Origin of the sequence: Streptomyces sp. NPDC088746 (assembly GCF_044751065.1) — a bacterium.
Classification (GTDB): Bacteria; Actinomycetota; Actinomycetes; order Streptomycetales; family Streptomycetaceae; genus Streptomyces.
Window position 1 is genome coordinate 729,136 of sequence record NZ_JBIVLA010000001.1, and the last position, 55,914, is coordinate 785,049.

54 protein-coding genes, 1 tRNA gene and 2 pseudogenes (2 of these 57 cut by a window edge) are annotated in these 55,914 nt (G+C 70.5%); 35 read left to right on the forward strand and 22 right to left on the reverse strand.

The genetic code is table 11. The features are described 5' to 3' along the window. The 6 genes in view from ACIP63_RS03555 to ACIP63_RS03580 are tightly spaced (at most 30 nt apart) and all read left to right on the forward strand, a layout consistent with a single transcriptional unit that may run on beyond the window. A protein-coding gene (locus ACIP63_RS03555) for a hypothetical protein (RefSeq protein ID WP_401511029.1) crosses the window boundary here: on the forward strand, positions 1–2,119 show its 3' portion. Its footprint begins 308 nt before the window's first position; 2,119 of the gene's 2,427 nt are visible here — the last part of the coding sequence; the start codon falls outside the window, past its left edge; its stop codon occupies positions 2,117–2,119. Continuing rightward, on the forward strand, positions 2,116–5,472 hold the full coding sequence (locus tag ACIP63_RS03560; RefSeq protein WP_401511032.1) for a hypothetical protein: 3,357 nt from the start codon (positions 2,116–2,118) through the stop codon (positions 5,470–5,472). The genes ACIP63_RS03555 and ACIP63_RS03560 overlap by 4 nt, the downstream gene beginning before the upstream one ends. A gap of 10 nt (positions 5,473–5,482) precedes the next feature. After that, complete coding sequence (locus ACIP63_RS03565) at positions 5,483–5,983, forward strand: hypothetical protein (protein WP_401511034.1); 501 nt, start codon at positions 5,483–5,485, stop codon at positions 5,981–5,983. A gap of 30 nt (positions 5,984–6,013) precedes the next feature. After that, the gene (locus tag ACIP63_RS03570; protein ID WP_401511036.1) at positions 6,014–6,997 is read left to right on the forward strand and encodes an N-acetylmuramoyl-L-alanine amidase; all 984 of its coding nucleotides are present in this window, start codon (positions 6,014–6,016) and stop codon (positions 6,995–6,997) included. A gap of 3 nt (positions 6,998–7,000) precedes the next feature. Then, positions 7,001–7,354, forward strand: a complete 354-nt coding sequence (locus ACIP63_RS03575) for a hypothetical protein (protein WP_401511038.1) — start codon at positions 7,001–7,003, stop codon at positions 7,352–7,354. A gap of 30 nt (positions 7,355–7,384) precedes the next feature. Beyond that, positions 7,385–7,651 carry a hypothetical protein gene (locus ACIP63_RS03580; protein WP_401511040.1) on the forward strand — a complete coding sequence of 89 codons (267 nt, stop codon included), beginning with the start codon at positions 7,385–7,387 and terminating at the stop codon, positions 7,649–7,651. 720 nt (positions 7,652–8,371) lie between these two features. On the opposite strand, the gene ACIP63_RS03585 is transcribed toward ACIP63_RS03580, so the two are convergent. Then, positions 8,372–8,791, reverse strand: a complete 420-nt coding sequence (locus ACIP63_RS03585) for a DUF6221 family protein (RefSeq protein ID WP_401511042.1) — start codon at positions 8,789–8,791, stop codon at positions 8,372–8,374. After that, a complete protein-coding gene (locus ACIP63_RS03590; protein WP_401511044.1) occupies positions 8,788–9,045 on the reverse strand; it encodes a hypothetical protein in 258 nt (85 codons plus the stop codon). Before ACIP63_RS03590 ends, ACIP63_RS03585 begins: the two co-directional genes overlap by 4 nt. Before the next feature lie 103 nt (positions 9,046–9,148). Here ACIP63_RS03590 and ACIP63_RS03595 point away from each other — a divergent pair, with 103 nt between their 5' ends. Then, on the forward strand, positions 9,149–9,577 hold the full coding sequence (locus ACIP63_RS03595; protein ID WP_401511046.1) for a WYL domain-containing protein: 429 nt from the start codon (positions 9,149–9,151) through the stop codon (positions 9,575–9,577). Between the two features lie 58 nt (positions 9,578–9,635). Here ACIP63_RS03595 and ACIP63_RS03600 read toward each other — a convergent pair whose 3' ends face one another. Further along, entirely contained in the window at positions 9,636–9,836 is a 201-nt protein-coding gene (locus tag ACIP63_RS03600; protein WP_401511048.1) for a hypothetical protein, read from the reverse strand. Between the two features lie 195 nt (positions 9,837–10,031). Here ACIP63_RS03600 and ACIP63_RS03605 point away from each other — a divergent pair, with 195 nt between their 5' ends. The 3 genes from ACIP63_RS03605 (at position 10,032) to ACIP63_RS03615 (ending at position 12,151) form a co-directional block, all read left to right on the forward strand. Continuing rightward, the gene (locus tag ACIP63_RS03605) at positions 10,032–10,772 is read left to right on the forward strand and encodes a DUF6879 family protein (RefSeq protein ID WP_401511049.1); all 741 of its coding nucleotides are present in this window, start codon (positions 10,032–10,034) and stop codon (positions 10,770–10,772) included. Continuing rightward, the gene (locus tag ACIP63_RS03610) at positions 10,769–11,611 is read left to right on the forward strand and encodes a helix-turn-helix domain-containing protein (protein WP_401511050.1); all 843 of its coding nucleotides are present in this window, start codon (positions 10,769–10,771) and stop codon (positions 11,609–11,611) included. Before ACIP63_RS03605 ends, ACIP63_RS03610 begins: the two co-directional genes overlap by 4 nt. Positions 11,612–11,698: 87 nt before the next feature. Then, complete coding sequence (locus ACIP63_RS03615) at positions 11,699–12,151, forward strand: hypothetical protein (RefSeq protein WP_401511052.1); 453 nt, start codon at positions 11,699–11,701, stop codon at positions 12,149–12,151. 869 nt (positions 12,152–13,020) lie between these two features. On the opposite strand, the gene ACIP63_RS03620 is transcribed toward ACIP63_RS03615, so the two are convergent. Together ACIP63_RS03620 and ACIP63_RS03625 are read right to left on the reverse strand one after the other, a co-directional pair. Then, complete coding sequence (locus ACIP63_RS03620) at positions 13,021–13,197, reverse strand: helix-turn-helix domain-containing protein (protein ID WP_401511055.1); 177 nt, start codon at positions 13,195–13,197, stop codon at positions 13,021–13,023. 586 nt (positions 13,198–13,783) lie between these two features. Beyond that, positions 13,784–13,855: transfer RNA gene (locus ACIP63_RS03625), tRNA-Val, on the reverse strand. Between the two features lie 197 nt (positions 13,856–14,052). Between ACIP63_RS03625 and ACIP63_RS03630 the strand changes: the two genes are divergently transcribed. From ACIP63_RS03630 to ACIP63_RS03645, 4 genes are all read left to right on the forward strand, one after another. Continuing rightward, a complete protein-coding gene (locus ACIP63_RS03630) occupies positions 14,053–14,826 on the forward strand; it encodes a DUF4097 family beta strand repeat-containing protein (protein ID WP_401511058.1) in 774 nt (257 codons plus the stop codon). A 70-nt stretch (positions 14,827–14,896) separates the two neighbouring features. Then, positions 14,897–16,264 carry a hypothetical protein gene (locus tag ACIP63_RS03635; protein ID WP_401511061.1) on the forward strand — a complete coding sequence of 456 codons (1,368 nt, stop codon included), beginning with the start codon at positions 14,897–14,899 and terminating at the stop codon, positions 16,262–16,264. Positions 16,265–16,384: 120 nt separating this feature from the next. Further along, entirely contained in the window at positions 16,385–16,969 is a 585-nt protein-coding gene (locus tag ACIP63_RS03640) for a DUF4383 domain-containing protein (RefSeq protein WP_401511064.1), read from the forward strand. A 9-nt stretch (positions 16,970–16,978) separates the two neighbouring features. After that, positions 16,979–17,203: a zinc ribbon domain-containing protein gene (locus ACIP63_RS03645; RefSeq protein ID WP_401511065.1), complete on the forward strand. Its 225-nt coding sequence runs from the start codon at positions 16,979–16,981 to the stop codon at positions 17,201–17,203. Between the two features lie 91 nt (positions 17,204–17,294). Here the strand turns inward: ACIP63_RS03645 and ACIP63_RS03650 are convergent, their stop codons facing one another. From ACIP63_RS03650 to ACIP63_RS03660, 3 genes are read right to left on the reverse strand one after another with little or no spacing between them, the layout of a single operon-like run. Beyond that, positions 17,295–18,170: an HAD family hydrolase gene (locus tag ACIP63_RS03650; RefSeq protein WP_401511068.1), complete on the reverse strand. Its 876-nt coding sequence runs from the start codon at positions 18,168–18,170 to the stop codon at positions 17,295–17,297. Continuing rightward, on the reverse strand, positions 18,167–20,638 hold the full coding sequence (locus ACIP63_RS03655) for a phosphoribosyltransferase (RefSeq protein WP_401511071.1): 2,472 nt from the start codon (positions 20,636–20,638) through the stop codon (positions 18,167–18,169). The genes ACIP63_RS03650 and ACIP63_RS03655 overlap by 4 nt, the downstream gene beginning before the upstream one ends. An 8-nt stretch (positions 20,639–20,646) precedes the next feature. Next, positions 20,647–21,807 (reverse strand): HpcH/HpaI aldolase/citrate lyase family protein, encoded by a 1,161-nt coding sequence (locus ACIP63_RS03660; protein ID WP_401511074.1) that lies wholly within the window; start codon positions 21,805–21,807, stop codon positions 20,647–20,649. A gap of 211 nt (positions 21,808–22,018) precedes the next feature. Between ACIP63_RS03660 and ACIP63_RS03665 the strand changes: the two genes are divergently transcribed. Beyond that, positions 22,019–22,909: a TerD family protein gene (locus ACIP63_RS03665; protein WP_401511076.1), complete on the forward strand. Its 891-nt coding sequence runs from the start codon at positions 22,019–22,021 to the stop codon at positions 22,907–22,909. Between the two features lie 33 nt (positions 22,910–22,942). Here the strand turns inward: ACIP63_RS03665 and ACIP63_RS03670 are convergent, their stop codons facing one another. From ACIP63_RS03670 to ACIP63_RS03695, 6 genes are all read right to left on the reverse strand, one after another. Next, on the reverse strand, positions 22,943–23,677 hold the full coding sequence (locus tag ACIP63_RS03670; RefSeq protein ID WP_401511078.1) for a Tellurium resistance: 735 nt from the start codon (positions 23,675–23,677) through the stop codon (positions 22,943–22,945). Positions 23,678–23,838: 161 nt separating this feature from the next. Next, positions 23,839–24,987: a DUF475 domain-containing protein gene (locus tag ACIP63_RS03675; protein WP_401511081.1), complete on the reverse strand. Its 1,149-nt coding sequence runs from the start codon at positions 24,985–24,987 to the stop codon at positions 23,839–23,841. Positions 24,988–25,058: 71 nt separating this feature from the next. Further along, the gene (locus tag ACIP63_RS03680; protein WP_104785332.1) at positions 25,059–25,634 is read right to left on the reverse strand and encodes a TerD family protein; all 576 of its coding nucleotides are present in this window, start codon (positions 25,632–25,634) and stop codon (positions 25,059–25,061) included. A 151-nt stretch (positions 25,635–25,785) separates the two neighbouring features. Next, a complete protein-coding gene (locus ACIP63_RS03685) occupies positions 25,786–26,361 on the reverse strand; it encodes a TerD family protein (RefSeq protein ID WP_124276684.1) in 576 nt (191 codons plus the stop codon). 194 nt (positions 26,362–26,555) lie between these two features. Continuing rightward, positions 26,556–27,023 (reverse strand): peroxiredoxin, encoded by a 468-nt coding sequence (locus ACIP63_RS03690; protein ID WP_401511085.1) that lies wholly within the window; start codon positions 27,021–27,023, stop codon positions 26,556–26,558. A gap of 164 nt (positions 27,024–27,187) precedes the next feature. Then, positions 27,188–27,625 carry a DUF3052 domain-containing protein gene (locus ACIP63_RS03695; protein ID WP_031092598.1) on the reverse strand — a complete coding sequence of 146 codons (438 nt, stop codon included), beginning with the start codon at positions 27,623–27,625 and terminating at the stop codon, positions 27,188–27,190. 480 nt (positions 27,626–28,105) lie between these two features. Here ACIP63_RS03695 and aceE point away from each other — a divergent pair, with 480 nt between their 5' ends. Beyond that, complete coding sequence (gene aceE, locus ACIP63_RS03700) at positions 28,106–30,847, forward strand: pyruvate dehydrogenase (acetyl-transferring), homodimeric type (protein WP_401511089.1); 2,742 nt, start codon at positions 28,106–28,108, stop codon at positions 30,845–30,847. A gap of 61 nt (positions 30,848–30,908) precedes the next feature. Here aceE and ACIP63_RS03705 read toward each other — a convergent pair whose 3' ends face one another. Together ACIP63_RS03705 and ACIP63_RS03710 are read right to left on the reverse strand one after the other, a co-directional pair. After that, entirely contained in the window at positions 30,909–31,337 is a 429-nt protein-coding gene (locus tag ACIP63_RS03705; protein ID WP_401511092.1) for a peptidase inhibitor family I36 protein, read from the reverse strand. Positions 31,338–31,578: 241 nt separating this feature from the next. Continuing rightward, positions 31,579–33,189, reverse strand: coding sequence for an MFS transporter (locus tag ACIP63_RS03710; RefSeq protein ID WP_401511095.1), 1,611 nt, complete (start codon positions 33,187–33,189; stop codon positions 31,579–31,581). Positions 33,190–33,304: 115 nt separating this feature from the next. On the opposite strand from ACIP63_RS03710, the gene ACIP63_RS03715 reads away from it, so the two are divergent. The 8 genes and pseudogenes from ACIP63_RS03715 to ACIP63_RS03750 all read left to right on the forward strand — a co-directional run bounded on the left by ACIP63_RS03715 (position 33,305) and on the right by ACIP63_RS03750 (position 41,497). Continuing rightward, positions 33,305–33,970: a TetR family transcriptional regulator gene (locus ACIP63_RS03715; RefSeq protein WP_401511098.1), complete on the forward strand. Its 666-nt coding sequence runs from the start codon at positions 33,305–33,307 to the stop codon at positions 33,968–33,970. A 234-nt stretch (positions 33,971–34,204) separates the two neighbouring features. Continuing rightward, positions 34,205–35,416, forward strand: a complete 1,212-nt coding sequence (locus ACIP63_RS03720; protein WP_401511101.1) for an alpha/beta hydrolase — start codon at positions 34,205–34,207, stop codon at positions 35,414–35,416. 117 nt (positions 35,417–35,533) lie between these two features. Next, complete coding sequence (locus tag ACIP63_RS03725) at positions 35,534–36,454, forward strand: DUF4429 domain-containing protein (RefSeq protein ID WP_401511104.1); 921 nt, start codon at positions 35,534–35,536, stop codon at positions 36,452–36,454. A gap of 125 nt (positions 36,455–36,579) precedes the next feature. After that, positions 36,580–37,929 (forward strand): sensor histidine kinase, encoded by a 1,350-nt coding sequence (locus ACIP63_RS03730; protein WP_401511107.1) that lies wholly within the window; start codon positions 36,580–36,582, stop codon positions 37,927–37,929. Beyond that, the gene (locus tag ACIP63_RS03735) at positions 37,926–38,606 is read left to right on the forward strand and encodes a response regulator (protein ID WP_401511110.1); all 681 of its coding nucleotides are present in this window, start codon (positions 37,926–37,928) and stop codon (positions 38,604–38,606) included. The genes ACIP63_RS03730 and ACIP63_RS03735 overlap by 4 nt, the downstream gene beginning before the upstream one ends. A 171-nt stretch (positions 38,607–38,777) precedes the next feature. Beyond that, positions 38,778–39,821, forward strand: coding sequence for an alpha/beta hydrolase (locus ACIP63_RS03740; protein WP_401511113.1), 1,044 nt, complete (start codon positions 38,778–38,780; stop codon positions 39,819–39,821). Continuing rightward, positions 39,818–41,021: pseudogene (locus ACIP63_RS03745) on the forward strand (acyltransferase). Before ACIP63_RS03740 ends, ACIP63_RS03745 begins: the two are co-directional and overlap by 4 nt. A gap of 35 nt (positions 41,022–41,056) precedes the next feature. Continuing rightward, positions 41,057–41,497 (forward strand): GNAT family N-acetyltransferase, encoded by a 441-nt coding sequence (locus tag ACIP63_RS03750; protein ID WP_401511116.1) that lies wholly within the window; start codon positions 41,057–41,059, stop codon positions 41,495–41,497. Positions 41,498–41,516: 19 nt separating this feature from the next. Here the strand turns inward: ACIP63_RS03750 and ACIP63_RS03755 are convergent, their stop codons facing one another. After that, complete coding sequence (locus ACIP63_RS03755; protein WP_401511119.1) at positions 41,517–42,536, reverse strand: aldo/keto reductase; 1,020 nt, start codon at positions 42,534–42,536, stop codon at positions 41,517–41,519. Between the two features lie 4 nt (positions 42,537–42,540). Further along, positions 42,541–43,002 (reverse strand): MerR family transcriptional regulator, encoded by a 462-nt coding sequence (locus tag ACIP63_RS03760; RefSeq protein ID WP_401511121.1) that lies wholly within the window; start codon positions 43,000–43,002, stop codon positions 42,541–42,543. An 87-nt stretch (positions 43,003–43,089) separates the two neighbouring features. On the opposite strand from ACIP63_RS03760, the gene ACIP63_RS03765 reads away from it, so the two are divergent. Then, a complete protein-coding gene (locus ACIP63_RS03765; protein ID WP_401511124.1) occupies positions 43,090–43,911 on the forward strand; it encodes a serine hydrolase domain-containing protein in 822 nt (273 codons plus the stop codon). A 2-nt stretch (positions 43,912–43,913) separates the two neighbouring features. Here ACIP63_RS03765 and ACIP63_RS03770 read toward each other — a convergent pair. Next, a pseudogene (locus ACIP63_RS03770) lies at positions 43,914–44,321 on the reverse strand (ATP-binding protein); the annotation flags it as partial. Positions 44,322–44,403: 82 nt separating this feature from the next. Between ACIP63_RS03770 and ACIP63_RS03775 the strand changes: the two are divergent. The 4 genes from ACIP63_RS03775 to ACIP63_RS03790 all read left to right on the forward strand — a co-directional run bounded on the left by ACIP63_RS03775 (position 44,404) and on the right by ACIP63_RS03790 (position 47,065). Continuing rightward, positions 44,404–45,252: a helix-turn-helix domain-containing protein gene (locus tag ACIP63_RS03775; RefSeq protein WP_401511126.1), complete on the forward strand. Its 849-nt coding sequence runs from the start codon at positions 44,404–44,406 to the stop codon at positions 45,250–45,252. Further along, positions 45,212–45,478: a DUF397 domain-containing protein gene (locus ACIP63_RS03780; protein ID WP_401511129.1), complete on the forward strand. Its 267-nt coding sequence runs from the start codon at positions 45,212–45,214 to the stop codon at positions 45,476–45,478. Before ACIP63_RS03775 ends, ACIP63_RS03780 begins: the two co-directional genes overlap by 41 nt. A 3-nt stretch (positions 45,479–45,481) precedes the next feature. Then, entirely contained in the window at positions 45,482–45,988 is a 507-nt protein-coding gene (locus ACIP63_RS03785; protein WP_401511132.1) for an HAD domain-containing protein, read from the forward strand. A gap of 138 nt (positions 45,989–46,126) precedes the next feature. Next, positions 46,127–47,065 carry a tetratricopeptide repeat protein gene (locus tag ACIP63_RS03790; protein WP_401512251.1) on the forward strand — a complete coding sequence of 313 codons (939 nt, stop codon included), beginning with the start codon at positions 46,127–46,129 and terminating at the stop codon, positions 47,063–47,065. Positions 47,066–47,138: 73 nt separating this feature from the next. On the opposite strand, the gene sigJ is transcribed toward ACIP63_RS03790, so the two are convergent. Beyond that, entirely contained in the window at positions 47,139–48,047 is a 909-nt protein-coding gene (sigJ, locus tag ACIP63_RS03795; RefSeq protein WP_401511135.1) for an RNA polymerase sigma factor SigJ, read from the reverse strand. A 102-nt stretch (positions 48,048–48,149) separates the two neighbouring features. Here sigJ and ACIP63_RS03800 point away from each other — a divergent pair, with 102 nt between their 5' ends. Next, positions 48,150–48,512 (forward strand): hypothetical protein, encoded by a 363-nt coding sequence (locus ACIP63_RS03800; RefSeq protein WP_401511138.1) that lies wholly within the window; start codon positions 48,150–48,152, stop codon positions 48,510–48,512. 22 nt (positions 48,513–48,534) lie between these two features. Here ACIP63_RS03800 and ACIP63_RS03805 read toward each other — a convergent pair whose 3' ends face one another. Next, positions 48,535–49,113, reverse strand: coding sequence for a 1,4-alpha-glucan branching protein (locus ACIP63_RS03805; protein WP_401511141.1), 579 nt, complete (start codon positions 49,111–49,113; stop codon positions 48,535–48,537). A 255-nt stretch (positions 49,114–49,368) separates the two neighbouring features. Between ACIP63_RS03805 and ACIP63_RS03810 the strand changes: the two genes are divergently transcribed. Genes ACIP63_RS03810 through ACIP63_RS03820 form a run of 3 tightly spaced genes read left to right on the forward strand, consistent with a single transcriptional unit; the run spans position 49,369 to position 53,429 of the window. Beyond that, a complete protein-coding gene (locus ACIP63_RS03810) occupies positions 49,369–51,588 on the forward strand; it encodes an MMPL family transporter (protein ID WP_401511142.1) in 2,220 nt (739 codons plus the stop codon). A gap of 4 nt (positions 51,589–51,592) precedes the next feature. Continuing rightward, positions 51,593–52,777: a sensor histidine kinase gene (locus tag ACIP63_RS03815; protein ID WP_401511144.1), complete on the forward strand. Its 1,185-nt coding sequence runs from the start codon at positions 51,593–51,595 to the stop codon at positions 52,775–52,777. A gap of 1 nt (position 52,778) precedes the next feature. After that, positions 52,779–53,429, forward strand: coding sequence for a response regulator (locus ACIP63_RS03820; RefSeq protein WP_401511146.1), 651 nt, complete (start codon positions 52,779–52,781; stop codon positions 53,427–53,429). A 2-nt stretch (positions 53,430–53,431) separates the two neighbouring features. Here the strand turns inward: ACIP63_RS03820 and ACIP63_RS03825 are convergent, their stop codons facing one another. After that, positions 53,432–54,100 (reverse strand): pirin family protein, encoded by a 669-nt coding sequence (locus ACIP63_RS03825; protein ID WP_401512252.1) that lies wholly within the window; start codon positions 54,098–54,100, stop codon positions 53,432–53,434. 81 nt (positions 54,101–54,181) lie between these two features. Here ACIP63_RS03825 and ACIP63_RS03830 point away from each other — a divergent pair, with 81 nt between their 5' ends. Further along, the gene (locus tag ACIP63_RS03830; protein WP_161198863.1) at positions 54,182–55,381 is read left to right on the forward strand and encodes a CdaR family transcriptional regulator; all 1,200 of its coding nucleotides are present in this window, start codon (positions 54,182–54,184) and stop codon (positions 55,379–55,381) included. 89 nt (positions 55,382–55,470) lie between these two features. Next, positions 55,471–55,914, forward strand: partial view of an ACP S-malonyltransferase gene (locus tag ACIP63_RS03835; protein ID WP_401511149.1) — the 5' portion only. The gene runs 471 nt beyond the window's last position; only the first 444 of its 915 coding nucleotides appear in the window; its start codon is at positions 55,471–55,473; its stop codon lies off the right edge, out of view.

The window sequence follows — 55,914 nt, forward strand, 5'->3', positions numbered from 1 at the left end:
CTCGGTGCTGAAGGGACAGTACGAGGACTGGTCGAACTCCCTCTCCGACGACACGATGCCGGTCGCAACCAAGAGCTTTGCCGTGTTCGGGGCCCTGTTCCCGAAACTGACCCCGCTGGTGCGCGGCAGCTCGACGGAGCTGGACCGCTTTCTGACCATCGTGGCCGGCGGTATTGAGAGCGCCTCGTTCGACGACTTCATGGACTCCTTCGGCGACTTCGCAGAGACCTCCCTTGCCAAGGCCAACAGCGGTCTGGTGCACTTCACCCGCACCCTCGACACTGGCGAGGTCGGCGGAGGCGTCGCCGAGTTCATGGCCTTCGCCCGCGAGAACGGGCCCCTCGTCGGCGACGTCCTGATGAACCTCGGCGAGGCGCTCACCAACTTGCTCGTCGCGTCGGCCGATACCGGTGTCGGCTTGCTGACGCTGATCAACGTGTTCGCCGGGCTGGTCGCCTCTGTCCCGCCCGAACTCCTGACCCGCCTGCTCCAGCTCGCCCTGGCGTACAAGGCAGTGAAGATGGCGGCGGCCGGGATGGCGGTAGCGGGGGCCGCCATGGCGGTGGTGCGTACGCAGATCACTGCGGCCGGCACTGCGGCCCTCGGCGCCGGTTCTCGGATCGGGATGCTCACCATGGCGTTCGGTGCTCTGTCGAAGGGCGCGAAGGTTGCGGTCGCTGGCACGGGGATCGGCCTGCTGGTCATTGCCCTGATGGAGCTGTCGAAGATCGGCAAGCAGGCGCCGCCCGACGTGGACAAGCTGACGTCGTCCCTCGGCAAACTGGGCGACACGGGCAAGGTCACCGGGGAGGCCGCCAAGGTTTTCGGCGCCGACCTGAGCGGACTCGCCGAGTCCCTGCGGGTGCTGACCAAGCCGTCCACCACCCAGAGCATCGAGAAGTGGTTCTCCGACCTCTTCGGGTACGGCGACGGAGGGCCCGCCGCGAAGGCCGCGAAGGCCGACATCGACGCGATCGACAAATCGTTGGCGAACCTGGTCAACGGCGGCAAGCCCGAACTCGCAGCGGCGGCGGCCGACGAGCTCGCGAAGTCCATGACCCGGCAGGGCATGTCCGCCAAGGAGCTGCGGGGCAAGCTCGACGACTACAAGAACGCTCTCGCGGACCAGGCGTTCGAGCAGAAGTTGGCGGCGCAGGCGATGGGCCTGTTCGGCGAGCAGGCGCAGGACGTTCAGGGGAAGCTCGCGGCGCAGCAGCAGTCCGCGGACGGGCTCGCCCAGTCCATCAACGCCCTGTCGAACGCCTACCTCCAGGCGCGCGGTGGGATCCGCGGTATGGAGGCCGCGATCGATGCGGCGACCGAGGCGCTGGCAAAGAACGGCCGGACCCTCGACGACAACACCGAAGCCGGTCGCGCAAACAACGAGGCCCTCGACAACATCGCCTCGACCACGATGAAGGCGGCCGAGGCAGCGCGCGCGAATGGTGCGTCGTGGGAGGAGGTCAACGCGATCTATGACCGTGGTCGCAGTGAGCTTCTTCGGGTCGGTGGCCAGATGGAGGACACGAAGGGCAAGGCCCGGGCGCTGGCCGATCAGATCCTGAAGACCCCGGACAAGACGGCCCGGCTCAAGGGCAACATGGAAGACCTCCAGGGCAAGTTGAACTCTGCGAAGAACCAGCTCAAGCGCGTCCCGGACTCCCGGAAGGCGAAGGTCCGCGCGGACATCTACCAGCTGGAGCAGGCGATCGCCGCGGCCCGCCGCAAGCTCGATGCGATCAACGGGAAGACCAGCCACACCTACGTCATCACGCACATGGAGGCCCGCCGGGAGGGCTCGTACGGTACCGAGCTGGGCTACGCCCACGGCGGTGTCATCGGCGCAGCAGGCGGTGGCCCACGGTCCCGGATGACGCTGGTCGGCGAGCAGGGCCCGGAGCTTGTGGACCTGGCGCCGGGGTCGCGGGTGCGATCGAACCCGGACACCAAGCGGATGCTGACCGCGGGGCATGCCGGCGGGGGCGGCCAGCCGATCGTGATTCAGCTGGACATTGCGGGCCGGTTCCTGGGCGAGGTCATCATCGACCCGCTGCGGCAGGCGATCACTTCCCGCGGCGGCAGCGTGCAGGCTGTCCTGGGGAACGGAGGAGGACGATGACGTTCCCTGAGACAAACCTCCCGATCCAGGTAGAGCTGGACCTCGGCGGTACGTGGACGGACATCACGTCGAAGGTCTACGAGCGGGATGCGATCCGCATCACCCGGGGCCGCACCGACTGGGGCGGGGTCGTCGACCCGTCGCGCTGCACCCTGACCCTGAAGAACCACACTGGGGACTTCTCACCGCGCAATCCGATGTCCCCGTACTACGGGCTGATCGGCCGGAACACCCCCATCAGGGTGTGGGCGGCGTACGGCGAGACGTACATGGAGATGACGGGCACCGCCCTGGACGGCGTGACCACCCCGGACCATGCCTCCCTCGACATCACCGGCGACATCGACATCAGGTGCGACATCACCACAGACCAATGGGTCAGCGGGAACACCGTCGACCTGGCGGGGAAATACGATCCGCTCGGAGAGCAGAGGGCGTGGGCCTTCTACATCAACGGCAGCGGTCGCCCGGGGTTGGCCTGGACGCCCGACGGGACTTTCCCGAGCCGCCTGGCCATCGGCTCCACGGAGCCCGTTGCGCCCGCGCTGTCGGGGCGTCTCGCGGTCCGCGTCACCCTCGACGTGAACAACGGATCCGGCGGCTACACCGTGCGCTTCTACACGGCACCGACGATCAGCGGCACGTGGGTCCAGCTCGGCGACACGATCACCGGAGGCACCACCACCAGCATCTTTTCCAGCACAGCACCTCTCGTCGTCGGTGACGTTGCCGGTGTCTCCTCCCTCGACATGGTCGGCCGCTACCACGCATGCGAGGTGCGCTCCGGTATCGGCGGCACGGTCGTTGCTAGCCCGCATTTCACCGCGCAGACACCGGGCGCCACCGGCTTCACCGACGGCGCCGGCCGCACCTGGTCGCTTACCGGCTCGGCCTCCCTGACGAACCGGCAGACCCGCTTCCACGGTGAAATTTCTTCCTGGCCGATCCGCTGGGGCACCGGCGGCCACGACGTGTACGTCACGGTGGAGGCATCCGGAATTCTGCGCCGCCTCGGTCAGGGGGCATCCCCTCTCCAGTCGACGCTGCGCCGCCGTATCCCCTCCGACCCGAACCTGCTTGCGTACTGGCCGCTGGAGGAGGGAAAGACCGCCACCAGGGCGTACAGCCCCCTGGCCGGGGTCACGCCAATGGCCGCGTCCGGCCTGGATTACGAGCAGGTCGACACGCTCGCCGGGTCGTCACCACTGCCCGCACTGGATTCGACGATGGGCGCCGGTCTGCCGATGCTCACCGGGTTCGTTCCGGCCAGTGCACCGGGCGCCTTCCTCGTGGAGTACGTGTATCGGCATGACTCTCCGGCGGCCACGCTGTGGACCTACATGCGGATCCTCACGACCGGCACCGTCCGCGAGTGGTACCTGCAAATGTCCGCCACGGGTGGACGGATCATCGGCCAGAACAGCGACGGCACCACAGTCATCAGCGATGCATTCTCCTGGGGCGCCGGGCAGGCCCCGTTCAACGCCTGGTACCGAATGCGGTTCTACGTCACACAGAACGGGTCGAACTACGACTACAACCTGAACTGGATCCGTATCGGGGCGTCCGTCATCGGGGTCTCGGGTAGCGGGTCCGGGACGGCCGGCCGTATCACGACGGTGGGTTCTCCTCCGGGCGGCTATGCCACGGACCTCAACAACCTGGCCCTCGGCCACATCGCCGTGTTCGGGACCACGACCAGCACGGTGTTCAACCTGGCCGACCACGGCTACAACGGGGAGCGCTCCGGGGACCGACTTCAGCGTCTTCGGACGGAGGAGGAGCTCCCGTTCACCATCAGCGGGCCCCTCGAGGAGACCGAACTGATGGGCCCGCAGCGCCCGGACACCATCATGGCGCTGCTCCAGGAGGCGGCCGACGTCGATGGCGGGATTCTGTACGAGCGGCGCGACTCCCTGAGCCTCGCGTACCGCTCTCGCACCACCCTGTACAACCAGCCGGTGGGGCTGTCCCTGGACTATCAGGGCAGTGATGGTCTGGTGACGCCGCTGGAGCCGGTCGACGACGACCAGCGGGTCCGCAACGACATCCTCGTCACGAGAACGGACGGCGGGTCCGGCCGGTCGGTCGCCGCGGAGGGCCCGCTGTCGACGCTGGCCCCGCCGCAGGGCGTAGGCCGGTACAACGAGGCGATCACTCTCAACCTGTTCGATGACGAGCAGACGTCACGCCACGCACAGTGGCGGCTGCACCTGGGCACGTGGGACGAGGCCCGGTACCCGCAGGTGCGGGTCTTGCTGCAAAGTGCTCCGGCTGTGATCGCGGACGCGGCGACGATGGACGTCGGTGACCGGATGCAGATCACGAACCCCCCGAAGTGGCTGCCCCCAGAGGCCATTGACCTCCAGGTGCAGGGTTACACCGAGCTGCTGCACCAGCGCCGGTGGGAGCTGGAGTTCAACTGCACGCCGTACGGGCCGTGGGAGGTCGGCGTGTACGACGATGCGGCCCGGGGCCGATTCGACACTGGGGGAACGGTGCTGGCTGTACCGGTGACGGCTACGGACACCGTGCTGCCGGTGACCACAACGGACGGCACGGCCTGGACCACCAACCCGGCGGACATGCCGTTCGACGTGGCCGTCGGCGGCGAGGTCGCCACCGTCACCCAGATCACCGGTGTCGCGCAGGACGCCTTCGCCCGGACTGTCAGCAACGGCTGGGGCACCGCCGACTCCGGGCAGGCGTGGGCCACCGCTGGGGGCGCCGCCGCCGACTACGCGGTGACCGGCGGAACTGGCCGGCACATCACCAACGCGCGCGGCACGATTTTCCACAGCTACGTCCCGGTGACCACTGCGGATGTCGATGTGCGCGTGGACTGGTCCCTGTCCGCCGTGCCAGTCGCCGACAGCACCTACGTGTTCCCGATCGCCCGGTACACCGATGCGACGCATATGTACCTCGCCCGCGTGCAGGTCGCAGCGGGCGGCGCCATGCTCCTCACCATCCGCAAGCGCGATGGAGCCGAGTCCCTGCTGGGGACCCAGTACACGACGGGCCTCACCTACACCGCCGGGGCCTGGTACACGGTCCGTCTCGCGGTGACCGGCAGCAGCCTCAGCGCCAAGGTGTGGCCACGGTCCAACGCGGAGCCTGCGGCGTGGCAGGTCACCGCCACGGACACCGCGCTCACTGCCCCTGGGTCGGTTGGGGTGCGGTCGCTGGTCGGCGGCGCGACCACGAACACGCTCCCGATGACAACCCAGTTCGACAACTTGTACGTCGGCCCGCAGGCGATGACGGTGACCCGCTCTGTCAACGGCCTTACCAAGACCCACTCCTCGGGCGCGGACATCCGCCTCGCCCACCCGACGATCTACGCCCTGTAGGAGAAGCTCCATGCCCGATCTCTCCCTCGCCGGGGAACGCCTCATCGCCAGCGTCGAGAACGCGAAGGCGCCGTTCACCGTCGACTACACCTGCATCACCGCGAACACCCCGGGCTCCCCCGTCTCGGCCGAAACCGCGTGGGTGACTACGCCGACGATCACCTTCAAGGCAGGCCGGGCGTACCGGCTGACGATCAAGGGTCTGATCACGGCCAGCGCCACGGGGAGCGAGGGTCGGATCCGCGTCCGCCGCGACACCGTGGCGGGCGCCACCCTGTTCGACTCGTTCCGGATCACCACTCCGAACGCCACCAACTACGGCTTTGAGTTCAGCAATGTGTTTCTGAACGGTGGGGCATCGAACATCTCCGCAACGCTCGTCGGGACCGTCTCGCGGGACTCTGGGGCCGCGAACTTTCACGTGGCGGCCACCCCTGCGGCGAACCCTGCGTACTTGCTGACCGAGGATTTCGGGCCCGCAAGCGACTTCCCCGGCGCTACTGCCCTGTAGCCCCGCACCGCCTCACGTCTGGAGGGCCTGATGGCCACACCACTGTCCGCCGCCGCAGTCCTCGCGGCCCTACGCGCCGAGGGTGTGCGCGTCGTCGAGGTCGGCGACTGGCGCACCCACAACCGCAACCACAAGGGCGCCTGGGGCCCGGTCAACGGGTCGATCGTCCACCACACCGTCACCAAGGGAACGGCGAACACCGTCGCCCTGTGCCGCGACGGACACTCCGCTCTGCCAGGGCCCCTGTGCCACGGCGTCATCGCGAAGGACGGCCAGGTCCACATGGTCGGCTGGGGCCGCGCGAACCACGCCGGCGGCGGCGATCCTGCCGTCCTCGCACAGGTGACCGCTGAGTCGTACGGCTCCCGGCCGCCGAAGCCCACCCGGGGCAACAGCAACGGGACCGACGGGAACCACGCGTTCTACGGGTGGGAGTGCGAGAACCTCGGCGACGGGAAGGACCCTTGGCCGGCCGTCCAGTACGACGCGATCGTCCGCGTCCAGGCGGCGCTGATCCGGGCGCACCGGGCGAAGGGCGACGACTGGGGCCTCGACGCCAAGTCGATCATCGGCCACCTGGAGTGGAGCTCCGACAAGGTCGACCCCCGCGGCTTCGCCATGCCGGATTTGCGCGCCGACGTGGCCGAGCGCCTTGCCCATTCCGCGAGCTGGAACCCCGGCTCTGCCAACGAGGAGAACGACATGCCATTGACCACCGCTGACCTCAAGCTGCTCTGCACCGAGGACGGGATCTGGCCCGCCCCGAAGGACGCATCCGACTACAACCCCGACCCCAAGCACAAGGGGCACTACTGGGCGCTCGGCACCCACATCGCCGTCCAGAGCGAGGGCATCCGCGCCGTACGCCGCGAGGTCGCCGCGAACACGGCCGCCATTGCCACCCTTGCCGGACTCATCGGCACCGGCGTCGACACCGCAGCCGTCGTCGCCGCAGTCGAGGCTGCCATCAAGGACGCCGTCATCGACGTCAACATCAACACGCAGGAGGCCTGACCCATGAAGATCTTCGGTAGAGAGCCCGCCCTCTGGCTCAACAGCCTCGCCGCCATCCTCGGCCTGGCCGTCACCTTCAACGTCGGTCTCACCGAGGCCCAGGCCGGGTGGATCGTCGCCTGCACGTCCGCGGTCCTCGGCGCGATCGCCGCGGCCCTGACTCGGCCGATCGCCGTGCAGGCGTTCACCGCCGCCGTCGCCACCATCGCCTCGGCCGTCGGCGCGTTCGGGTTCGAGGTCGCTCCGACCACCACGGCCGCGATCAACGGCTGCGTGCTGGCCGTCCTGATGTTCATCACCCGCGGCCAGGTCACCCCTGTACCCACGAAGCCGAGCCCGCAGCCGGCGGGCGTCTGAGCTGCACGGCCGAGCGCAACCGGAGGACGTGTGGACGCTGCCATGCTCACCGCGCTGGGTGCACTGCTGGCCAGCCCGGTAGCTGCGGCAGCGGCCATCTACGGCTCCCGGGGCGCCACGCGAGCAGCCCGGGAGGGCGGAGTCATCACCGGATACGACAGCCTCACCGCACGGCTCACTGCCGAGCGGGATAAGGCAGAGACGGACCAGGCGACCGCCGAGCAGCGGGCGGCCGCGCTGGAGCTCGAGGTGGCCAGGCTTCGGCTGCTGGTCACCCAGCTGGGAGGTACGCCGTGACGCGGGCAGAGAGGTTGTTCTACCGGCGTCGCTACCTCCTGTGGGTGGTGGCCGCGCTCCTGTTCCTTGGGGGCGCGGTCGCGCTGGCGTTCCTGCGGATCGAGCAGGCGGACCAGCGCGCGGACCAGTTGGCGGCGGAGGCTGACCGGCGCGGCGGGGCCGTGTCCACGCTGGCCACGGACGTACGGACGCTCCGGTCCCAGATTCAGGCGGGCGGGGACACTCCTGCTGCTCCGGATCCGGCGCGGGCGGTGGAGGATCTGCCGGCCCGGGCGGAGGTGCCGGTGCCGATCCCTGGTCCGCCGGGTCCTGCCGGGCCGAAGGGGGATCCGGCACCGTCAGTATCGCCAGTACCGGGCCCGTCGGGCGCGGCCGGTGTGGCGGGTTCGGACTCAACGGTGCCGGGTCCTGCTGGCCCGGCGGGGCCGCCGGGCCCGGCTGGTCCCGCCGTGCCGGGCGCCGATGGGAAGGACGGCCAGGATGGGAAGGACGGCCGGAACGGGCAGACCTGCCCCGAGGGGTACAGCCTCCAGCCTCTGTCGTCTGATCCGGATGCGTTGGTGTGCCGCCGGGATGGGGCGCCCGCGGAGCCGGAGGAGCCGGACCCTGATCCGGATGCGTCGTCGCCGCTGGCGTTGGATCCGTTCCGCCGGCAGTACCCCTGAACTACGCGCGCCCCTCCTGCTGTTGCTGGAGGGGCGTTGTCGTGCGCGCGGTGGGTTACGGCCGCCAGGCTTCCCGGTAGTCGCGGTGGTCGGCGTACACGGCAGCAAGGGTCTTGATTGACCAGTAATGCGCGGCGTCGAACCCGCCCTCCGGATACTTCGCCTCACACCGGCCTTCGCACCACTTCTCGTGGGCGCGCAGGACCCGTCGCTTAGCCTCTGCCTCGCGCAGGGCGCGGGCCGGGTCCTGGCGGGCGATGTGGGCGGAGTCTGCTTGCCCTTGCGGGCCGTCTCCCTTTCCGTCCTCGTCCTGGGTGCCGAATTCGGTCACCTGTACCCGTGAGTGGCCGTCCTGGTCAATGTCGGTGACGTAGCCGCCGGAGTCGCACCACGGTGCAGGAGTGGCTGCTTTTGCAGTCCGCTCGTCCTCGTCGAGCCGGGCCCGAAGGAAGGCCATCAAGTCGGTGCTGCTCACGCGCTCTCCTCCTTCGCCTTCGCCGGGCGGCCGCCCTTGCGCGCCCGGCGGGCGGCGAGCTCCTCCTCGGCAGCGGCGAGTTCGGCGAGCTCCTGCTCGTCGCCGTGCTCGCGTACGTACGCGCGGACGTGGTCGACGAGGTCGGCACTGCGGTCGGTGCCCTGCCGCTGAGCAGCCGTTCCGTAGGCGCTCCAGAGCCGCTTAGGGATGCGGAACTTGGTGGTGAAGGTGTGGTCCTTGTCGTCTGCTGCCATGCCATCCATGTTCCCACACAGATTCCTCGCCGCAACCCCTTGTGTACCCACACGATTTTCGCTTACCGTGTGGGTACACGGAAACGAGCGAGGGGCGGACACCATGAAGACCACCACCAACGAGACCCAGGCACAGACCCTCACCCGCCTCCTCGCCGCCGCCGACCGCCAGCACCCCGTCACCATCACCTACCTCAAGGAGGAGAAAGACGAGAACGGCAAGAAGACCGGCAACCTCGTCGAGACCATCCGCACCATCGAGATCTACGACACCCGCACCACCAAGGCCGGCGCCATCACCCTCCGCGCCATGGACCGCGAGACCGGCGAGTCCCGCACCTTCCGCCTCGACCGCATCCAGGCGTACACCGTCCACCGCACCGCCTACACCGTGGCCCGCCCCGCCCGCACCGACGAGCCCACCACCGTCATCCCGGTCGCCACCTGCGCCGCCACGATCATCGGCCGCGAGCTCGCCCGCGACGACGCCGCGTACTACGCAGACCGGTACGCCGTCCTCGCCGCCGCCTGACAACAGCAACGCCCCCTCCACCACCGGGTGGAGGGGGCGCAGCCGCGCGGTCGGCCGGTCAGCCGTCGTCTTCCGGATGCCGGACCACGCGCTTCAACTCCCGCTCAACCTCATACCGGGACTGCCCGGTCGCCGCCGCATGGGCAGTGATCGCCGCCTGCAGCTTGGCCGCGGTATCCACCGTCAGCCGCTGCTCCTGCTGCTCGGCCCACGCCACCCGCTCCAGTTCGATGAGCTCATCATTCAGTTCGATTGCCACGCCCGGATAGTACGACTCCCGGACCGGCGCCGGCCGCAGCTGGCCGGCCGAGCGCGTTGACCGACCCGGGTAGCGGCCGTCGATTGCGAGCAACTCAGCACCTGCCCCAGCGTTCAGCAATCCGCCGCAATCTTCGAGCACCCTCCCGCCATCCGGCGCATCCTGGTCTCTCAACCGGCCAGACGGAGGGGCACCATGGGGCTCAGGTTCATCGGCACGACCAGCGACAACGGCGACTGCCCGACCCTGTACGAGATCGACGGCAGCACCGACATCCTCGTCCAGGGCGACCGGGTCACCGACCCTGAGCACCTCGCACAGCTCCGGGACGTGAAGCCCGAGGAGACGTTCGTACGGGTCCCGCGCGACCTTCTCATCCGCTTCGCACCACGCACCGAGGCACGCGGGATGGTCCCGTTCTCCACCATCGCCCACCTCTTCGAGGACTTCCGCCACACTGCCTGGCGCCTGGAAACCCGCCGCGGCTACGCCTCCGACCGCAACAGCCCGAAGTGGGCCCGCTGGCAGGACGGCGCGGACATCGCCGCCGAGCCGGACGACGCCTGGCGGGAAAACGTCCGCAGGCAGGTCGCGCGCGGGAAGCGGTTCGAGCGGGTGCGCCTTGTCGACGAGCCCCTCACCGAGGGCCAGGAGTTCCTCCTCGCCAGCGGACACAGCAGCGTCGCCGCAGGCGAGGACATCCGCAACCTGCCCCGGGCGCAGGCCGCGCGGCTCGGCCTGCCGGACTACGACTTCTGGCTCTTCGACTCCCGGCTCGTCGCGCGCTTCGTCTTCGACGACGACGACACCACCCTCGGCGTGATTCTGAGCGAAGACCCCGCCGACGTCGCCGCAGCCTGCCAGGCCCGCGACGCCGCATGGCACTACGCAACCGCCACCGCGGAGTTCGCCAGGACGGTAGCTTCAACCGTGTGAGCACCGACTATCAATCTGCCCGGGTCGCCCTCGGTGCACGGCTCCGCGAGCTGCGCACCGAGGCCGGCCTTGACGGCAAGGGCGTGGCTTCGGCCCTCGGTTGGCAGCGCTCGAAGGTGTCGCGCCTAGAGCTGGGGAAGCAGACCCCGTCGGGCACCGACCTTGAAGCGTGGGCGCAGGCCGTGGGCCGTGAGGACCTAGCCGGGGAGTTGAAGGGCAGACTCGTCGGGTTGGAAACCCAGTACCGGTCATGGCGCCGCCAACTGGTCGGCGGGCACCGGGCCCGCCAGGAACTGGCCATCGCGGAGAGTGCGGCAACGCAGACCATTCGCGGCCTGGAAGTCGCCCGAATCCCAGGCCTTTTCCAGACGGCGGACTACGCCCGTCACACCTTCGAGGCGAACGCCGAGTTCCGGCAGACCCCCCGGGACGTGGAGGATGCCGTTCGTACCCGCATCCGCCGGCAGGATGCCCTGTACGAGCCCGGCCGCCGGTTCCGGTTCCTCGTATGGGAGGGTGCCCTCCATGTGGTGACGTGCCCCCGCGAGGTGATGGCGGCACAGCTCGACCGCCTGGCCGGGCTGATCGGTCTGGACACCATCGAGCTTGGCATCGTTCCCTTCGGGGCGCGGCTGCGGCGCGCACCCACCCACGGGTTCTGGATCTATGACCGGCGGCGCGTCATCGTCGAGACGATCAGCACCGAGATGTGGCTCGACGACGAGGAGACCATCGCCTTGTACGAGAGGGCGTGGGACTGGACCGCCGAGGCAGCGGTCTACGGGCCGCAGGCGAGGCGCCTGATCGGCCGGGCACGGGCGTCGCTGGACCTGTCCTGAGCAACCGGCCTCAACTCGGCTGCCCACATTCGCAATCAGCCGCAATCGGCGCGCGCATTCGCACCCCGAATCTCTAACGTGCTGGTCATGGCCACACGGACACGCAATCCAGGCTCGGACTGGCTGGCGTCCAACGCCCCGGACCCCGTACAGGTGCACCGCGCATGGGACCGCGACGAACTCGCGCTCGTCCCCACCGGCCAGTGCTGGCTGGCCGTCGAGGCCGCCCTCATGCCGAGCGTGACCGCCATGCAGCGCGTCGGCCCCGCCCGGCTCGGCCCCGTCCTCGTCCACCCGGAAGCCGACCGCGCATGGTGGCTGGTGCCAGCCGGTGTGCAGCAGCTCCTCGAGGACTTGCCGCAGCTGACGGTGCACCCCGCCGGGTGGGCGCTGCGCTGCCCGCCGGCCGAGCGGTACCTAGACGGGCTGGGGTGGTTGGAGAAGCCGGACGGCTCCGGCCTGTTGACTGACCCCGCAACGCTCGGTGCTGCGTTCGGCCCTGGGGGCAACCTCCACCTGTCCGCCGGAGCGTTCTGTTGACGGCCGTGGAGGCCAGCCGCCCGTTGCCGGAGGCCGAGTCTCTGTCCCCGCAGCAGCAGCGCGGCGTGCACTGCGTGTGGTGCAGCACCCCATTACGCAACGGGCACGCCGTCGACCTCGGAACTCAGAAGCTCGACCTCGGCGGGTGCGTTGTCCGCTGGTTCCCTCGCTCTTGTCCTACTTCATGCCCGAAGGGATGACGACCGTGACCAACCCAGCTTCCTCGACCCCACGGAACGCCGCGCCGCCGGAGCCGGAGCCGGAGCCCTCGACGCAGCCACAAGTCCGGCGGCGCGCCGCCCAAGACCCGGTGTTGGACAACCTCATCTGGCTGCAAGGGAGCCGGTCAAGGCGCCTGGGCCTCGACCGCAAGCGCTGAGCTTCCGCCCCGACCGCGCATTCCTTGGCCGGACTGCGGTCGGGGCGGGCCACCACCCGCCCTACGAGACGGAGGCACAACATGCGTACCACCTTCGCGACGAAGCCAACAGAAGGCAGGGGGCTGTCATGGTCAGCATCTTGAGGCCGGCCACGAGCCCTACCGCTGTCCGCATCTGCGAGGCGTGCTGGGCCGCCCCGGTCGAAGGAACGCGCGTAACCGCGGATGGGACCGATCTGGTGTGCCGCGGCTGCGCGATCGGCCAGTACCCGCGCCGCGTTGACCTGTTCCCGCCGCTGGGCATCTTCGGGCTGACGGCACGGAAGCTGGAGATGGGCCGGCACGGCAGCGGTCGACCGCAGACGCCGCCGGACCAGGGGCCCTCACTGCCGCCGGGCCGACCGACACCGTCCCCGCCGGGCACACCGCCGGTCTGATCGGAACTCCCTGTCCGTACCCGTGGCCGGCGGTGGCCGGGGTGCGGGCGGGGTCAGGTCCGGACGAGGTCGACGAGCGGAACACCGATGGCGTCGGCGATTCGGATGAGGGTGTCGAGGAGCGGGCTGCTGTGGCCCTGCTCGATGTTGCTGTACGTCGCGATGCGGATGCCGGCGCGCAGCGAGACGTCCTCCTGGGAGAGGTTCGCGTCGAGACGTGCAGCGCGCATGCGGTCGCCGATAGCCCTGCGCCTGGCGTGGACGCGGTCGTCGGGCATCGGCTGGTGGTGCACCTGCCCACGTTCGCGGGCAGCATGATCACTTGTCTTTACGGTTGACCGTAAAACGAACGATCAAGAAGATGACACGCAGCGCAAGCGGTCGTATCCGGAAGGGTGCGACATCGAAGCGGCTCAAGGGTGTTCGCGTGTCCGCCCGATTGAGCCGTTAGGCGTCAGGCTTCGGTCAAGACGCCCCGCCCCGCACCCAACCAGGTGCGGGGCGGTCTACGTTGGACAGCAGAAGGCCCCCACCGACAGACGCGGTGGGGGCCTTGCTTCCGTGGGCCGGGCCTCCCCGCCGCAGCACCACAGAATGTCGGGAGGCGCGTGTCAGGCGCGTGTGGGGAGTCACGCCTGCCCCTCCCTGCGCAGCACTCTACGTGCCTGCTGCACTGAGTCCATCCCTCAAAAGGGTGACGGATGACAACCAATCCTGTGGGGATGTGGCATCCATGTGGCATCGATCATGGAAACGGCCCCCCGGTCCGAGTGGACCGGGAGGCCGTAACAGGCTCTCACCTGCAAGTTCCTACTGTGGGCGCGGACGGTTTCGAACCGCCGACATCTGCTTTGTAAGAGCAGCGCTCTACCCCTGAGCTACGCACCCTTGGATGAGGCAACAGGTTACATGGCCCACGCCCCCCAGCGGCAATCCGGTTCCTGGCCGGACACGGCCGGGGTCCCCGGGCCCGCGTACGGGGGTTACCCCCACCCCGGAGACGGTAGCCGTCCGGATCGTCGTGGGGGTGGGCCCGTACATACGGTGTAGCCACATCGCCGGCGCTCTCAGGGGGACCCGACACCATGACCATCCGTACACGACGCACCGACGCACTCGTGGCCGCCGCCGGGACCGTGCTCCTCGTGACCGCGCTCAGTGGCTGTGGGAGTGCGGATGCGGAGGACGCCGCCGCCGAGCACAAGGCGTTCGCCTTCAGTGGGGACTCGCTCACCATCGACGCCGAGAACTCGACCCTGGAGCTCGTGCCCGCCGACGTGGAGCAGATCGAGGTCACCCGCCGGTTCGACGGGTGGGTCGTGCTGGGGAGTGGGCCGGATCCCGTCTGGAAGCTCGAGGGGGACGAGCTGCGGCTGGAGGTGAAGTGCCGGGCGGTGATCAGCAACTGCGAGGCGCACCATGAGGTGAAGGTGCCCCGCGGGCTGGCCCTGACCGTGCAGGGGGACAACGGGAAGGTCACCGCGGCCGGTTTCAGTGCCCCGCTCAAGATCTCCGCCGACAACGGCGGCGTCGACGTGCGTGACATCTCCGGGCCGCTGGAGCTGCACTCCGACAACGGCTCCGTCGAGGCCGAGCGGATCTCGGGGAATTCGGTGATCGCCCGCTCGGACAACGGGTCGGTGCGCATCGGGTTCACCCAGGTCCCGAACCTCGTGGACACGGTGAGTGACAACGGGAGCATCTCCATCGACCTGCCGGCCGGGAAGAGCGCGTACGCGGTGTCCGCCGAGGCCGAGAACGGTGACGTCTCCGTCAGGGTTCCCCGCAGCGAAAGCAGCGAGCACGTGGTGAGGGCGCGCAGCGACAACGGTGAAGTCACCGTCCGAAGTGCGAACTAACCGGCCCGTGCGTTCGTCCTAACTGGTGCGAGAATGAACCGGGCAGGGCGAATCGGCACGGGAGAGGGATGTGACGGCGACACACACGCGGCCGCAGGCGAAAGCGAGTGTTGGTTCCGCCGTCAGGGACGCCCTGGTGCTGATGCTGCTGCCGGTCCCCCTGGTCGTCGCCGCGCTGCCCGGCGCCTTCGCCGGCGGGGGTACGCGCCGTTGGTTCGGGGGGCGCGGGGAGAATCAGCGCGCCGACGCGCAGGCGGCGAAGGACGCGGCGGCTGCCGCTTTCTACGAGCTGGACACCGCTCAGCGCGATCTGCGGATCTCGATCGAGACGATCACCGCCGTGGACAGTTCGCCCCGCGCCCGCAAGGCCGCGGACGACTTCGCGGCGCTGGGCCGGCGGATCGACGAGGTCAGCCACGAGTACATCACCGCGGTCGACGCCCATGACCTCGACCGGGACGATCTGGAGCCTTCGGCGGCGGCCGGTGCGCGGACGCAGCTGACCCGGGCGAAGGACGATCTCGTGCGGGTGAAGGGTGAGCTCGACCGGTTCGCCCAGGGGCTCGGGACGCTGCTCAGCAGCGCGGAGACCCAGCTCGCGCGGCTCGCTCCCGCCGTGGAGCGGGGCCGCCAGGCCCTGCTCGCCGCGAGCAACGCGCTGGACGCGGTGCGTGCCTCGGGGCTGCGGGCGGACGATCTCGCGGCCCGGCTCGCGGCCCTCGCCCCGGAGCTGACCAAGCTCAACCAGGGCGCGGGACAGCACGGTGTGGCGGAGACCCTGCAGCGTGCGGACAAGGTGCTGCGGGACGCCGAGGCGATCCGGGCGGAGGCGGACCAGCTTCCGGAGCGGGCCGCCGAGATCGACCGCAGGCTGGTGTCGCTGCGCACCCGGGCCCAGGCGCTGACCACACGCGCCGGGCAGGTCGAGCCGGTGCTCAGCGAGCTGCGGCGGCGCTTCTCGGCCGCCTGCTGGCAGGACCTGCAGCCGGTTCCCGAGCAGGCGGCGGTCAATGTCCGGCAGGCCGAGGCGAAGCTGGCGGAGGCCGCCGAGGCACGGTCCGAGCAGCGCTGGCCGGATGCGACGTCCCGGCTGAGTACGGTCCGGGCCTTGCTCAACGCGACCGACGAGGCGGTGTCCGCCGCCGGGGACCGGTTGCAGCGGCTCGACGCGGTGGCGAAGAACCCGCAGGCGGAGATCGACCGCACCCGGTTCGTGATCCGGGACGCCCAGCGCCTCGCCATGGCCGGGCGCAACACGCCGGACCAGCGTCACGCCCGCCCGCTGGACGACGCCGTGGCGCGGCTGGAGCGGGCGATCGAAGGGCTGGACGGACGCCACCCCGACTACTGGCACTTCCTCACGGAGACCGAGGCCGTGCGCCGGACGGCGACCCGTGTGGTCTCCGCGATCCGCGAGGAGCTGGGCGGCGGCACCTGAGCGTGCCGGAGGCCGCGGGCAGGGGCTGAGTTGTCCCCGGCCGCCCGTGGGCCGATCCTGGAGGTACGCAGCGGCTTCCGCTGAGGCGTCCCTGGCCGCACTCGGCCGAAGGAGGCCGTCATGGCCACTCACGTCCTGCATCCCACGCGCCGGCCCGGCAAGCCCGCCCGCCGCAAGGCCGTCCTCGACGACCACCTCCCCGTCGACCACCGCCTCAGCCGGGTCTACCGGGCGGGGGCGGGCCTGATGGGCCTGCTGCTCGTCGCCTTCGGGATCCTGGGGCTCATCGACCGTATCGGCTTCTTCGACACCGGCGGCGACACGGTGGCGGGCCTGAACACCAACGGTGCGCTGAGCATCCTGTCCATCTGTGTCGGGCTGCTGCTCTTCGTCGGCATGGTCATCGGCGGGAACTTCGCCTCGACGCTGAACATGGTCCTGGGCATCGCCTTCATCCTCAGCGGGTTCGTGAATCTGGCGCTGCTGGACAGCAGTGCCAATTTCCTGGCGTTCCGCATGCAGAACGTGATCTTCAGCTTCGTGGTCGGGCTGCTGCTGATGATGTTCGGCATGTACGGGAGGGTCACCGGCGGGCTGCCCCACGACAATCCGTACTGGCGCGCCCGCCATCCCGAGCAGGTCGCGAGGGAGGAGCGCCGCCCCCGCTCCTCGATGCCCGAGGTCGCGAGGGGGAAGAGGCTCTAATCTGGGGCCATGCCTCGTTACGAGTACCGCTGCCGCCCCTGCGGCGAGACGTTCGAACTCAGCCGCCCGATGGCCGAGTCATCCGATCCCGCCTCCTGCCCCGCCGGGCACGAGGACACCGTGAAGCTGCTCTCCACCGTGTCGGTGGGCGGCGGCTCGGCCTCCGCGCCCGCTGCCGCACCCGCGGGCGGCGGTGGCGGTGGGGGCTGCTGCGGTGGGGGCTGCTGCGGCTGACTCCCACGTCACCGTGACGCGCAGATCCGCCACGCCCTGACCCGGCTGCTGCGGCGGCCCGACCAGCTTGCCGAAGATCGCTCGCGCGTGCTCAGTGCACCCGCAGGGGGTCGGCGGCGCGCAGGAAGCGGCGCAGGATCTCCTCGCCCGCCGCGCCGCCCCGCTCCCGGAGCACCTCGGTGTTGGGTGCGCCCCAGCCGCAGTCGGCCAGCTCACCGTGGCCCGGGCGCCAGGCCCGGTCGGCGGCGAGCAGGAGGTCGGCGTCCAGGAGCGAGTCCCCGGCGGCGAGCGTGAGCGTGGCACCGCTGCGGCGGGCGACCTCGTGCATGGCGGCACTCTTGGTGAGCGGCTTGGGGACGGCGTAGATCTTGCGGCCCTGGAGCGAGACGGTCCATCCCTTGGTGTCCGCCCAGGCGGACAGCTCCTTGACCCAGCCCTCGGGGAGGGCTCCGCGGTCGACGACGAGGTAGGCGAAGAGGTCCTCGGCGACCCGTTCCTTGAGCAGCCAGGAGGGGTCGCCCGCCGCCTGGAGGTGGGCGCGGACCTCGCCGAGGGAGGCGCACTCGCCCGCGATCCGGCGGGCCACGTGGTCCTGCCAGTCCGGGTCGGAGACGCCGTCGACCAGGATGTGTCCGCCGTTGGCACAGATGGCGTACCGGGGGGCGGGTCCGGGCAGGTGGATGCGGCCGTACTGCTCCCGGGTCCTGGTGGTGGTCGGGACGAACACCGTGGTGCGGGCCAGCTGGTCGAGCAGTGCGGCGGCCGTCTCCGTCATGTAGCAGAGGGGCGCGCCGCCGTACACCTCCACGCAGAGCAGACGGGGAGCATGCTCGTCCGGCATGGTCAGCTGGAGGGAGGCCGCCGAGTAGATGAGGGTGCGGTCCAGGTCGCTGGCCACCAGCGTCACGGGGTCGTCCCCGGAGGTGCCCGTGGTCGCGTCGTCGGGCGTGTTCACGGTCTCGCTCACTTCGCCGTCACCGCCGTGCCGTCCGCGCCGGTGGCGCCGCGGGTGTACTTGGGGTGGATCAGTCCGACGCAGGTGTACGGGAGTTCTCCGACCTCCTCGACCGGGACGCCGCGCTGCTCGGCGAGCAGCCGTACGTGGTCGAGGTCGGCGCCGGCTCCCCGCTTGGCCAGGATCTTCCAGGGAACGCGGCGCAGCAGCACCCGGGTCGTCTCGCCGACGCCGGGCTTGACCAGGTTCACGTCGTGGATGCCGTACTCCTCGCTGATGCGCTCGACGGCGGCCCAGCCCTCCCAGGTGGGGGCGCGGTCCGCGGCGAGCAGTTCCTTCGCCTCGGCGTCCACCGCGTCGCCGACCTCGTCGAAGCGGGCGGCGACCGTGTCCAGGAAGAGGCCGGAGACGTCGGCGCCGGCGAGCTCGCTGTAGAACTTCGCGCCGTGGAAGTCGTGCGGGCCGACCAGGTCGGAGCGCAGGACCGTACGGGAGATCAGCCCGGACACCGTGGAGTTGAGGCAGGCGGACGGGATGAGGAAGTCCTCGCGCGTCCCGTACGTCCGTACGCAGCCGCCCGGGTCGGCCAGTACGGCGATCTCCGGGTTGAAGCCGCCGAACTCCTCCAGTGCTGCGGCGAGTTCGCGGGTGATGGCGCCTTTCCCGGTCCAGCCGTCGACGAAGACGACGTCCGCCGGGTCGTGGTGGGCGGCCAGCCAGCGCAGGGCGTTGGCGTCGATGCCGCGGCCACGGACGATGGAGACGGCGTAGTGCGGCAGGTCGAGGCCGTGCCGGTGCTGGGCCCACCGGCGCATGAGGACCCCGACGGGGGTTCCGGCGCGGGCGAGGGAGACCAGGACGGGGCGGGGGCCCCTCTCCGCCAGGACGGTCTCGGTGACGGTGCCGACGGCCCGGGCGATACGGGCCGCCGAGGTCTCCAGGGCCGCCTTGAACAGCTCCTGGTACTGCGGGCTGGGCTGGTACTCGACGGGCAGCGACTCGGCGTAGTGCGCGCCGCCGCTCTGGATCGCCTCCTCGCGCTCCTCGGTGGGGGCTTCCAGCGCGGTGTCGGAGAGGTCCTGGAGCAGCCAGCCGACGTCGTCCGCCGCGTAGGAGGAGAAGGCGGGTCCCCGGAGGGGTTCGGGCAGCATGGCGGCTTCCTGCCTGTGTGAGGTCGGCACGTACGAGGGGACGACCGCGAGCACGACCTGGTCGGTGTGGCCGGCGAGCCGGGCCAGCAGCCCGTCCGGGGCGTGCAGGGCGGGGGTGTCGCCGGCGGAGTCGACCACCGCGACGACGGCGTCGAAGCCCGCGCCCGCGACGTTGTACGCGTACCGGTCGCCCGGGCCGTCGGCGGGGTCGTCGTGGGCGGGGAAGACGAGGCGGCTGCGTATGGCGTAGCCGGGGTCGTCGACGGCGAGGACGGGCGAGCGGGTGGTGGTGGAGTAGCGCACGTCGGCCGTGGTGGCGTCCTCCAGCGCGGTGGCGAGCCGCAGGGGCGCGTACATCAGCTCCTCGAAGCCGAGGACGAGTACCCTGCGGGCGTCGCCCACGGCGTCGGCGATCCGGGCGGCCATGCCCGGCAGAGCGGCTTCCAGGGCCGCGCGGTGGACGGGGGTGAAGCCGTGGCGGCCGCCGTCGGGTACGCCGGCCGGCCAGTCCAGGGTGACGCGTGCGGGGGCGGTCCGTGGCGCGGGGGGCTCGTCCGGCGCGTGTCCGGCCTCGTACGCGGCCACCAGGTCCCGGCCCTTCTCCAGGACGCCGTCGGGCAGGCGCACGGTGCCCCGGGCGCGGGCCACCAGGTCGACGCGCGCACCGATCTCCTCGGCGAACTCGGCGAGCCGCCCCTGGTCGGCCTCGGAGCGCATGTCCACCAAGGCGACGATGACGTACCGGTCGCGGGGGTAGCGCGCGTGGAGGGCCCGGATGGTGTTGAGCACGGTGTTGCCGGTGGAGAACTCGTCGTCGACCAGGATCAGCGGAGAGCCCTCCGCAGACGCGTCCAGCAGGTCGGGGTCCTCGGGCAGCAGCAGATGGGAGGTGGCGTGCGAGTGCGCCTCCTCGAAGCCGCCGGCCTGTGCGACGCCGGCGACGGGGCGCCGGGTCGAGTGGAGGTACGGCGCCACCCCGAGCCCGTCCGCGACGGCATGGCCGAGGCCCGTGGCCGTCTCCGCGTAGCCGAGGACGACCGCGCGGCGGGCCTCCGCCTCCCCCAGCAGGTTCCGCACCCGCTCGCCGAGCTCGAAGCCCACGCCGTGGACGACGGACGGCCGCTGCGGCACGTGCTTGCCCAGGACGTTCGACACGAGCAGATGGGCCCGCTTCGGATTGCGGCGCAGGGCGAGGCCCAGCAGCTCCCGGAGCTCCCCGTCGCCGACGAGCTCGACCCCGAGCCGCTCCGCGACCCAGTTACCCGACCACTCCACGTCCACTGCCTCTTCTTCCCGTATCTGCTCGTCCGCCCGCCCCTGTACGCCCATGCCCGCGCTCAGGCCGTCACGCCGGCGGCCAGGAGCTCCACGAAGCCGACGTCCTCGCGGGCCACGCCGAAGACGTCGGCCCGCAGGAGGGTCCGCTCGGCCCAGGCGCGGTGGGGCTTCACTTCGTTCATCTTGTTCGTGTACGCGGAGCGCAGCACCCCGCCGCCGCCCCGCTCAGGCCGCAGGATGTCCTGCGCGTCGCTGTACTCCTCGTGGCTGACGACCGACAGCGCGTGTACGGGCAGGACGTGCGACGGATGGATGCAGGTCTTGCCGAGCAGGCCGTTGGCCCGGTCCAGCTCGATCTCACGCAGCAGCCCGTCAAGGTCGTGCTCGATGAGCGCGGTGCGCAGCTCCTCGGCCTGGCCCATGAAGGGGCTGCGGCGCAGCTGGGGCTTGAACATCCGCTCCTGGAGCCGGAAGTACTCCCACACGGGCCCGGTGATGGTGAAGCCGGTGCCGTCCGACCGGCCCAGCACGTTGACGACGTCGCCGATGACCGCGCCGACGATCTGGACGTCGTACGCCGTCATGTCGGGGGCCCGGCGCAGGCCGTAGGCGGAGCAGAAGTCGGTGACGCCGAGCCGCAGCGCCAGGACCCGGTCGCGGTACTTGTCGACGGTGCGGGAGATTCCCCGCAGGGTCTCGCCCCTGGTCTCCAGGTGCAGCAGCTCGGGTGATTCGAGGACGGGCATCGCGAACAGCCGGTGCCCGCCGCTCGCTTCGGCCGCGGTGAGCGCCTCCAGGAAGAGCTCACCCCGCTCCTCCGTGAATTTCGGAAGTACGAATCCGGACAACAATCGGACGGAGCTGCCGAGCCGCCGTACGAGGTCGGTGATCTGCTCCGGCTCGCGGACCCTGATGAAGAGCAGCGGCACCTCGGCGTCCCGCGCCTCGAGGTCGGCGAACTGCCGGACCAGGTTGGCCTCGGCGCCGACCACTTCGGCGTCGTCGATGGAATCCTCCAGGCAGAGCACCATGGAGACCACTCCCTGCCCGCCCTGCTTGATCACGTCGTCGGCCAGCCTGGGCCGGGTCGCGGGGCTGTAGAGCGTGGCCCCGAGGGCCGTGGACAGCAGGCGGGAGGAGGAATCCGCGTCGAATGCACACGGCTCCCTGAAGAAGAGAACCTCCCGGACAGCGGGCGAGATATGCCCGAAATGACGCATGTGATTCCCCCGTACTGCCTGATGGACCGGAAAACGTATGGCCGGTAATAGTACGTTCGGGGAGGTGTCGCCGGTTCCCCGTCCTTGTGAACTTCAGGTGTCCCCGGCGTATCTCACGCCCCGCGCGGCGCGCCTGCGTGCCCCTCGCGAACCCTGCCTGGCCTACTGGTTCGTACCCCCGCGTTGTCCGGACACCACCCCAGCAGGCAGGATGACCGCCATGACGCACGCGATGCTGAAGGGCTCGAACGTCCCTCTCGACGCCATGGCCGTACGGGCCGTGCTGCGATGGACCCCGGGCGCCGGGGTCCCTGATGTGGACGCCTCGGCCCTGCTGATCGGCCCCTCCGGGCAAGTGCGTTCCGACGAGGACTTCGTCTTCTACAACCAGCCGCGGCACCCGTCGGGCCTCGTGCGGCGCCTGCCCAAGCGCAGCGCCCCCGAAGGGCTCACGGACACGATCGAGGCGGACCTGTCCGCGCTCGACCCCTCCGTGGAGCAGGTGGTCATCGCCGCGTCCTGCGACGAAGAGGCGTTCGAACGCGTGACCGACCTGCGGATATCGCTGTACGACGCGGCGTCCGCCGACGGTGAGCCGCTCGCGGTGTTCGATGTGCGCGCGGAGACCGGTGAGGAGACCGCCGTCATCTGCGGCGAGCTGTACCGGCGGGGCGACGGCTGGAAGTTCCGGGCGGTGGGGCAGGGCTACCCGACGGGCCTCGTCGGGCTGGCCACCGCCTTCGGGATCTCGGTGGACGAGGCGGAAGCCGCCTCCGAGCCCGGCCCTGCGGCCGTGCCCAGCACCCCCGACGCGCCCGCCCCGTCCGTCCCCGAGGCCACGGCGCCCTCGCCCGACTCCCAGGCCACGGTCCAGCACCAGCAGCCCGCGTACGGCTACCCGCAGCCGTCCGTGGCGCCCCAGCCCGCCTACGGCTACCCGCAGCAGCCCGCAGCGGCCCCTCAGCCCGCCTACGGCTATCCGCAGCCCGCCGCCCCGGCGCAGCCGGCGTACGGCTACCCGCAGCCGGCCGCGACGGCGGCGCACGCCGCGGACCCGAATTTCGTGCTCCCTCCGCAGGGCCCGCAGTTCCTCCGGTCGTGAACCGGAGGCGCGGACGCCCTTCACGGTGCGCACTCAGGCCCGCGTCTTGTAGCCGCGTCCCCACTGCATACCGAAGCCGTACATCCGGTCCAGTTCCGACTGGAAGCCGTAAACGAACTTCACCTCGCGGCGCACGATCAGCTCGCCCTTGACGTTCTCGACCGTGAACACCGCGCAGGAGCGGGCCTGCGGGGCCCGTTCGTCCAGCTCGATCTCGATGCGCGGGCCGTTGCCCGGATAGAGCGTCACCTTGGCGTGTGTGCGGTCGAAGGCCGGGGTCTGGTCGTAGATGTACACGAAGAACAGCAGGCGCTTGAGCTCGTCGCGCTTGTCGAGGTTCACGTAGACCGTCTCGCCCGACGGCGCCCCGAAGCGGTCGTCGCCGCTGAGCCTGACGTACGGCGCCGCGTTCAGGTCGCCGATGAGGTTGCCCAGGGGCTGCACAACGCCCTTGGTGCCGTCCGCCAGTTCGTACATGCAGCCCAGGTCCAGGTCCACGTTGACCATGCCCTGGGTGTGCGCCTGGACCACGTCGGGCTGGAAGAGCTTCAGCGGACGCAGCAGCCGCCCGCTCTGCCGCGACCTTCCGCCGAAGTCCGACGTACGCATCCGCCACGACAGGTTGACGCGCAGGTTGCCCGACAGGGCGCCCTGCTTGTTCAGCGAGACCGTGGCGTTGCGCTTGGAGAGCACGATCGAGTTCGTCGCGGAGTTACCCGACTCGAACTGCGCGGCCCGCCGCGGAAACAGGCCGTCCCAGAAGGCCATCCCAACCCCCATATGTATCGGTAGTAACGCCCGACCCCGCACCTGCGGTTCCCACGCCCCGCACGCCACTGCGGGGCGGCCGCCGGGCCGGGTCCGGGTGTTCCCGGAGAACCGCCACCGTGGCCGCCCCGCAGAGAGAGCGTTCCTCAATCCTTACCGGGTCACACCCCGGAGGACACTTCCGCCTTGGAATCGGAGCCGCCGCCGTCGCCGCCGGCTGCGGCGATGGCCTTGTTGCGGCGCACCGAGGACCAGAAGGACCAGCCGATCAGCACGACCCCGACGAGACCGGTGATGATCTCGTTGATCTCGTACTGGATGGTGATGAGCAGGATGACCGACAGCGCGCCGATCGCGTAATGGGCGCCGTGCTCCAGGTAGACGTAGTCGTCCAGCGTGCCCTGGCGGACCAGGTACACGGTGAGCGAACGGACGTACATGGCGCCGATGCCGAGGCCGAGGGCCATCAGGACGATCTCGTTGGTGATGGCGAAGGCGCCGATGACACCGTCGAACGAGAAGGACGCGTCGAGGACCTCGAGGTAGAGGAACATGAAGAACGCGGCCTTGCCGGCGAGGACCACCGCGGAGGGGGACTTGCCGGACTTCCTGGCCTCTTCCTCGGCCTCGTGCTCGCGCTCCTCCTCCTCCTCGAGCTTGTTCTCGAAGAATCCGGAGAGACCACCGACCACGAGGTAGGTGATCAGACCCGCGATCCCGGAAAGCATGACGGTCGACGCCTTGTCGGCGTGCCCGCCACCGTGCTGGTGCGCGTGGGTCGCGACGGTCATGGCCGCGATCATGAGGACGATCAGCGCGACACAGACCGACAGCATGTCGACCTTGCCGAGCTTGGCGAGCGGGCGCTCCAGCCAGCCGAGCCACTTGATGTCACGGTCCTCGAAGATGAAGTCGAGGAAGATCATGAGCAGGAACATGCCACCGAAGGCGGCGATGGACGGGTGGGCGTCCGTCACCAGTTCCTTGTACCGGTCGGGATCATTGAACGAGAGGTCGATGGCCTCGATGGGTCCGAGCTGCGCGCTGATGGCCACGATCACGACGGGGAAGACCAGCCGCATACCGAAGACCGCGATGATGACACCGATGGTGAGGAAGATCTTCTGCCAGAAGGCACTCATCTTCTTCAGGATTCCGGCGTTGATCACCGCGTTGTCGAAGGACAGCGAGATCTCCAGGATCGACAGGATCGCAACGACGCCGAATGCCTGCCACCCCCCGTAGAACACCGCTGCGACCAGGCCGAGCGCGGTAACCGCGAACGACCAGCCGAAGGTTTTCAGAAGCACTGGCTACCCCATCGTGTATGTAACGGGTCTCCCCCGGTTGAGTACGGGGCTCCCCCGCGCCGTGCGCGGCTTTACGAAACGTTGACCCCGAAGTCTAGAGCGATGCCCCGCAGCCCTGACGCGTACCCCTGTCCGACTGCACGGAATTTCCACTCGCCGCCGTAGCGGTAGAGCTCACCGAAGATCATCGCCGTCTCCGTCGACGCGTCCTCGCTGAGGTCGTACCGTGCCAGCTCCTGGCCGTCCGCCTGGTTCACCACGCGGATGAAGGCATTGGCCACCTGACCGAATGTCTGCCCACGATTGTCGGCTTCATGGATCGAAACCGGGAAAAGAATCTTGTCGCAGTGCGCCGGCACCTGCGTGAGGTTCACGATGACGGACTCGTCGTCGCCGTCGCCCTCCCCCGTGAGGTTGTCGCCGGTGTGCTCGACCGAGCCGTCGGGGCTTGTGAGGTTGTTGTAGAACACGAACCACTCGTCGCCGAGGACCCGGCCCGACTGGCACAGCAGTGCGCTGGCGTCGAGGTCGAAGTCGGCTCCCGTCGTGGATCGTGCGTCCCAGCCGAGCCCGACCAGCACCTGCGTGAGATTGGGTGCGGCCTTGGAGAGGGAGACATTGCCTCCCTTGGCGAGCGTGACGCCCATGGTGTGTCCTCCCCGAGTCGATGGACGATATGGCGGCCCGGCAGGGCTCCTGACGGACGCGGGGCGGGCTGCCGAGCGCGTCCGGCGCCGCACGTGGTGCGGCGCCGGACGCGATGGAGCTGCGGGTGTCCGGAGGATGCTCCGGACCGGCTCAGACGTTGACGCCGAAGTCCTGCGCGATGCCGCGCAGACCCGAGGCATACCCCTGGCCGATGGCACGGAACTTCCACTCCGCGCCGTTGCGGTAGAGCTCGCCGAAGACCATGGCGGTCTCCGTCGAGGCGTCCTCGCTCAGGTCGTAGCGGGCGAGCTCGCTGTTGTCGGCCTGGTTCACCACGCGGATGTACGCGTTGCGGACCTGGCCGAAGCTCTGCTGACGGCTCTCGGCCTCGTAGATCGAGACCGGGAAGACGATCTTGTCGACATCGGCCGGGACGCCGGCCAGGTTGACCTTGATGACCTCGTCGTCGCCCTCGCCCTCACCGGTGAGGTTGTCACCGGTGTGCTCGACCGAACCGTCGGGGCTCTTGAGGTTGTTGAAGAAGACGAAATTCCCGTCGCTGCCGACCTTGCCCTCGGCGTTCGTCAGCAGCGCGCTGGCGTCGAGGTCGAAGTCACCGCCGGTGGTCGTCCGGGCATCCCAGCCCAGACCCACGATGACCGCGGTCAGGTTCGGCGCGGCCTTGGTCAGCGAGACGTTGCCGCCCTTGCTGAGGCTGACTCCCACGAGTCCTCCAAAAGTTTTGAGAGGGCCGGCAGACACCAGCGCCCCCGTCGTGCGTTGGCATCGGATCAACGATTGGATCCTAGTGACCGGTTCCCGGCCAAAACAGGCTTTTGGCCGGTCGCCGCCAGGAGATCCCCGGATCCGGCAGGTCGCAAACCCCGGATCCCGAACAAGCCGTATCAGGTCGGGCCGGATCAGATCGCGTCGAGTGCCTTCACGTAGTCGTTCAGGTCACGCGCGTCCGGCAGGCCGTTGACGACGGTCCAGCGGACCACGCCCTCCTTGTCGATGATGAAGGTGCCGCGCACCGCGCAGCCCTTGTCCTCGTCGAAGACGCCGTACGCCCGCGAGGTCTCCCCGTGCGGCCAGAAGTCCGAGAGCAGCGGGTACTCGAGGCCCTCCTGCTCGGCGAAGACGCGCAGGGTGTGGATCGAGTCGTTGGAGACGGCGAGCAGCTGGGTGTCGTCGTTCTCGAACCTGGGCAGCTCGTCGCGGAGCGCGCACAGCTCCCCCGTGCAGACACCGGTGAAGGCGAAGGGGTAGAAGAGCAGCACCACGTTCTTGGCGCCGTGAGAACCCTGGAAATCAGAGAGCTTCACGGTGCGCCCGTGGTTGTCCTTCAGCTCGAAATCCGGAGCCTTCGTGCCGACCTCGATCGCCATGTAAAACGCATCCCTTCACGAACGTCACACTTCCCGGCCTGGGCCGTCCGGGTGACACCCACCCTACGCAGCGTCCCGAGGCGGACCTGGGCAGGTCCGCCCCGGCGCGTACGAAGGCCCCCGGCGGCGCGATGCCGTCGGGGGCCCAGGTGGTGAAAGAGCTCTCAGCGCTTGGCCGGGGCCCCCTTGGGAGTGACCAGACGGCTGCCCGTCCAGTCCTTGCCCGCGCTGATGCTCTTGGTCTGGGCGAGACCAGCTGTCTGGGCAGCCTCGTTGATGTCGCTCGGTTCGACGTATCCGTCGCGGCCGGTCTTGGGCGTCAGCAGCCAGACCGCCCCACCGTCCTCGATCAGACCAATGGCATCCACCAGCGCGTCCGTAAGGTCGCCGTCCTCGTCACGGAACCAGAGCAGGACGACGTCAGCGACGTCGTCGTAGTCCTCGTCGACGAGTTCCTGGCCGATTGTGGCCTCAATGCCCTCACGGAGCTCCTGCTCGACGTCGTCGTCGTAGCCGATCTCCTGGACCACCTGTCCGGGTTCGAACCCAAGCCTTGCGGCCGTGTTGGTCCGTTCCTCCGCGTGGTCCGCGGTCGCGCTCACGGGTTGCCTCCTGATCATGTTTCGGAAAATGCTTCAGCCACGCGCGTGCGCGGGGCATTGGCCGTAGTCCACACGGGCTCGGCGAATCGCGCAAGTACCCGGCGTCCGAGACCGCCTAAACGGTGACGTTCCCTGCCACGTCGCCGCAACTACCGGCATGTCTCCTGCGGGGCCGGAAATGGTGTCCGGACCCTTTACGTCCTTCCTCAGCTTATGCCGTTTCGCTCCGCCATTCGGATTCGAACGGGCTTTGGGAACGCTTGGCCGGGTTGGGCGTATGGTTGCGGTTTGGGCAGGACCGCTCTCGCGCTGCTGGTACTGGTGCCCGGACACGGCGTCCTGGAACCTCGTGTTACCCCACAGTAGAGATGACGTCCGGCTCCTCGCGGTACACGATGGAGGCGGCGTACAGCAGCCGCCCGGGGGTACGTTCCCCGCATACAGGCCCCGAAGAGCACCACCGAACAGCGAAGGAACAGCGTGGCTTCCGGATCCGATCGCAACCCGATCATCATTGGCGGCCTTCCGAGCCAGGTCCCGGACTTCGATCCTGAAGAGACCCAGGAATGGCTCGACTCCCTCGACGCCGCCGTCGACGAGCGCGGCCGTGAGCGGGCCCGCTATCTGATGCTCCGGCTCATCGAGCGCGCGCGCGAGAAGCGCGTGGCCGTGCCCGAGATGCGCAGCACCGACTACGTCAACACGATCGCCACGAAGGACGAGCCGTTCTTCCCGGGCGACGAGGAGATCGAGCGCAAGGTCCTCAACGCGACCCGGTGGAACGCCGCGGTGATGGTCTCCCGCGCCCAGCGGCCCGGGATCGGTGTCGGCGGCCACATCGCCACGTTCGCCTCCTCCGCCTCGCTGTACGACGTGGGCTTCAACCACTTCTTCCGGGGCAAGGACGACGGCCTGGGCGGCGACCAGATCTTCTTCCAGGGACACGCGTCCCCGGGCATCTACGCCCGCGCCTTCCTGCTCGACCGGCTGAGCGAGGCCCAGCTCGACGGCTTCCGCCAGGAGAAGTCGAAGGCGGGCCACGCGCTCTCCAGCTACCCGCACCCGCGGTCGATGCCGGACTTCTGGGAGTTCCCGACCGTCTCGATGGGCCTCGGCCCGCTCGGCGCGATCTACCAGGCGCGGATGAACCGATACATGGAGGCGCGCGGCATCGCCGACACCTCCAAGTCGCACGTCTGGGCCTACCTCGGCGACGGCGAGATGGACGAGCCCGAGTCGCTCGGCCAGCTCTCCATCGCCGCCCGTGAGGGTCTCGACAACCTCACCTTCGTGGTGAACTGCAACCTGCAGCGCCTCGACGGACCCGTGCGCGGCAACGGCAAGATCATCCAGGAGCTGGAGTCGCAGTTCCGCGGTGCCGGCTGGAACGTCATCAAGCTGGTCTGGGACCGCACCTGGGACCCGCTGCTCGCGCAGGACCGCACGGGCATCCTGGTCAACAAGCTGAACACGACCCCGGACGGCCAGTTCCAGACGTACGCGACCGAGACCGGGGCGTACATCCGTGACCACTTCTTCGGTGACGACCCGCGGCTGCGGGACATGGTCAAGGACATGTCCGACGACCAGATCCTGCACCTGGGCCGCGGCGGTCACGACCACCGCAAGGTCTATGCGGCGTACGCGGCGGCCAAGGCCCACAAGGGCCAGCCGACCGTGATCCTGGCGCAGACGGTCAAGGGCTGGACGCTCGGACCGAACTTCGAGGGCCGCAACGCGACCCACCAGATGAAGAAGCTCACGGCGGACGACCTGAAGCGCTTCCGTGACCGCCTGCACATCCCGATCGCGGACAAGCAGCTGGAGGACGGCAACCCGCCGTACTACCACCCGGGCCGCGACTCGGAGGAGATCCAGTACATGCACGACCGCCGCCAGGGTCTGGGCGGTTACGTCCCGACGCGTGTGGTGCGGGCGAAGCCGCTGCCCCTTCCGGACGAGAAGGCGTACGCGACCGCGAAGAAGGGTTCGGGTCAGCAGTCGATCGCCACGACCATGGCGTTCGTCCGTGTACTGAAGGACCTCATGCGGGACAAGGAGATCGGCAAGCGTTTCGTGCTGATCGCGCCCGACGAGTACCGCACCTTCGGCATGGACGCGTTCTTCCCGAGCGCGAAGATCTACAACCCGCTGGGGCAGCAGTACGAGTCCGTGGACCGTGAGCTCCTCCTCGCGTACAAGGAGTCGCCGACCGGCCAGATGCTGCACGACGGCATCTCCGAGGCCGGCTGCACGGCCTCGCTGATCGCCGCGGGTTCGGCGTACGCCACGCACGGTGAGCCGCTGATCCCGGTGTACGTCTTCTACTCGATGTTCGGTTTCCAGCGGACCGGTGACCAGTTCTGGCAGATGGCCGACCAGCTCGCGCGCGGATTCGTCCTGGGCGCGACCGCCGGCCGTACGACGCTGACCGGTGAGGGGCTCCAGCACGCGGACGGCCACTCGCAGCTGCTCGCGTCGACGAACCCGGCCTGTGTCTCGTACGACCCGGCGTTCGGGTACGAGATCGCGCACATCGTCAAGGACGGCCTGCGCCGGATGTACGGCGGGGCCCCCGACGAGAACGAGGACGTCTTCTACTACCTCACCGTCTACAACGAGCCGATCCAGCACCCCGCCGAGCCCGCCGATGTGGATGTCGAGGGCATCCTCAAGGGCGTGCACCGCTACCGCGCCGGCGAGAAGGGCCAGATCCCGGCCCAGATCATGGCGTCGGGTGTGGCGGTCCCGTGGGCGGTCGAGGCCCAGCGGATCCTCGCCGACGAGTGGAACGTGAAGGCGGACGTCTGGTCGGCGACCTCCTGGAACGAGCTGCGCCGTGAGGCGGTGGAGGTGGAGCGCCACAACCTGCTCCACCCGGAGGAGGAGCAGCGCGTCCCGTATGTGACGCAGAAGCTCTCCGGCTCCGAGGGCCCGTTCGTGGCGGTCTCGGACTGGATGCGTTCCGTGCCCGACCAGATCTCCCGCTGGGTCCCCGGCGCGTACCAGTCGCTGGGTGCGGACGGCTTCGGCTTCGCCGACACCCGGGGTGCGGCCCGCCGCTTCTTCCACATCGACGCGCAGTCGATCGTGCTGGCGGTGCTGACGGAGCTGGCCAAGGAAGGCAAGATCGACCGTTCGGCGCTGAAGACGGCGCTGGACCGCTACGAACTGCTGGACGTGACCGCCGCGGGCCCCGGCCCGGAGGGCGGCGACGCGTAGGGAACCCACGGTTCCGGAAGAAGGGCGGCGGACCCCGGGTCCGCCGCCCTTCGGCGTTCGCTCAGCTCTCCCAGATCTTGAAGGCCCGGACCGCGTACGGCGACCGGGGCACCCAGGTGCCGCCTCCCGGGTACGTCTCGAACTCGCCGGTCTCCGCGCACTCGGCCGACTGGTAGGTGGTGACGGGACGGCCGGTGCGGTTGACGAGCGCCTGGGCGTGGCGTCCCTCCGGAAGGGGGACGCAGCTCTCGATGTCCACGGTGGACAGCTCGTGGACCTGCCTGGCCCCGGTGAAGTCGGACTTCGCCCAGAGGCAGAGCTGCCCCGCGCCGCACGGCGCGAGCCCCGCCGGGGCGGACTGCGGGGCGCTGCGGGAGCGCTCCTGCCCGGTGGGCCCGTGGTGGGCGGCCGGTGCGGCGCCGGAGGACAGGGCCGTGGCCGGGACGAGTGCGGTGGCCGCCAGGGTGGCGGCGAGGACGGTCTTGCGCATGGTGGATCAACCCCCGTGGTCCGGTGCCGCGTCAGCCTCGGCCGGCGCGGCGCCGACGAGCCGGGCGGCTCGCCATGTCCGCACTCTGACCTGCGGAAGTACGGGCCGGGAAGGGGCCGGGCGGTGGACCACCCTGATAGGCGACAGCCCCGCCGGTACCGTCCGGCGGGGCTGTCGGGTGCGCTGTGTTGACGCCTGGGGCCCACGTGCGGGCCGGGGCGGGCCAGGTGTCTTCGAGGGGTCAGATGTGGCCCGCGCCCATTCCTGCCTCGGCGTTCGTGCCCCGCTTGGTGAGCGTGGCGACCAGGGCGGCGGCCACCGCGACGATGCCCGCGACCATGAAGGCCGCGCTCATGCCCGACACGAAGGTGTCATGGGCGACGCCGGTGATCTTCGCCGCGATCTCCGGCGGGGTGCCCGGCGCGACCGGCGGCATACCGACCTTGATGGCGGCGGACGCCTGGTCCAGCTGCGCCGGGTCCACCGGCGGGAGCTCCGCCGCCTTCCAGTTGTCGTCGAGCTTCGCGTCCACCTGGGCGGCCATGACGGCGCCGAGCACGGCCGTGCCGAGGCTTCCGCCGACCTGCATGGCGGCCTGCTGGAGTCCGCCCGCGACACCGGAGAGCTCCATCGGGGCGTTGCCCACGATGACCTCGGTGGCGCCGACCATGACCGGCGCGAGGCCGAAGCCGAGCAGCGCGAACCAGAGCGACATGGTCAGCGTGCCGGTACCGATGCTCAGCTGGGACATCCCGAACATGGCGACCGCGACGGACACCATGCCGCCGACCAGCGGCACGCGCGGCCCGAACCTGGTGATCGCGGCGCCGGCGAGCGGTGAGCCGACGATCATCATGCCGGTCAGCGGCAGCAGGTGCAGACCGCTGTCGACGGGGCTCATGCCATGGACGTTCTGAAGGTAGAAGGTGACGAAGAACAGTCCGCCCATGAAGGCGAACGCCATCAGCACCATCAGGACGACACCGGCCGACAGCGGCACGGAGCGGAACATGGCCAGCGGGATCAGGGGCTCGCGGACGTTCTTCTGGGAGAGCGCGAACACGACGAACAGGACGAGGGCGGCGCCGAGGAAGCCGAGGGTCTTCCAGTCGCCCCAGCCCCACTCGGAGCCCTTGATCAGCGACCAGATCAGGCAGAACATCGCCTGCGACAGCAGGACGATGCCACCGATGTCGAAGGACTTCGGCGCGTTCTCCGCGCGGTGGTCCCTGAGGATCACGAGGCCGAAGAGGAGCGCGACCACTCCGACGGGGACGTTGATGAAGAAGACGGACTCCCAGCTCACGTGCTCCACGAGCACACCGCCGAGGATGGGTCCGCCCGCGGTCGAGGCGCCGATCACCATGCCCCAGATGCCGATCGCCATGTTCAGCTTCTCGGCGGGGAAGGTGGCGCGCAGCAGGCCGAGCGCCGCCGGCATCAGCAGTGCGCCGAAGAGGCCCTGAAGCACCCGGAAGAAGATCACCAGGGACACGCTGCCGGAGAAACCGATGGCGGCAGACGCGGCGGCGAACCCCGCGATGCCTATGAGGAACGTCTGCCGGTGGCCGAAACGGTCACCGAGCTTGCCGGCGGTGATCAGGGAGACCGCGAGGGCGAGCATGTAGCCGTTGGTGATCCACTGGACGTCGGCGAGCGAGGCGCCGAGGTCCTGCTGGATGGCAGGGTTGGCGATCGCGACGATCGTGCCGTCGAGCGCCACCATCATCACGCCGATGGCGACGGCGAAGAGCGTCAGCCAGGGGTGGCCGCGCAGCCCTTTCGCCGGTGCGGGAACAAGGGTGTCTTCAGGCTCCCGCGGTGCCTTCTCGACAGTGGTCTGACTAGTCATGCGCAGGACGTTATGACAGCTGCTGACAGTTGACAAACCAATTCACAAGACAGTAACTGCCACGTAGCTCACAGGTAGTCTGATCAGGGAAAAACAGGGAAAAGAGGTCCGGTCGGTGACACGCAGGCAGACATCCGGGGTTCCCGCGCCGGGGGCGCCGACGGGGTTGCGCGAACGCAAGAAGAGGCGCACCCGCGAAGCCCTGCTGCACACCGCCCTCCGGCTCTTCACCACACAGGGATACGACCGGACGACGGTCGACGAGATCGTCGACGCCGTCGACGTCTCCCAGCGCACCTTCTTCCGCTACTTCGCCAACAAGGAGGCCGTCGCCTTCGCCGTCCAGGAGGCGGTGGACGCGCGCTTCCTCGCGGAGCTGCGTCAACGTCCTGCCGCGGAAGCCCCTTTCGAGGCAATGCGCCGGGCGGCTCTGGACGCCTGGAAGACCATCGCCGACACCGACGACGACGTCACGGTCGAACTCCAGATGCGCGCCTACCGGGTGATCGAGTCGACCCCCGCGCTGCACGCCGCCCATATGCGCCGCCACATCGGCCTGGAGCACCAGGCCGCCCTGCTGATCGCGGAGCGTGAGGGGATCGACCCGGAGGCGGATCCGCGCCCCCGGGTCGCCGTCGCCGCGTTCTCCGGGGTGATGCGGATGACCGGACAGCTGTGGGGACGCCGGAAGGACGCGGGGGTGGAGACGCTCCGGGAGCTGACCGAACTCCACCTGGACCAGCTCGGACCTGCGCTTTCCGGGAGCTGGCGCGCCGCGTAGGCGTGCTTACGCGGACCGCACAGCTGTGCCGCACCCCTCATCGCTCCCGCATGGCCGAACTCACAATGCCCATGCTCCGCATGCCGATTCGTGTACGCGACGGGCTTCAACCGCGCCGGACCGTGGATCCGGCGCACACGGAGCGTAAGAGGTGGACGGTCAATTCCCCGCGGTCGAGTGATCCGTGTCACCCCTGCGACGGCGTCCCGCGCGCGTCTCCTAGGGTGGGGCGCAGTGACTTCCTTCGACTCCTCCCCCACTCTCACCGCGTGGCGCGCTCTGCTCGCCATCGCGGTCGTGTTCGTGATGCTGGCGACCACCGGATGGACCGCCGTGCGTCATCAGCAGTCGTCAGCGCCGCGCGAGACGGCGCTCGCGTCCTGGGCGAAGGACCGGATAGCCGGTCACGCCCTCCCGGACGTGAGTGCCCCGGCCTACCGGCTGGCACACTTCTTCGCGACGCTCACGGCGGGCCAGCAGGTCGCCCTGGCGGACAAGTACCCGCTGGTGGTGGGGAATCTGAACGGCGCTCCGGTCACCCTGCGCTACCGCGCCAACCGGCACGCGCTGGCGCAGGCGAAGGCGGCGGAGGAACAGCGCACACAGGACACCCGTCTCTCACCGGACGGGCGCCATCAGGCCGCGCTCCGGCTGGCGCGTTTCCGGTCCATGCTCTCCGGCGACCGGCAGATCCTCGCCTTCGATCCGTCGGGCCGCGGCCGGGCGGCCGAGGTCCTCGGCGATCTGGACCGGGCCGAGCGGGTCTCGGTCGTCGTCCCCGGGGTCGACACGAACCTCCTGACGCTGGAGCGCACCGGCGTCAAGAAGAACGCGGCGCCCGTGGGCATGGCGCAGTCGCTGTACGCCGCGGAGCGCTCGGCGCGTCCCGGTTCGCGTACGGCGGTCATCGCGTGGGCCGACTACACGGCGCCCGTCGGGATCGGCATGGACTCCGCTCTGGGCGGGCTCGCGGCGGAGGGTGCGAAGCGGCTGAACGGCCTCCTCGACGCGCTGCCCGGCGCGTCGGACGTCTCGCTGTTCTGCCACAGCTACGGCTCCGTGCTGTGCGGCATGGCCGCGGACGAGTTGCCGTCCAGGGTGTCCGACATCGCGGTGGCCGGCAGCCCCGGGATGCGGGCGGACACCGCCGGCGCCTTGCACACCGGGGCCAGGGTCTGGGCGATGCGGGACAGCGACGACTGGATCGCGGACGTGCCGAACATGGCGTTCGGCGGGCTCGGACACGGTGCCGACCCGGTCGACCCGGCCTTCGGCGCGCGGATCGTGTCGGCGAGCGGCGCGATCGGGCACAGCGGCTATTTCGAGCCGGGCACGGAGAGTCTCAGCAACTTCGCCGCGATCGGAGTGGGCGCCTACGACTCGGTCAGCTGTGCGAGCTCCGACAGCGCGTGTCATCGGGAGATTTCCGGCGAGTCAGAGGCCTGACGCGCGTAGAAAGTCGTCTGACGCGCGTAGAGAGCGGCGAACGGCCTGTCTGCCTGGTCGCGATTCCGCCTGTACCGAAGGGGGACGTGCGGGCCTGTGCCACATACGATGAGGCACATGGGTGATGTGCTGGCCGGAATTCATGCCACCTGGGAGTTCGACACCGACTCCGTGCTCATCCGCTTCGAACGGGGAATCCGCACGCCGAGGCTCTTCCAGAGCCTGCGTGAACGCCGCATTCCGTATGCGGCGTTGTCGTCGGTGACGCTGACCCCCGGCAAGCGGGGCACGGTGGTCCTGCGCGCGGTGCCGAGACCAGGTGCCGATCCACTGCTCGCGGCCGCGGCCGGGCAGCTCAAGGAGGGGAACGACCCCTACCGCCTGGTGCTGCCCGCAGAGCGCGAGACGCTCGCCGAGTACTACGCCGACGAGCTGCGCGCCGTGCTCGGGTCCGAGGCGTCCCTGCCCGCCGAACGCTTCATGGTGACGGCACCCGAGGCGCCGATGCACTTCAAGGCGTACGACGGCCGGGCCGGCTTCGACGGGGCCCTGGTCTCGTTCCGGTGGTTCTGGACGGGGGCGTCGAGCGCCAAGTGGAAAGCGGGCGACCAGACGTTCCCGGTGGCGGAGCTGGCCGGGATCGAGTGGCGTTCGCCCGAGGCCTTCGAGGGATATCTCCGGCTGCTGCCACGCGGCGCGGCGTCGGACTCCGACGCGGACGGCCCCGGACCGGACCCGGTGCCCGGCGGGCAGACGCCCGTCCGCGCGCAGCCTGACCAGGATCCCGCCGCCGTGGTGTTCGGCCTGGGCTACGGGCCGGTGCACGAGTCGCTGCCCTTCGCCGCGGCGGTCCTCGAGTCCGTCCGCCGGACGCAGTCGGTGCCGGTCGCGACCGCCCCGGTCCCGGTGGGCGGCGCGCGGCGCGACCCCGCGGACATCGCGGAACGTATACGCCACCTCGGGGACCTGCACCAGGCGGGCCTGGTGACGGACGCGGAGTACAGCGCGAAGAAGGCGGAGCTCCTCGCCGAGCTGTAGGCCGCACCCCGCCGCCCGCTCCCCGGAACAGGGCCGACCCCTACCTGGGTACGGGTCCGGCGGCCCGCGGTCCGTCCCCCGGTATGACGCCGCCCGGCACACTCCGCGCCTACTCTGACCCGATCATGCCCCCGTCTCCCCCCGGGCCCCCGCCCGCCGACGGTCTGCTGAGCGCCGCCCGCCGCAATCTGCGCGAGCTCGCCCACGGGCTGTCCCACGCGTCCCACCCGCCGACCCCGCTGTTCGCCGAGTCCCCGAGGCGCTGGCTGCGGCTGCTGCCGTACGCGGTCGTGCTCGCGCTCACCGTCACCCTCGTCCCCGTCACGATCAACGTGCTGACCGGCGACTACGGGGTACGCGGCGGAGTCGCCGGCGCCCTGGCCGTCGGACAGGCCGCGCCTATGCTGATGCTGGCGCACCGGCCGTTGCAGGCCTGGTGGATCGTCTTCACCGCCGACATCGTGGGCGCCCTGGTGCTGCTGGCACGGCCCGAGCAGCCGGGCACCATCTGGCCGTGGACCCCGCCGGTCGTCGTCGGCTACCTCTTCGTGCTGCTGGCCCTGGGACTGCGCGAGAGGCGGCACACCGTGATCGGTGTGTGGCTGGCGACGGGCGCGGCCGGGTCGCTGCTGCACCTCCTCGCGCCCGTGCGCAGCGACGGCGGAGCGCTCCTGCTGTGCGTTCTCGGCGCGGTGGTGCTGGTGATCGGTGCCTCGGTACGCGAACGGGGCGAGGCCCAACGCCGGCTCGCCGAGCAATGGACCATCAGCGAGGCCGAGCGGGCGCAGCGCACGCTGCTGGAGGAGCGCACCCGGATCGCCCGGGAGCTCCATGACGTGGTCGCGCACCACATGTCGGTGATCACGGTGCAGGCCGACTCGGCGCCGTACCGGGTCAGCGGGCTCTCCGAGGAGGCGCGGGCGGAGTTCGCCTCGATCGCGGCCGGGGCCCGGGAGTCACTGGCCGAGATGCGCCGGCTGCTGTCGGTCCTGCGCAGTGACGGCAGCCGGGGCGAGCTCGCCCCGCAGCCCGGGCTCGACCGGGTGCAGCAGCTGGTGGAGGCGACGGTACGAGCGGGGCTCCCGGCCGAGCTGTCGATGGCGACGGACGTGCGGGAGGCGGTGGAGCGGGGCGGCGTGCCGCAGGCGGTGGACCTCTCGGCGTACCGCATCGTGCAGGAGGCGCTGGCCAACGTGGTGCGGCACGCGCCGGGTGCGCGGACCAGGGTGTCGGTCACGGCGCGCGACGGCCATCTGACCGTGCTGGTCGTGAACGAGGAGGCGGAGAAGCCGGGTTCGCCGCTGGAGACGTCGGGGACGGGACACGGGCTGGTCGGCATGCGGGAACGCGTACGGTTGACCGGCGGCACACTCGACACCGGGCCGCTGCCGGACGGTGGTTTCCGGGTGGCCGCGCGGCTCCCGCTGCCACCGGACAGGCCGCCCTCCCCATCCGTGACTCCGGAGGAATCGTGACCATCCGCGTGATCATCGTCGACGACCAGGCCATGGTGCGGGCCGGGTTCGCCGCGCTGCTGGCGGCGCAGAGCGACATCGACGTGGTGGGCGAGGCCCCGGACGGGCGCCAGGGTGTCGAGGTCAGCAGGTCGGTGCATCCGGACGTCGTCCTGATGGATGTCAGGATGCCGGAGATGGACGGACTGGCCGCCGCCCGCGAGCTGCTGAGCCCGCCGACGGGGGTGGTGCACCGGCCGAAGGTCCTGATGCTCACCACCTTCGACGTCGACGACTACGTGTACGAGGCGCTGCGCGCCGGCGCGTCCGGGTTCCTCCTGAAGGACGCCCCGCCGGCGGATCTGATCTCGGCGGTGCGGGTCGTGGCGGCGGGGGACGCGCTCCTCGCGCCGTCCGTGACGCGGCGGCTCATCGCGGACTTCGCACGGCAGCGCCCGGCTCCGCCGTCCGGCGGGCCGGCGCTGCGGCTGAACGGTCTGACACCGCGCGAGACGGAGGTCCTGGAGCTGATCGCCCGGGGCCTGTCGAACCAGGAGATCGCGGCGCGGCTGGTGCTGGCCGAGCAGACCGTGAAGACGCACATCGGCAAGGTGCTGGCGAAGCTCGGACTCCGGGACCGGGCACAGGCCGTGATCTTCGCGTACGAGTCGGGGCTGGTGGCTCCGGGCGAGGCGTAGCCGCCCCTGCCGCCGGCCCCCTGCTCGACGGGGGGCTGTCCCCCCGTACGCCCCCTACCCCGGTAGCACCGGACAGTTGGCCCCCCGGTGTGACGCCCTGTCACCCACCGTCTTCCTACCTTCCTCTCCGGCACACCGAACGGTGCGCCGGTTCCGTAAGGGGAGGGCACGATGCGCCGATTCGCGAGGACGCTGGCCGCGGTCGCACTGGCGACCACCGTGGTGGCGGGGACGGCCGGCTGGGCGTCCGGGAACACCCAGCGGGCGGTGACGGGTCCGCCGCCCGGCAGCGCCTCGTGGCGTGCGGACGGGGTGCTGGGGCGGGAGCTGCCGGACCCGGGCCGCGCGACGCCCGAGCAAGTGCAGGCGTTCTTCCGGGGGTTGGGCCCGGCCGAGCGGCAGGTGCTGCTGGAGCGGCATCCGTCGGTCGTCGGCAATCTGGACGGGACACCGCTGGAGCTCCGCTACCGCGCCAACGCCCTTGCGCTGCGCGCCTCCGACGACGCCCGGTACGCCGGACTCGCCGCGTCCGGCCGGCAGATCCTCGCCTTCGACCCCCGGGGCCGCGGCCAGGTCGCCGAGGTGTTCGGCGACCTGCGCTCCGCGCGTCATGTGTCCGTCGTGGTACCCGGGTCGGACATCGACGCGGGGACCTTCGACCGGCGCGGCGACGTGTACGGCACGCCGGCGGGCATGGCCAAGTCCCTGTACGCCGGGACGGGTCGGGGCAGTGCGGTGATCGCCTGGGCCGGGTACACCACCCCGGTGGGCCTCGGGCTGGACGCCGCGACGGGCACGCTGGCCGAGGCCGGGGCGGAGCGGCTGACCCGGTTCACGGCGGGTCTTGCGTCCGACGGGCTGCCCGCGCCGGCCGTGTTCTGCCACAGCTACGGCTCGGTGGTGTGCGGGCTCGCGGCCTCCGGTCTCGGGGCCACGGACCTGGTCGTGCTCGGCTCCCCCGGGATGCGCGCGGACGACGTGGCCGGTCTGCACACCGGAGCACGTGTCTGGGCGGCCAAGGACGACACCGACTGGATCGGCGACGTGCCGCACGTCCGGGTGGCGGGTCTGGGCCACGGCGCCGATCCGGCCGACGAGGAGTTCGGGGCGCGACGGGTGCCCGCGGAGGACGCCGAGGGCCACACCGGCTACTTCGCCCCCGGCACGGACTCGCTCCGGGCCTTCACCGCCATCGCCGAGGGGGTCTCCCGATGAGCGCCCGGCAGCTGGCCTCCCGGATCGACGCGAGCACTCCCGCCCACCGCGACCGCGCGGTCGACGGGCTGCGCGCCCTGGCGCTGATGGCCGTACCGGCCGGTCACTGGCTGCTCGGCGGGTTCGGCCTGGACAGCGAGGGCGGCCTGCACAACGCCAGCCCGCTCTCCACCTTCGCCGTGTTCTCCCCGGTGAGCTGGGTGCTCCAGATGCTGGGCGTGTTCTTCCTGGTCGGGGGCTACGCCTCCGTCCTCTCCTACCACCGCCGGCCGTCCACCACCGGCGCGTGGCTGCGCGGCCGGATGGTGCGGCTGGGCAGGCCCGTGCTCGGTGTGACCGCCGTGTGGGCGCTGATGATCCCGGTGCTGTACGCCGTCGGCGTCCCCGAGGACACCTTGCGTACGGGGGCGAAGCTGGTGATCCAGCCGCTCTGGTTCGTCGGGGTGTACGCCGTGGTCACGGCACTCACGCCGTACTGCGTACGGCTGGCCCGGCGGCTCGGCGGCTGGGCGGCCGCCCCGCTGATCGGCTCGGTCGCCGCGGTCGACTTCCTGCGCTACGGGCCGTACGCGGACGCCGTGCCGTCCTGGCTGAGTCTGCTGAACATCCTGCCCGGCTGGCTCTTCGCCTATCAGCTCGGCGTCAGCTGGGGCGAGGGCCGTCTCTCCCGGCGGGGCGCCCGGCTCCTGCTCGTCGGCGGCACGGCCCTGTTCGCCGTGCTGCTGCTCGCCTTCCACTACCCGGCCTCGATGGTCGGCGTGCCCGGCGAGACCCGGACCAATTCGCATCCGCCGTCGCTGCTGGTCCTCGCGCTGGCCTCGGCGCAGAGCGGTGCGGCGGTCCTGCTGCACGGCCGGATCGGCAGGGCGCCGCCCCGCGCTGTGGGCGCCGGTGGTGGTCATCAACCTGTCGGCGATGACGATCCTGTGCTGGCACCAGACGGCGATGCTGGCCGCCGCCGTCCCGGCCTCCTTCGCCGGCGCCGTACCCGGGCTGACCACCGACCCGGACTCGCTCGGCTGGATCCTGGCCCGGCTGGCGTGGACGCCCGTGTTCGCCGCCCTGCTCGTGCTGATCTCCCGGTACGCCCGCAGGTTCGAGGCGCCCTGGCAGACCGCCGGCCGGACCGCGAACGCCCGCCGGGCAGCGGCCGGGCTGCTCGCGGCGGGCTTCGCGGTCTTCGCGCTCCGGCTGGCCTGAGGCAGACGTGCGGCTGCCCGTGCCAGGCTCAGCGCATGACGATCACTGTGCGGCCGGCGGCCGAGGCGGACCTGTCGGCGTTGCTGGCTCTCTACGGCGAGTTGAACCCGGACGACGCTCCGTTGCCCCAGGCGTCCGCAGATGCCGTCTGGGCAGCCATATCGAAGCAGCAGGGACGCACGGTCCTGGTGGCCGAGGCCGACGGCACCGTGGCCGGAACGGCGGACTGCATCGTCATGCCGAACCTGACTCGCGGCGGCCGGGCCATCCTGTTCGTGGAGAACGTGGTGGTGGCCGGCTCCTTCAGGCGGCGGGGACTGGGCCGCCGGCTGGTGGAGGCAGCCGTCGGGCTGGGCAAGGCAGCCGGCTGCTACAAGGTCCAGCTGCTGGCGGCTGATGACGAGTACGTCCACACCTTCTACCGGGCCTGCGGCTTCAAGGCCCTGGCAGAGGGATTCCGCCGCTACATCCCCTAGCGGCCCCCACCAGGGCCGCTTACTCCCGCGCGGTGGCCGTGTTGCTCATGTCCGGGTACCGGTCCCCCGCCACCTGGCCCGCGATGGGCTCCAGCAGCTCCAGCTCCTGCTGGGTCAGCGTGAGCCGGGTCGCCGCCACGTTCTCCAGCAGACGGCTCCGCTTACGCGTACCGGGGATCGGCACCACGGTCAGGCCGTGCACCTGGGCCCGCTGCTGCACCCAGGCCAGGGCGACCTGCGCGGCCGTCACACCGTGCGCCGCCGCGATCTTGTGCACCGGCTCCAGCAGCGCGGCGTTGGTCTTCGCGTTCTCCCCGGTGAAGCGCGGCTGGTGCTTGCGGAAGTCGTCCTCCCCCAGGTCCTTGGCCGCGTCCGCGAACGCCCCGGTCAGGAAGCCGCGGCCGAGCGGCGAGTACGGCACGAGGGTCACCCCGAGCTCGACGGCCGCGGGCACGGCGCTGCGCTCCACGTCCCGGCTGAAGAGCGACCACTCGGACTGGAGGGCCGCGATCGGGTGCACGGCGTGCGCCTCACGGAGCTCGTCCCCGGTCACCTCGCTCAGCCCGAGCTGCTTGACCTTGCCCTGCTCCACGAGCTCGGCCATCGCACCCACCGATTCGGCGAACGGGACGAGCGGGTCACGGCGGTGCATGTAGTACAGGTCGATGACATCGGTGCCCAGCCGGCGCAGGCTGGCCTCCACGGCCTGGCGGATGTACGCGGGATCGTTGCGCACACCCCGGTAGTGCGGGTCGTCGTCCCGCCGCTCGATGGCGAATTTGGTCGCCAGCGTGATCTCGTCGCGGTGCGCCCCGACGAACGGCGCGAGGAACGTCTCGTTGGCACCGCTCCCGTAGATGTCCGCGGTGTCGAAGAGGGTGACCCCGGCCTGCAGCGCCGCCTCCAGGGTGTCCCGGGCGGCCGGCTCGTCGGTGGTTCCGTAGAACTCGCTGATCCCCATGCAGCCGAGCCCCTGCACACCGACCTGCGGGCCTCCGTCGGCGAGCTGTACGGTCGCGATCTTTCCGGTCTCACTCATGTCGTCAGGCCCTTTCGGATTCCGACGCCGCGCGGGCGCCGCCATAAAAGTCGATCTTGAAGTCGAGCACGGCGAGGGTCCCCTGGAGTTCCGCGATCCGTGTCTTCACGTCGCGCCGGGTCGCCTCCAGCAGTTCCTGCCGCTCGGCGAAGGTGTGGTCGCCCTCCCTGAGCAGTTCCGCGTATCGGACCATGTCGGCGACCGGCATTCCGGTCAGCCTCAGCTTGCCGACGAAGGTCAGCCAGTCCAGGTCGCGGTTGCTGAAGCGGCGCTGTCCCGTGTGGGAGCGGTCGACGTGCGGCATCAGCCCGATCCGCTCGTACCAGCGCAGCGTGTGGGCGGTGAGCCCGCAGAACGCGACGACCTCGCTGATGGTGTAGTGGTCCTGGCCCTCGGGGCGCGGACGCGCCTTCGGGGCGGAAGCGCGGGTGTCCGTCCGTGCGGAACTGCTCTCCATCACCGTCATGACCTCCACGCTAGAACGTTGGAGTGCACTCCAAGCAAGCGTAATCGGGTCGCGATCCCGGATTCGGCTCCCGTTAGGCTCATACGCATGCAGAGCCTGGCGATGATCGAGAACTGGCCCGTCCCCACCGCGGCAGCCGCCGTCGTCACCTCGGACGGCACGCTCCTGGGTACCCATGGTCCCACCACGCACCGCTTCCCGCTGGCCTCGGTGACCAAGCCGCTGGCGGCCTACGCGGCCCTGGTGGCGTACGAGGAGGGCGCCGTCGAGCTGGACGAGCCGGCCGGCCCCGAGGGCTCGTCCGTCCGCCACCTCCTCGCGCACACCAGCGGCCTCGCCTTCGACGAACACCGGGTCACCGCGCCTCCCGGCACCCGCAGGCTGTATTCCAACGCCGGCTTCGAGGTGCTCGGCGACCACATCGCGAAGGCCACCGAGATCCCGTTCGCCGAGTACGCCCGCCAGGCGGTCCTGGAGCCCCTGGGCATGACGTCGACGACTCTGGAGGGCTCCCCGGCCAAGGACGGCGTCTCGACCGTGGACGACCTCGTGCGCTTCGCCGCCGAGGTACAGGCCCCGCGCCTCCTCGACCCGCGTACGGTCCTGGAGGCGCAGACCGTCGTACACCCCGGTCTCAAGGGCGTGCTCCCCGGTTACGGTCACCAGAACCCGAACGACTGGGGGCTCGGCTTCGAGATCCGCGACTCCAAGTCGCCGCACTGGACCGGGCTTTCCTCCTCCCCCGCCGCCTTCGGCCACTTCGGCCAGTCCGGCACGTTCCTCTGGATCGACCCGGCGGCGGGCGCGGCCTGCGTCGCGCTGACGGACCGCGCCTTCGGACCGTGGGCGGCCGAGGTCTGGACGCCGTTCACCGACGCGGTGCTCGCGGAGCTCGCCGCCTCCCGCTGAGCGCACTCGAACCACACCGTCTTCCCGCATCCGTCACGGCGCTCCTCCACGCCCCACTTGTCGGCGACGGCGTCCACCAGGAGCAGCCCCCGGCCGCCCTCGTCGAGCACGTCCCCGTCGAGAGGGCGGGGCAGCCGGGGGCACGCGTCCGCGACCTCGACGCGCACGCCCCCGGTGGGGAGCAGGAAGATGAAGACCTGGCAGCGGCGGCCGGGAACATGCCGTACGACGTTGGCGATCAGCTCGGTGAGGGCGAGCTCCGCCGCGTCCGCCACATCGAGCAGCGCCCAGCGGGTGAGGTAGAGCCGCAGGATGCGGCGCAGATGACGGGCCGAGTGCGCGCCCATCGCGAGATCGGCACGGTAGACAGCTTCCATGTCACCGGTCCGGGTGCCGGATACGTGATTCATGTCACCAGGATGCAGTGTCTTGATTACTCTCGGCTACGAAATCAAACGAACGCCGCCAGGCGTTGGAGCGAGAGGCCCCTCCATGGCCCACGTGCAGTCACTCGACCCAAGTGCTTCCCCACTGGACTTCTACGGCTGGGAGCTGCGCCGCCGACGGGAGGCCGCCGGCCTCAAGCAGGGCCAGCTCGGCGAGATCATCTTCTGTACGGGCTCGCTGATCGGCCAGATCGAGACGACGAAGAAGGTCCCGACCCGCGACTTCTCGGAACGCCTGGACGCCGCGCTCGGCACGGACGGGGTGTTCTCACGGCTGATCGGGCTGGTCCTGCGGAGCCAACTGCCGACGTGGTTCCAGGCGTACGCGGACATGGAAGCGCGGGCTTCGTACATCTCCACGTACCAGGCGCAGTTGGTGTACGGGCTGTTGCAGACGGAGGAGTACGCGCGGGCGGTCCTGGCCACCGGCATGCCCGACGACCTGGAGGGACTGCTCGCGGCCCGGATGGAACGCCAGCGGATCCTGGAGCGCTCACAGCCCCCGCTGGCCTGGGCGATCCTGGACGAGGCGGTGCTGCACCGGCCGATCGGCGGGCGCGAGGTGATGCGGGACCAACTCGCCCGCTTGTTGGAGTTCACGAGGCACCGGTGGATGCGGGTCCAGGTGTTGCCGTTCATGGCAGGCGAACACACGAGTCTGGACGGGTCGTTCAACCTTCTGCGCTTCGACGGGGACCCGGACATCATCTACACGGAAGACCTCATCTCGGGCCACATGACCGCCAGCCCCGAGACCATCAGGGAGGCCATGCGCCGCTACGCTCACTTGCAGGCCGCAGCCCTCTCCGTCGAGGATTCCGCGGCGCTGATCACCCGTGTGATGGAGGAGCGTTATGGCAACCGGCCCGAACCTGAAGAGCGCGCCGTGGCGTAAGTCCAGCTACAGCGGGAGTTCTGGCGGCGAATGCGTCGAGTGCACCGTCACCGGCGGCGCCGCCTGGCGGAAGTCGTCGTACAGCGGTAGCACCGGCGGTGATTGCGTAGAGGTCGCCGACGGCTGCTCCGCGTCCGTCCCCGTCCGCGACAGCAAGAACCCGGCCGGCCCCGTGCTCGTCATGAGCACCGCCGCCTGGCAGGCCTTCGTGGACGGGCTCCGCTGACGCGTGGCCGGTTCTCCGCTGCCCGTCCTCTTCCTCGATGTCGACGGCCCGCTCATCCCGTTCGGCGCCTCACGGGAACAACTCCCGGACGGCTACCCGACCTTCGGAGGGGCGGGACCGAATCCGCTGATCGCCAGAATCGATCCTGATCACGGACGCCGTCTGGAGGCGCTGCCGTGCGAGCTGGTGTGGGCCACGACGTGGATGTCCGACGCGAACGAGTGCATCGCACCGTGGCTCGGTCTGCCCGAACTCCCCGTCGTGACCTGGCCGGAGCCGTCCCACGAGGGCGGGCCGCCCGGGTTCCACTGGAAGACTCCGGCCCTCGTCCGGTGGGCCGCCGGACGACCCTTCGCGTGGGTCGACGACGAGATCGCCGAGGCCGACCGCGCCTGGGTGGAGGTACACCACCCAGGGCGGGCACTCCTCCACCGCGTCGAGGCCTGGCGCGGCCTCACCGGCGCGGACTTCGCCGTACTGGACGCATGGCTGGGGTCCGGGCTCCGATAGTTCGACGGCGCCGCTGTTCGCGGAGAGGGGCACGGCCACCACGGGTGAGCGCCCAACGCTCCCAGAACCTTTGGCCATGGATATTCTCTGGGGGTGTCGAATCAGTCGGTGGCGGCGGGGGTCGGACTCGCCGGGGTGATGGCGCACTGCGGCGGAAGCCCGGTCCCCGCCATGAAGTTTCTGGTGAGGGCGATAGCCTCGGCGCCGACAGCGCCGGAGCCCTATGCGGCCCTCGTCGAGTTGTGGCAGGACCGGCGCCCGGAACTCGAGGAGGGTCTCGAAGGGGACGGCTCCTTGAGCGCGGTGCTGGCACAGGCGTACTTCCTGTTCCTCGAAGGGGACATGGACGACGCCGTGATGGCCCTTGGTTCGGTCACCGGCGCGCGGCCCGATGTGGCGTGGGGCGCTGCACCCTGGTTCAGCGATGCGCGCTTTCTCGGTGCGGTGAGCGCCGAGGCGCTGGCCGAAGCCTGTCTGAGGACGTTGGATTACGGCCACGACCTGGACACCGACGAGATGCGTGAGCGGTTCGCGCCCTGGTTCCATGCCATCGAGGTGGTGTCCGAACGCAGTCCCGTTCCCGAGGCGCTGGCCTCCATGGCTCGGCTGCCCCGGGCCTGCGGCCGTTACGAGCTGTGCTTCGCCCTGTGCGATCGCGCCGATGCCGTCGAGCTGGTCATGTGGACCGCAGTCGCGCGAGCGGCCACCTGGCGCGTGATGGGCGTCCTGGACCAGGCTGCGGCGGCCTTCGGATGCGCCCTGACCCAGGACCCCGCCAACTGGTCCCTCTACCTGGACCTGGCGGACGTGCGTGCGGAGCAGGGCGACTTCGCCGCAGCCGCGAGCCTCGTCGAACAGGGCCTGGAGTACGAGCCCCACGAGGTCTCCCTGCGCGCGGCGGGCGCCGCCTACCGCACGCGCCTTTCCGGCTCGTCCGACGACCTGATGGCCCTGATCGCCCTTGCGCCGGAGCTCGCGAACACCACCTACCGAAATCTGCTGATCGACCTCGCGTGTGCAGGGCCGGGACTGCCTCCGAGAATCGTGGCCGAGGCCCACCGCATCCGCGCGGCCTGAATGGACTGCTGTACCGACCGTTCAAGCCAGGAGGGCCTTCCGGTGCCTCGTGGCACGCTCGGCCGGACAGCGCCTAGTCCTCCCGGTCCTCCCGCCCCCACGGCCGCAGCTTCTCCGGGTTGCGGACCACCCAGATCCGGGTGACACGGCCGTCGGCCACCTCGAACGAGGCCACGGTCAGGACGGCGCCTCCACGCCGGGCCACCAGGCCCGGCGACCCGTTGACCGACCGCTCGACGAGTTCGAGCCCCGGCGCCTTGTCGGCGATGGCGACCATGTACTGGGCGATGCGCGCCCCGCCCTCGACCGGGCGCAGGACCGTACCCACCATGCCCCCGCCGTCGGCCGTCATCACGGCGGCCGGGTCGAGAAGGTCGACGAGGGCCGCGATGTTCTTGGTCTCCCACGCCTCCTTCACCTGCCGTACCGCGTCGGCCTGCCCTGCCCCCGTCACGGGTGCCCGCGCTTCACGCACCCGCCGCCGGGCGGAGGCCGCGAGCTGCTTGCAGGCCGCGGGGGTCCGGTCGAGGATGCCGGCGATCTCGGCGAACGGGTACCGGAAGACGTCGTGCAGGACGAACGCCACCCGCTCGGCCGGGGTCATCGACTCCAGGACGACGAGGAAGGCCATCGTCACCGATTCGTCCAGGACCAGCTGGTCGGCGGGGTCGGTGCCGGGGCCGTTGTCCCATTCGGCGCGGGTGGGCAGCGGGTCGGGCAGCCACGCCCCGACATAGCGTTCACGCCGGGCACGTGCCGAGCCGAGGACGTCCAGGCAGATGCGGCCGGTCACCGTCGTCAGCCACGCCCCCGGGGCCACGATCTCGTCCCGCCTGCTTCGCGGCAGCGCGTACCAGCGTGCGTAGGCCTCCTGGACGGCGTCCTCGGACTCGGCCAGCGAACCGAGCAACCGGTAGGCGACATTGATCAGTTGGCGCCGTTCACCGGCTACCTCGTCGGTGCTCGTCCTCGCCGTCCCCATGCTCCCGGCCGCCCCCTCGCCTTACCTTTCGCGGGCCCACGTCGTCGGGCTGGTGAGACCTTATCGATCTACTGCCCTCAGGGCGGGAAAAGGGGACCGAGCATGGCAACCCAGGCGACGGCACAGCACCGCTTCTCGTTTCTGCGGATCGCGATCACCCTCCAGACCCTGACCATCTTCCTTCAGGCGGTCTCCGCCGGACTGCTGCTGACCGTGTCCTACGGGGAGACGCTGCACAGCGTCGGGGCCCGCGTGATGTACGGGGCGTCGATGCTGTACGTGATCGCTGCGGTGCTCGCGTGGAAGCCGGGCGGTGGCTCGCCCCGTCCCATCTGGCACGCGTCCGGCTTCCTGGTCCTCGCCTCGGTCCAGGTCGTGGTCGGCATCGCGCACATACCGTCGGTCCATCTCCCGCTGGGCGTGCTGATGTTCGGGCTGAGCGTGCTGGCGGCGGCCCGGCGCTGACGTCCGGGGCCCGCGCCGCATCTCACGACGGCGCGACGACCGCGAGTGCGCCCCGTGCGGCCGTACCGTCCGGCCAGGTCCACCCGGCGACGAGGCCCCCGGGCGGCGCCTGCGCGGCCGTCGTCGGCCGCAGGACACGGTTGACCCGGACATCGTGCCCGTCGTCGGGGCCGTCACCGTGCACGGTGACGGTCGGGTCGGGGGTGTCGCTCCGGGTCAGGTGCTGCGGCGTCGCGTCACCGCGCAGGAGCGCGCGCAACTGCGCCGTCACGACCGGGTCGTGGACACCGTCGTAGATCCACCGGGTCCCGAGCACCCCGTGCTCGGAGGTACCGATCAGCGCCTCGGTGGGGGCTCCCTCCAGCACTTCGCCCCGGTAGGCCAGCGGGACCGCGTACGCCACGGGCTCCGGCGCGGCGGTGTCCACCACGATCATGAACTCGATCCCGACGGCGCCCTCCGGGTCGTCCAGACGGAAACCCCCGGCCCGGGCCAGTTCCGGCGTCCTGGTGCCGCCCACGTACCAGTCCTGCCGGGGCAGCCAGTCGGTGAGCAGTTCCAGCTTGGTGGGCGTCATGGTGGTGGCGTGGATAACGGCCATGCGGGCTCTCCTTCAGCGTGCGTGGGCTCCATCCTGCCCGGTGTCCTCGTACCGGTGGAGGCATGAGGTGTGGCGCGGGCGAAGAGAATGTGACGACGGTCGTTGGGGAGTTACGGACGGTCCAGCCCCCTGAATCGGGCCGATTTCTGTCCGTAAGTTCCCAGTGACGCCCGGCCCTTGTCCACCGGGTGGTGGACGCGGGGGTCGGTCGGGAGGTCGTTTCGGGGACGGGGTCCCTCCGGCCAGGCTTTCGGCATGAGACAACTACCTGTACGCATGGCCCGATGGAGCGCCCGGCACGCCGGGCGGGCGATCGCCGGCTGGTTCGCGTTCGTCGTCCTGTGCCTCGTCGCCGGCATCGCGATGGGAACCAACCAGGCCACCACCGAGGACTTCTGGGTCGGCGAGGCGGGACGCGCCGAGGCGATGGCCACCGAGGGCGGCCTGGAGCGCTCCCCCACCGAGCGCATCATGATCCGGGCCAGGTCGGGGCAGCTGGACATGGCAGCCGCCGGCGCGGCGGCCCAGGACGTGACCGCGCGGATGCGCGACCTGCCCGAGGTGGAGAGCGTGGCCGCTCCCGTCCGCTCGGAGGACGGCGAGGTCCTGCTGGTCTCGGTGGTCCTGAACGGCCCCGAGCTGAAGGGGAAGAAGAACGTCGTACCGCTCCTGGAGCAGACGGCGGAGGTAGGCGCGGACCACCCGGACCTGGTGGTGGAGGAGACCGGGTCTCCCGCGATCAGCAAGGGCGTCAACGACCAGCGCGGTGAGGATCTCGCACTCTCCGAGCGCATCAGCCTGCCCGTCACCGTCATCACCCTGCTGATCGTGTTCGGCTCGGTGACCATGGCGGGCGTGCCGTTGCTGCTGGCGCTCTCCTCGATCGCCGCGGCGATCGGGCTGTCCATGGTCGCCTCGCACGTCATGCCCGACGCCGGGGTCGGCATGAACCTCATCCTGCTCATCGGCCTCGCGGTCGGCGTCGACTACACGCTCTTCTACCTGAAGCGTGAGCGTGAGGAACGGGCCCGCGCGGGCGGGCGGCTCAGCTCGGAAGCGCTGGTGGAGCTGGCGGCGGCGACGGCGGGCCGGGCCATCGTGGTCTCGGGGCTCGCCGTGATCGTCTCCACGGCCACCCTGTATCTGGCCACGGACGTCATCTTCTCCTCACTGGCGACCGGGACCATCCTCGTCGTGGCCGTCGCCGTCGCCAGCTCGCTCACCGTGCTCCCCGCGCTGCTGGTCAAGATCGGCCACCGTACGGAACGCCTCGCCCCCCGGAGAGCCGCCCGGAGGGCCGCCCGCCGGGCGAAGTGCGGCAAGCCGGCCCGGGCCGGGAAGCCGGAGACCGGGCGGATGTTCGGCGCCCTGCTGCGCCCGGCCCGGACCCGTCCCGTCCTCACCCTGTGCCTCTCGGTCCTCGTCATGCTCGGCCTGGCGGCTCCCGCGCTCGGCCTGAAGCTCGTCGACCCGGGCAAGGACACCTTCTCCCGCGACATCCCGGCCATGCAGGTCTACGACCGGCTGACCGGGAGCTTCCCCGAACTCTTCGTCACGCACGAGGTCGTGGCCCGCTCCACCCCGGAGCGGGCGGCGCAGGTCGAGCAGGCGCTGGAGGACCTCGGACGGCGGGTCCAGGCCGATCCGCTGTTCGCCAGGAAGACCGAACCGACGGTGCGTACGTCCGCCGACGGCCGGATCAGCGTGCTGGAACTCTCGGTCCCCCACCCCGCGCCCTCCGCCGAGGCGATCGAGTCGCTCGGACACCTCCGCCAGGACCACATCCCCGCGACCGTCGGCCTGCTGTCCGGCGTGGAGACGGGGGTGAGCGGCGACGTGGCCCGGGGCCAGGACTACGTGGCGCACGAGAGCGGCAAGCTGCCGCTGGTCCTCGGGTTGCTGTTGCTGATGACCTTCCTGATGACCGTGTGGGCGTTCCGCTCGGTGGTGATCGGCGTCATCGGGGTCGTACTCAACCTGCTGTCCGCCGGAGCGTCGCTCGGCATGCTCGTCCTGGTCTTCCAGGGGACGTGGGCGGAGGGCCTGCTGGCCTTCGACTCCCTCGGGGCGATCGCGTCCAGGGTGCCGCTGTTCCTCGTGGTGATCCTCTTCGGCCTGTCGATGGACTACCAGGTGTTCGTGGTCAGCCGGATCCAGGAGGCCAGGCAGCACGGCATGCCCGCCCGTGAGGCGGTCCTGGAGGGCATCAACCGGTCGGCCAAGGTGGTGACCAGCGCCGCGATCGTGATGGTGACCGTCTTCGGCGCGTTCGTGGCCCTGCACCTCACGGAGATGAAGCAGATGGGCTTCTGCCTGGCCGTGGCCGTGCTGCTGGACGCCGTGGTCATCCGGCTCATGGTCCTGCCGTCGGTGCTGCTGCTCCTCGGTGAACGTGCCTGGTGGCCGGGGCGCTCCGGGCGGCGGGACGAGCGGGCCGAGGTCCCTGCCGCCGGGCTGCCGGCGGAAGTAGGCTGACGCGGTGAAGCAACGGCCGCAGCCCGACACCGAGTTGACCGTACCGTCGCTGCACCGGTGGAACGCCGTGTTCTGGGTGCTGCTGGGCGTGGTCCCGCCCGCCCTGGCGGTCGCCGACGCCCCTGGCGCGACGAGGTATCCGGTGCTGGCGCTGCTGGCCGTGCTCGCCCTGGCGTACGGCGCGGTGGGGCTGTTCCCCGGCAGCCCCGTCCTGCGCCCGCGCCCCTACCTGTACGTCCTCGTCGTGGGCCTCGGCGCGATGTCGTACCTCCTGGACGGTGGCGCGGCGCTCTTCGTGGTGACGCTGCCGCACTTCTGGATCTACACCACGAGCGCGCGGGCCGCGATCGCCCTCAGCGGGGCCGCGGCGGCGGGGGTCGTGGCCGGCAACGTCGTTCGCCAGGGCCGGGACGGGGAGTTCTTCACCGGCAACGTGATCTTCACGGTCATCGGCTACGCGGCCGGCGTGCTGATCGGGATGGGCGTACGCCGCCTCACCGAGGACGCCGACGCGCGGGCCCGCCGGCTGAGCTCCGAACTGGAGGACGCCCGGCTCCGGCTGGTCGAGGCGCACCACCGCCAGGGCGCGGCGGACGAGCGCGAACGTCTCGCGCGGGAGATCCACGACACGCTCGCCCAGGGCTTCGCGTCCATCATCGTGCTCGCGGAGGCGGCCAGATCCGGCCTGGAGAGCGACCCGGGCAGGAGCGGGAAGCAACTGCTCGCGATCGAGAACACCGCCCGCGAGAACCTCGCCGAGGCGCGTGTCCTCGTCGGTTCCGCCCCGCGCAGCGGCGTCGCCGCCGGCTCGGTGGCGGACACGCTGCGCCGGACCCTGGACCGCTTCACCGAGGACACCGGGATCGGCGTCGCCTCCGAACTGCCGGACGTCGCCTGCGACCAGCAGACCCGGATCGCCCTCCTGCGCTGCACCCAGGAGTCCCTCGCCAACATCCGCAAGCACGCGGCGGCCTCCGCCGTGGAGGTGGTCCTCACCGCGCAGCCGTACGGGGTGGAGCTGGAGATCACCGACGACGGCCGCGGCTTCGTGGCCGAGGACTCCCACGGCTTCGGGCTGCACGGCATGCGCAAGCGGCTGGCCGAGCTCGGCGGCGAGCTCACCGTCACCAGCTCGGTCGGCGACGGCACGCGTGTCCTGGCCATGATTCCCACCGACGGACAGGGCTGAGATGACGCGAGGGACGGCGGAGAAGAAGCTCCGGATCATCGTGGCGGACGACCATACGGTGATGCGCGCCGGGGTCGTCGCCCTGCTGGCCGACGAGCCCACCATCGAGATCGTCGGCGAGGCCGAGGACGGCCGGGCGGCCGTCGGGCTCGTCGAACGGCTGGAGCCCGACGTGGCGCTGATGGATCTGCGGATGCCCGTCCTCGACGGGACGAGCGCCACCACGGAGATCGTCGCCGGGCCCGCCCGGACCCGGGTGCTGATCCTGACCACGTACGAGACCGACGCGGAGATCGAGCGCGCGGTCGAGGCCGGCGCCATCGGCTACCTGCTCAAGGACGCCACCCGCGAGCAGCTGGTGGACGCCGTCCACTCCGCGTCCCGGGGCGAGACGGTGCTGGCTCCGCGCGTCGCGGCGCGGCTGGTGGCCCGGATGCGGAGGCCGGCCCCGGTGACGCTGACGAGACGGGAGGTGGACGTGCTGGGGGCGGTGGCGGACGGGCTGTCCAACGTGGAGATCGGCCGCCGGCTGGTCATCACGGAGGCCACGGTGAAGACGCATCTGCTGCGGGTCTTCGCCAAGTTGGACGTCGGCGACCGTACGCACGCGGTGGTCAGGGCGCTGGAACTGGGGCTGCTGGCGCGGCCGTGAGCTCACACCTCGGCGAGCTCCCAGAGCAATGTCTCGGCGGGTTCCAGCGCCTCCAGCTCCAGGCCCCGGGACTCTGTGATCCGGGCCGAGTCGCCCGGCCCCAGCTCCTCGCCCGCGAGGAGCACGCGGCCCCGTACGACGTGGACGTAGACGCCCGCCGCGTCGGGCACGGCGGCCCGCTCGCCCTCGGACTGCCGGCGCACATGGAGCATGGCGCCCGCCTCGGGGAGGGCGTAGGGGGTGGAGTCGGCGATCCCGGCGACGTGTGTGTAGGAGGGCTCGCCACCGGCCCGCAGAGGGGCCAGCCACATCTGGATGAACGTCAGCGGGTGTTCCCCGTCGTTGCGCTCGACATGCCGCACCCCGGCGGCCGAGCTGAGGTGCTGGACGTCCCCGGCCCGTACGACGGTGGCGTGCGAGGCCGAGTCGCGGTGGGTGAGTTCGCCCTCCACCACCCAGGTGACGATCTCGGTGTGGCTGTGCGGATGCTCGTCGAAGCCGGCGCCCGGGGCGAGACGCTCCTCGTTGCAGGCCAGGATCGGCCCGAAGCGCAGATTGTCCGGGTCGTAGAACCGCCCGAAGGAGAAGGCGTGCAGCGTCTCGATGCCCGCGGAGTCCCCCGTGGCCGGGTCCCCGCCGCGGAAGCGGTCCCCGGAGCGGCGTACGTACATCACGCCACCAAGGTATCCCCGTCGGCCGGTCTTCCGCCCCGCCCCTCCGGGCACCTGTCCCGATAAGGCAGTCTTGTGTGCGTGCCCCGACCCGATCCTGAGCAGCCCGCCTCGCATGACGCCCATCTCCACGCCGCGACCCTGAAACGCCTGGAGCAGTCCTCCGGCCGGCTGGCCGCGAACGCCATCGCCCGCATGGACGAGACGCTGCCGTGGTACCGGGCGATGCCACCGGAGAACCGGTCCTGGATCGGCCTGGTCGCCCAGGCCGGTATCGCCGCGTTCACCGAGTGGTTCCGGCACCCGGAGACGCCGCAGGCCATCTCCACCGACGTGTTCGGCACGGCTCCGCGCGAGCTGACGCGGGCGATCACCCTGCGGCAGACCGTCGAGATGGTGCGTACGACGATCGAGGTCATGGAGACCGCGATCGAGGAGGTCGCGGCGCCCGGCGACGAGTCGGTGCTGCGTGAGGCGCTCCTCGTCTACGCGCGCGAGATCGCGTTCGCGACCGCGCAGGTCTACGCGCAGGCCGCGGAGGCCCGCGGCGCGTGGGACGCCCGCCTGGAGTCGCTCGTGGTGAACGCGGTGCTGTCCGGCGAGGCGGACGAGGGCGCCGTGTCGCGGGCCGCCGCCCTCGGCTGGAACTCCCCCGAGCATGTGTGCGTCGTCCTCGGCACCGCCCCCGAGGGTGACAGCGAGCTCACCGTGGAGGCGATCCGGCGGGCGGCCAGGCACGCGAAGCTCCAGGTCCTGACCGGGGTCCTCGGACACCGTCTGGTGGTGATCGCGGGCGGCAGCGACAACCCCCTGAACGTCGCGAAGTCGCTGATCGGACCGTATGCGGCCGGTCCCGTCGTCGCCGGGCCCGTGGTGCCCGACCTCCTCGCGGCCACCCGTTCCGCGCAGGCCGCGGCCGCCGGTCTCAAAGCCTGCTCGGCGTGGCAGGACGCTCCGAGGCCCGTCCTGTCGGACGATCTCCTTCCTGAGCGTGCGATGGCGGGAGACCCCGCCGCGCGCGATCAGCTGGTGGAGGAGATCTACAGACCGCTCGAAGAAGCGGGTTCGGCACTTCTGGAGACGCTGAGTGTGTATCTGGAGCAGGCGAGCAGTCTTGAGGGCGCGGCACGGATGCTGTTCGTGCACCCCAATACCGTGCGCTACCGGCTGCGACGTGTGACCGACGTCACCGGCTGGTCACCCTCCGACGTCCGTTCCGCGTTCACGCTGCGGATCGCCCTCATCCTGGGGCGCTTGGCCGCCGGGGACACTCAGTCCTAGACTTTTGTCGAACTTCAACAATTCCCCTGACGGTTCTTCGTCCCTGTCCCCACGGGCATCCGGGGCCGTCCACAAGAGAGAGTGTGAGGGTGCTCGTACTCGTCGCTCCCGGCCAAGGCGCTCAGACGCCCGGCTTCCTGACTCCCTGGCTCGAACTCCCCGGTGCCGCCGACCGCATCGCGGGATGGTCCGACGCCATCGGGCTCGACCTTGCCCATTACGGCACGAAGGCCGACGCGGACGAGATCCGCGACACGGCGGTGGCTCAGCCGCTGCTGGTCGCCGCGGGTCTCCTCTCCGCCGCCGCCCTGGACGCCTCCCCCGGCGTCGTCGCCGGACACAGCGTCGGTGAGATCACCGCCGCCGCGCTGGCCGGTGTCATCGACGACGAGTCGGCGCTCCGTCTCGTACGCACCCGGGGGCTCGGCATGGCCGAGGCCGCCGCGGTGACCGAGACCGGCATGGCCGCGCTCCTCGGCGGGGAGCCGGACGTCACGGTCCCGCACCTCGAGAAGCTGGGGCTCACCCCGGCC

What these genes read in the sequence shown, in the direction of transcription:
- ACIP63_RS03820 (WP_401511146.1), top strand. Translation starts at nt 52,779, where the DNA reads ATGACGCGAGGGACGGCGGAGAAGAAGCTCCGGATCATCGTGGCGGAC.
- ACIP63_RS03805 (WP_401511141.1), bottom strand. Translation starts at nt 49,113, where the DNA reads ATGGCCGTTATCCACGCCACCACCATGACGCCCACCAAGCTGGAACTG.
- ACIP63_RS03620 (WP_401511055.1), bottom strand. Translation starts at nt 13,197, where the DNA reads ATGCGCGCTGCACGTCTCGACGCGAACCTCTCCCAGGAGGACGTCTCG.
- ACIP63_RS03595 (WP_401511046.1), top strand. Translation starts at nt 9,149, where the DNA reads ATGAAGACCACCACCAACGAGACCCAGGCACAGACCCTCACCCGCCTC.
- ACIP63_RS03630 (WP_401511058.1), top strand. Translation starts at nt 14,053, where the DNA reads ATGACCATCCGTACACGACGCACCGACGCACTCGTGGCCGCCGCCGGG.
- ACIP63_RS03605 (WP_401511049.1), top strand. Translation starts at nt 10,032, where the DNA reads ATGGGGCTCAGGTTCATCGGCACGACCAGCGACAACGGCGACTGCCCG.
- ACIP63_RS03655 (WP_401511071.1), bottom strand. Translation starts at nt 20,638, where the DNA reads ATGGGCGTACAGGGGCGGGCGGACGAGCAGATACGGGAAGAAGAGGCA.
- ACIP63_RS03780 (WP_401511129.1), top strand. Translation starts at nt 45,212, where the DNA reads ATGGCAACCGGCCCGAACCTGAAGAGCGCGCCGTGGCGTAAGTCCAGC.
- ACIP63_RS03645 (WP_401511065.1), top strand. Translation starts at nt 16,979, where the DNA reads ATGCCTCGTTACGAGTACCGCTGCCGCCCCTGCGGCGAGACGTTCGAA.
- ACIP63_RS03825 (WP_401512252.1), bottom strand. Translation starts at nt 54,100, where the DNA reads ATGTACGTACGCCGCTCCGGGGACCGCTTCCGCGGCGGGGACCCGGCC.
- ACIP63_RS03640 (WP_401511064.1), top strand. Translation starts at nt 16,385, where the DNA reads ATGGCCACTCACGTCCTGCATCCCACGCGCCGGCCCGGCAAGCCCGCC.
- sigJ (WP_401511135.1), bottom strand. Translation starts at nt 48,047, where the DNA reads ATGGGGACGGCGAGGACGAGCACCGACGAGGTAGCCGGTGAACGGCGC.
- ACIP63_RS03740 (WP_401511113.1), top strand. Translation starts at nt 38,778, where the DNA reads ATGCGCCGATTCGCGAGGACGCTGGCCGCGGTCGCACTGGCGACCACC.
- ACIP63_RS03755 (WP_401511119.1), bottom strand. Translation starts at nt 42,536, where the DNA reads ATGAGTGAGACCGGAAAGATCGCGACCGTACAGCTCGCCGACGGAGGC.
- ACIP63_RS03790 (WP_401512251.1), top strand. Translation starts at nt 46,127, where the DNA reads ATGGCGCACTGCGGCGGAAGCCCGGTCCCCGCCATGAAGTTTCTGGTG.
- ACIP63_RS03615 (WP_401511052.1), top strand. Translation starts at nt 11,699, where the DNA reads ATGGCCACACGGACACGCAATCCAGGCTCGGACTGGCTGGCGTCCAAC.
- ACIP63_RS03810 (WP_401511142.1), top strand. Translation starts at nt 49,369, where the DNA reads ATGAGACAACTACCTGTACGCATGGCCCGATGGAGCGCCCGGCACGCC.
- ACIP63_RS03660 (WP_401511074.1), bottom strand. Translation starts at nt 21,807, where the DNA reads ATGCGTCATTTCGGGCATATCTCGCCCGCTGTCCGGGAGGTTCTCTTC.
- ACIP63_RS03730 (WP_401511107.1), top strand. Translation starts at nt 36,580, where the DNA reads ATGCCCCCGTCTCCCCCCGGGCCCCCGCCCGCCGACGGTCTGCTGAGC.
- ACIP63_RS03710 (WP_401511095.1), bottom strand. Translation starts at nt 33,189, where the DNA reads ATGACTAGTCAGACCACTGTCGAGAAGGCACCGCGGGAGCCTGAAGAC.
- ACIP63_RS03690 (WP_401511085.1), bottom strand. Translation starts at nt 27,023, where the DNA reads ATGGCGATCGAGGTCGGCACGAAGGCTCCGGATTTCGAGCTGAAGGAC.
- ACIP63_RS03680 (WP_104785332.1), bottom strand. Translation starts at nt 25,634, where the DNA reads ATGGGCGTCACGCTCGCCAAGGGAGGCAATGTCTCCCTCTCCAAGGCC.
- ACIP63_RS03560 (WP_401511032.1), top strand. Translation starts at nt 2,116, where the DNA reads ATGACGTTCCCTGAGACAAACCTCCCGATCCAGGTAGAGCTGGACCTC.
- ACIP63_RS03800 (WP_401511138.1), top strand. Translation starts at nt 48,150, where the DNA reads ATGGCAACCCAGGCGACGGCACAGCACCGCTTCTCGTTTCTGCGGATC.
- ACIP63_RS03665 (WP_401511076.1), top strand. Translation starts at nt 22,019, where the DNA reads ATGACCGCCATGACGCACGCGATGCTGAAGGGCTCGAACGTCCCTCTC.
- ACIP63_RS03750 (WP_401511116.1), top strand. Translation starts at nt 41,057, where the DNA reads ATGACGATCACTGTGCGGCCGGCGGCCGAGGCGGACCTGTCGGCGTTG.
- ACIP63_RS03565 (WP_401511034.1), top strand. Translation starts at nt 5,483, where the DNA reads ATGCCCGATCTCTCCCTCGCCGGGGAACGCCTCATCGCCAGCGTCGAG.
- ACIP63_RS03670 (WP_401511078.1), bottom strand. Translation starts at nt 23,677, where the DNA reads ATGGCCTTCTGGGACGGCCTGTTTCCGCGGCGGGCCGCGCAGTTCGAG.
- ACIP63_RS03765 (WP_401511124.1), top strand. Translation starts at nt 43,090, where the DNA reads ATGCAGAGCCTGGCGATGATCGAGAACTGGCCCGTCCCCACCGCGGCA.
- ACIP63_RS03590 (WP_401511044.1), bottom strand. Translation starts at nt 9,045, where the DNA reads ATGGCAGCAGACGACAAGGACCACACCTTCACCACCAAGTTCCGCATC.
- ACIP63_RS03570 (WP_401511036.1), top strand. Translation starts at nt 6,014, where the DNA reads ATGGCCACACCACTGTCCGCCGCCGCAGTCCTCGCGGCCCTACGCGCC.
- ACIP63_RS03775 (WP_401511126.1), top strand. Translation starts at nt 44,404, where the DNA reads ATGGCCCACGTGCAGTCACTCGACCCAAGTGCTTCCCCACTGGACTTC.
- ACIP63_RS03725 (WP_401511104.1), top strand. Translation starts at nt 35,534, where the DNA reads ATGGGTGATGTGCTGGCCGGAATTCATGCCACCTGGGAGTTCGACACC.
- ACIP63_RS03575 (WP_401511038.1), top strand. Translation starts at nt 7,001, where the DNA reads ATGAAGATCTTCGGTAGAGAGCCCGCCCTCTGGCTCAACAGCCTCGCC.
- ACIP63_RS03760 (WP_401511121.1), bottom strand. Translation starts at nt 43,002, where the DNA reads ATGACGGTGATGGAGAGCAGTTCCGCACGGACGGACACCCGCGCTTCC.
- ACIP63_RS03705 (WP_401511092.1), bottom strand. Translation starts at nt 31,337, where the DNA reads ATGCGCAAGACCGTCCTCGCCGCCACCCTGGCGGCCACCGCACTCGTC.